Raw genomic sequence first — 55,461 nt, 5'->3', positions numbered from 1 at the left:
GTACTGCTGCCAGAGCGAGCCGTCGAGGCCCATGCTCGCCCGCAGGGCGGCGACGTCGGACGGGCGCGCGGTCGGGCCCAGGATGACCTGGGCCGGGTCGCCGGGGATGAGCCGGATGACGAAGAACATCATCGTGCCGACGATGACCAGGATGATCGCCAGGTCGCGCAGCCGGCGCAGCAGGACTCCGGTCATGCCGCCGCCAGCCAGGAGTTCCAGAAGATCCGGTAGAAGTCGCCGTAGCCCTTCAGCCGCGGCGTGTAGGCCGCGTACAGCTTGGACTGGCTCAGCGTGATCACCGACAGCTGCTTCCACGTGTACGCCTGCAGCTTGTCGATCACGGCCTTGGCCTGCTCCGGCGTCGTGGCCGCGTTGAACTCGGCCAGCAACCCGTCCCTCTCCGGCGAGGATGACCCGTTGAGCGTGCCCAGGGTGAGCGCGGGCATCTGCGCGGGCGAGGTCAGCGACGAGTCGAAGAACAGCGTCGTGATGTCCCAGCCGCCCGGGTCCTTGGTCAGCGTGCCGAGCATGGTGGCGAAGTCGTAGGTGTCGATCTTGGCGGTGAGCCCGATCTTCGCCAGCTCGTCCTGGATGAGCACGGCCCACTTGCCGAACTCGGGGTAGGAGTTCGTGGTGACGATGTGGATGGTCGACCCGGCGGGGACGCCGGCCTCAGCGAGCAGCTGCCGCGCCTTCTCCGGGTCGTGCTGCTTGTAGACGTCGTCGCCGGCGGCCGAGTAGGACGCCTTGTTGTCCGGCGAGGCGAACGCGCCGGTCTCGATCGTCAGGTCCTTGCTGCCGCCGGTCGCCGCGTTGATCGCGGGCTTGTCGAGCAGCAGGTTCAGGGCCTGTCGCGCTCGCGGGTCGGCGAACTTCGAACCCGGGTTGAAGTTGGGGATGATGACGTTCTCGTTGCCGCCCGGCAGGTTGTGCACGACCAGGTTCGGGTTGGCCTTGAGCGTCTCGTACTGGTCGTTGGCCGGCATCGCGTGGTCCCACTGGCCGGTCTGCAGGCCGCTGATCAGCGCGTCCTGGTCGCCGACGATCTTGTAGGTGACCGTGTCGAGGTAGGCGTGCTTGGCGCCGGCCTGCCCGCCCCAGTTCTCCTCGGTGCGCGACTTGTAGCCGTCGTAGCGTTCCAGGACCAGCTGCTGGCCGATGTCCCAGCTCTTCAGCTTGTACGGCCCGGTGCCGATCGCCCTGTCCTGCCCGAACCCGGTCGCGGGCAGCCCGGCGAGGTTCTTCGCCTCGTAGATCTCGGTGCCCGCGCCGGCCAGCTCGTCGACGAGCGGGTAGCGCGGCCGCTTGAGGTGGACGCTCACGGTCGCCGCGTCCGGCGCGGTGATCGTGTCGATGTCCGGGGCGACGAGCTGGCCGGTGCGGTGGCTCTTCTGCCACCGCTGCAGGCTCACGACGACGTCGTTGCCCGTCAGCGGGTTGCCATCCTGGAAGGTGACGCCCTGGCGCAGCTTGAACGCGTAGGTGAGCCGGTCCGGGCTGGTCGTGAACGTGTCGACCAGCATCGGCCGCGCGACGAAGCCCTGGTCCACCTCGAACAGCTTCTCGTACATCATGTTGCCGATGTGCGCGGTCACCTGGCCGGGGTTGGCCACCATGTCCAGCGACTGCGGGTCGGTCGGGACGGCGACGGTCAGGTTGCCGCCGCGGACCGGTGGGCCGTCCGCGGCACCGGCGTCGCCGGTGGCCGCGGAGCCCATGCAGCCGGCGAGGAGCGCGCCCGCGGCGGCGAGGGCGGCGAGCAAAGGAGTTCGTTTCATGGGCGCGTCGATCCTATGTGGGGGAGGGCGGGCAGGTCGGGGTTCGCGGCGAGGAGCCGCCGCGTGTAGTCGTGGCGCGGGGTGAGACGGACGGCGTCGGGGTCGCCGACCTCGATGAGCTCGCCCCGGTACATCACGCCGACGCGGTCGGCGACCGACAGCACGAGGCTGAGGTTGTGGGTGATGAACAGCAGGCTGAGCGTGCGGGTGCGGCGCAGGTCGAGCAGCAGGTTCAGCACCTGGCCCTGCACCGAGACGTCGAGCGCCGACGTCGGCTCGTCGGCGACGATCAGCTCCGGCTCGGCGGCGATCGCGCGGGCGATCGACACCCGCTGCCGCTGCCCGCCGGACAGCTGCGACGGGAGCTTGCCCGCGGTGTCGCGGGGGAGGCCGACCTCGTCGATCAGGTCGGCGACCCGCCGGTCCAGCTCGGCACCCCGCAGCCCGGTCAGCTCCTTGAGCGGCTCGGCGATGATCCGCGCGGCGGTGTGGCGCGGGTCGAGGGAGCTCTGCGGGTCCTGGAAGATCAGCTGGACCCGGCGGCGGAACGCGCGCTCACCGCCGTCGAGCCCGGACGCGGTGACGGTGTGCGGGCCGAAGGTGATCGTCCCCGACTCCGGCGGCTCCAAGGCCGTCACCAAGCGGCCCAGGGTGGTCTTGCCGGAGCCGGACTCGCCGACCAGCCCGAAGAACTCGCCCGGCGGGATGTCGAGGGAGACGTCCCGGACCGCGTGCATCTCGCTGCCCGCGCGGCCGAACCGTCCTTTTCGGCCGTACACTTTGGACACTCCGGCGATGCTGAGCGTGCTGCCTTCGTGGTCCTTCCGCGGTGGCGGCTTCAGCGTCCGGGTTTCGACGGCGTCGGTCGCTTCGCCCGCCATGGCGGAGGCGAGCAGCGTGGCGGAGATGGTCGGGAAGCCGTCGCGCCGGCTGACGCCCAGCTGCGGCACGCAGCTCAGCAGGGCCCGGGTGTAGGGGTGCCGCGGGCGCGTCAGGACGTCGTCGCGCGAGCCCGTTTCGACCAGGCGGCCGCGGTACATCACCGCGATCCGGTCGGCCACCTGAGCCGCGACGCCCATGTCGTGGGTGATGAACACGCACGCCGTCCCGTGGTCGCGGCGGACCCGGTCGAAAAGCGTCAGGATCTCCGCCTGCGTGGTGACGTCGAGCGCGGTGGTCGGCTCGTCGGCGATGAGCAGGTCCGGGCCGGCCATCAGAGCCAGCGCGATCATCACCCGCTGCTGCATGCCGCCGGACATCTGGTGCGGGTAGAGCCGCAGGATCCGGTCGGTGTCGGTCAGGCCGACCTCGGTGAGCAGCTGCCGGGCCTTGGCCTCGGCCTTCCGGTGCAGCGGGCTGCCGCGCCGGGCCGCCTGGCCCGGCAGGGAACCGGGCTCGCGGTAGGCCTCGACCAGCTGCCCGCCCACCCGGCGGCCCGGGTTCAGCGAGTCCAGGGCTTCCTGGAAGATCATGCCGATCCGCGGGCCGCGGTAGGCGCGCATGGCGTCGGCCGGCAGCTTCGTCACGTCCACGCCGTCGATCGCGATCTCGCCGCGCGTGCGGACCGGGGCGACGAACTCGAGCAGGCGGATGATCGACAGCGCGGTGACCGTCTTGCCGCTGCCGCTCTCGCCGACCACGCACAGTGTCCGTCCCTGATCGAGATCGAAGGACAGCTCCCGCACGAGTTCGCGGTCGGTGTCCTCGGTGTCTTCGGTGACGACGCCGACGGTGAGGTCCCGGATTTCGAGCAGCGTCATGGGTTCCCCTTCCTCGCGCCCGCCGCGACGGGCGGGCCGGACTGCCGGTACCGGCAGGGGTAGTTCTACGCATGTTGACACTCCCGTCATGCGCTGTCAATGATTTTATTCTACGAACGTAGGAAGTTGAAACACGACGGATTTCCCTTGCTGTGCGTGGGAAATCGGCGCTGGACTCTTTTATCTACGAATGTAGAGTGCACGGGTCGAACAGAAGGAGGGTCACCGTGACCGGGACGGAAACACCAGCCACGCCCCAGCGCATCGTGGACGTCGCCGTGGGCTACATGGCCGCCGGGCAGTTGTTCGCCGCCAACCGCATCGGCCTGTTCCGCGCACTCGCGCCCGGGCCGCTCGGCGCGGCGGAACTGGCGGAACGCACCGGCCGGCCGGAGAACATCACGCGCATCCTCGGTGACGCACTGTCGTCACTGGGCCTGCTGTCCCGGGTGGACGGCCGGTACGCGCTGACGCCGGACACCGCCGCCCACCTCGGCGGCACGGGGGAGGAACCGGACCTCGCGCCGTTCCTCACCTTCCTCGAAACCATCAGCTACCCCCACTGGCAGCAGTTCCCGCACACCGCCGACACCGGCGAACCCGGCGAACTCGACCTCACCGGCGACCGCTGGAACACCTTCATCGGCGGGGTCATGGTGTATAACGCCCTACACGCTCGGGCTCTGGCGCGGGCGTTCGACTTCGGGTCGGCCAAGCGGTTGCTGGACCTGGGCGGCCTGTCGGCCGCCTTCGCCCTGGAAGCCCTGCGGGCCAACGACGTCCTGCACACGACGTTCGTCTACGACCCGCGGTCGGTGCCGTCGGTGACCGAGGCGGTGGCGGAGTTCGCGGACCGGACACGGGTCGTGGGCGCGCCGACCCCGGAGGCCGAACCCGAAGGCGAGTACGACCTGATCATGGTGAACCACGTCCTGCACCGGTTCGGCGTCGAGGAGAACCGCGCGATCCTGCGGCACGCGCGGGCCGCGGCGGCACCGGGCGCGCGTCTGCTGCTGCTGGACTTCTTCCTGGACGACGACGCCGTGCCGCGGTCACTTGACGCGCTGCACGCGGGGGAGTACCTGGTCATCGACGGCACGGTCGTGTACCCCGAGGCCGACGTCCGGGGCTGGCTGGCGGAGGCGGGGTGGCGGCCGGTGGACCGGCTGACCCTGCCCGGGTCGCCGCGCGTCCTCGTCGCCGAGGCGGTGGCCCCGTGAGCCTCGACCCCGCGGTTCGGGAGCTGCTCGCCCTGGCCGCCGACGTGCCGGTGCCCGAACGGCCGCCGACGGCGGTGGAGCTGCGGGCCGCGTTCGCCGCGTCCCGGCCGGCGCCGGGTGCGCCGGCGCCGGTCGCGGCGGTGACCGAACGCCGGGTGGGCGACCTCCGCGTCCGGCTGTACCTGCCGGAGGCGGCGGGGCCGGTGCCGGTCTTCCTGTGGATCCACGGCGGTGGCTGGACGATCGGCTCGGTCGACGAGAACGAGGTCGCCTCACGCGCGGTGTGCGCCGGGGCGTCGGTCGCGGTGGCCGCCGTCGAGTACCGGCTGGCGCCGGAAGACCCCTACCCGGCCGCGCCCGAGGACTGCTACGCCGTGCTGGAGTGGCTGGCCGCGGGCGGCGCCGGTCCGGCGGTCTCACCGGAGCGGATCGCCGTCGGCGGCGAGAGTGCCGGCGGCAATCTGTCCACTGTGGTCTCGCTGATGGCCCGGGACCGGGGCGGGCCGGCGATTTCCGCGCAGGTGCTGATCTGCCCGGTGTTCGCCCACCCCGACGACGGCTTCGCCTCCTACGCGGACTTCGCGACGGGCTACGGCATGACGGCCGACGCGATGCGCTTCTTCTTCGCCCAGTACGCCCCGGACCCGGCGCGCCTGACCGACCCGTACCTGCTGCCGTCACGCTCGAAGGACCTCTCGGGCCTGCCGCCGGCGCTGGTCCTGACAGCGGAGTACGACGTCCTGCGCGACGAGGGCGAGGCCTTCGCCCGGCAGCTGACCGACGCGGGCGTGGCCGTCGACCTCACCCGCTACGCGGGCCAGATCCACGGCTTCTACGGCCTGTACACGGACCTGCCCGCGTCCCCGAGGTCCCACGCGGAGGTGGCGGCCTACCTCCGCGGCATCTTCACCTGAAGTCCGTGAATGGCACATCGAGGGACTCAGAGTCCCTCGATGTGCCATTCACGGCTTTGTTAGCCGGGCCAGGAACGACTCCAGGTGGCGGTGCTGCAGGGCGACCGTGGAGAACTCGCCCGCGACCAGGCTCATCACGTTCGCGCCCGCGTTGACCAGGATGACCTCGTCCACCAGCTGCTCGTCCGGCGTCTCGGTGACGATGTCGCCGTCCTCGCGGCCTTCGGCCAGGAAGCGGTGCAGGAGCCCGCGCCACTCGCGGACGTGCTCGAGGTACTTGTCGTGCATCCCCTGGTCCGACAGGGACATCTGCCAGAAGATCAGCAGCACGCGCCCGGCGGTGATGCGGGCTTCGTCGATCGGCATCGAGGACACGCACAGCTCGCGCAGCGCGGCCAGCCCGCGCAGGCCGTCGAGGGCCACGTACTCGCGCATCATGTCCAGCGCCCGCTCGTAGGTCGCCGCGATGATGTCTTCCTTGCCGGCGAAGTACAGCTTGAGCGCGCCGTTCGCGAAGCCGGCCGCCGCGGCGATCTCACGCATCGTGGCGGCCTCGATCCCGCCGCGCACGATCAGGTCCCAGGTGACGTCGACGATGTCCCTGCGCCGCTGGTCGTGGTCGATGATCTTGGGCACCCGGCACCTCCCGCACTGGTTTTCTCTACCAGTGTAGGAGAAACTACCTGGAAGCACCGGATCGGGTCAGCGCCGGAACACCCGCCGCCCCGCGAACCAGGTCTCGACGACCTGCGTGCCGGCCACGTCGGCCGTCCGGAACGGATCCCGGTCGAGGACCACGAAGTCGGCCGAGCGGCCCGGGGTCAGCGCCCCGGCGACGTCGTCGAGGCCGCACGCGCGGGCCCCGCCGAGGGTGAACACCTCGATCGCCTCGGCCAGGGTGATCGCCTGCTCCGGCCAGAGCGCGCCCGGCCGGCGACCGTGCGGGTCCTGGCGCGTGACCAGGCCCGCGATGCCCTCCCACGCGTTCGGCGACGCGCTGACCGGCCAGTCCGAGCCACCGGCCACGAGCGCGCCGCTGTCCAGCAGTGCGCGGTTCGGCTGCATCCGGGCCGCTCGGGACGCGGGCAGCACCCCGGCGATGGCCTCCGGGATCACGCCGGGCACCCAGAGGAACGGCGAGATGTCCGCCGCGACACCCAGTTCGGCGAACCGCGGCAGGTCGTCGGGGTGCACGAACTGGCCGTGCGCCACCTGGAACCGGACGTCGGTGTACCCCTCGGCGCGCAGCTTCGAGACGGCGTCGAGCAGCAGCCGGACCGACGCGTCGCCGGTGCAGTGCACCTTGGCCGACAGGCCCGCGGACGCCGCCGTGCGCAGCCAGCCCGTCAGCTCCCCGGCGGACATCGTCGTCTCGCCGTGGAAGCAGCCGCCGTGGACGTCGTCGGGCAGGTACGGCTCGAGGAACGCGGCCGTGCGGGTCGGCGGGACGCCGTCGAGGAAGATCTTCACGAAGTCGGGCCGGTGGTGCTCGGTCCGGTAGCGCCCGGCGACCTCCAGCAGCGGCGCGCCGACCGGGTCGAACCCGAAGATCGGGTCGTTGACCAGCAGTGACGACACCACCCAGGCGTCCAGCTCGCCCGCGTCGTCGAGGGACTTCAGCGCGCCGAGGATGTCGGTCGAGACGCCCGCGTCCTGGAACGCGGTGACGCCGAAGCCGTGCAGGATCTCGATCGCCCGCTGGGACGCCCGGCGGTGCTGCTGCGGCGTCAGGCCGCCGGCGACGTACTCGACGAGCACCCCCGCGGCTTCCAGCAGCAGGCCGCTCGGCTCGCCGCCGTCCCGGTGGATCACCCCGCCCGGCGGGTCCGGCGTCGCCGCGGTGATCCCGGCCAGCTCCAGGGCCCGGGTGCTGACGAAGCGGTTGTGGCGGCTGTCGTCGGCCAGCGCGACCGGGCGGCCGCCCGCGGCGTCGTCGAGCGCGCGCCGCGCCGAGGCGTGCGACAGGGTCTCGACCAGCGTCGACGCCCACGCGCCGCCGATCAGCCAGTCGTCCGGGCCGAGGTCACGCGCTCGCGCGCGGACGGCGTCGAGGATGTCCGCGAAACCCGCGTCCGCGCCGAAGGTGAGCTCGAACAGCTCGGCGCGGCCGGCCATCGCGTGGTGGTTGTGCACGTCCACCAGGCCGGGCAGGACGAACGCGCCGCCGAGGTCGAGCACCTCGGTCTTCGGCCCGCGCCCGACGTCTTCCAGCGCCAGGACCTTCCCGTCGGCGACGGCCAGCGAGGACGCCCACGGCCGTACCCGGTCCAGGGTGTACACGACGGCGTTGGTGAGGATCAGGTCGGCGGCCACGGCTCAGTGCTCCGCCGGGTCGAGGCCCGCGGGGTGCACGGTGGTGCTCAGCAGCCGCCCGTGCGCACCGAACGTGAAGCACGTCGTGTCCTCGCCGGTGTGGTCGAGTCCGAAGAGGACACCGTGGGAGCGCAGCGCGCGGGCGTTGCGGTGGTCGGCGATCGTCACCGACGCGCACGAGATCACCTTCTCGCGCCAGGCGAACACGTGGATCCCGGGCCGGACCTGGTACACGGAGTTCTCGTCGGTGTCGGCCAGCCCGCGCTCGGGCCCGGCCAGGCACTGCCAGGTGTACCAGTGCGGGCTGAGGTAGACGTGCTCGTAGGCGTGTTCTTCGCTGTACACCCACACCACACGGCGCCCGATCAGCGCGGTGCTCGGCGCCATCGCCTCGCCGCGCACCTCGGCGCCGTCGATCGTGGCGGGCCGGAACTCCTGGGTGACGCGCGGGGTGCCGGCGTCGCCGATCCGGGTGGTGACGACCAGGGCGCGGCCGTCGCGGACGTCGAGGATCAGGGACACGGCCTCGCGGGCGGCGCCGGGGTGGGGCTGGACGTAGTACAGGCCGTCGTCGACGAGGAACGTCTCGGCTTCGGTGCCGTCCCAGGTGAAGCCCGGCCCGCCGGCGTCGTCGCGCAGCACGAACCCGCGGCCGTGGAGGTCGCGGGTGAGCGGGGCCTTGTTCGCGTCGAAACCCGGCGCGAGGCCGTCGAGCGGCAGCCAGGTCGAGGTGTCGGAGAGCGTCATCGTGTCCTCAGTGTTCGCAGTGGTGGGCGCCGGCGGGCAGGTCGAGGGCCGGGTTGCGGTCGCAGAAGCCGTACGGCCGCACCAGGAACCCGGACTTGTCGACCGGCATCACCGGCCAGTCCTCGGGGCGCGGCACGTGGGTCGGGCCGAACACGTGCCACAGCACGAGATCGGTGTCGGTCAGGTCGCGGTTCGCGGCGGTCCAGGCGGGCAGGCCCGCGCCGCCGGGGTGGGCGTTGGGCCGCTCGCCCGCCGGGAACCGCTCGTCGTCGCGGTACGGCGTCGCCCACAGGTGCTTCGTCGCGAAGGTCGCCCGGGCGTGCACGGACGCCTCGGGCTGTGCCAGCAGCGTCGCCGACGGCCGCGGCACGAGCTGGTAGGCCGTCGGCTTCCCGAGCCGGTTGACGCGGTCGGCGCTGCGGATCTCCCAGACGCGGGCGCGAGCGGGATCGGCCAGGCGCATCGCGTCGTGTTCGGTGCGCAGCGGCGTGCTGCGCCAGGTGAACGCGTTGCCGTACGGGTTTTCGGGGCCGGTCGGCACCCCCACGACGTCGACCTCGTGCAGGCTGTTGCGGTCGCCGTCGACCTCGACGTCCAGCCGGGCGCAGAACAGGTGCTGGTGCACCGGCGCGAAGAGGCCGGGCGCGATCTCGGTCGCGTGCGGCTGCTCCCGCCCCGGGGTGCCGGCGCCGCAGAAGACGACGCCGGTGGCCTTCGCCTCGAACTCGATGGTGCCGTCGAGGTAGAGGTACCAGTAGTGGCCGTAGTCGTAGTTGCCGATCGTCGAGATCGACGAGACGACCAGCCGCCGCGAGCGGCGCACTTCCGGGTGCCCGCCGAGGTCGGTGTGCTTCCAGAGGATCCCGTCGTCCTCTTCGTGCAGGCAGATCGCCCGCGGGATCTCGACCGGCTCGCCGTGGTCGTCGGCGACCCAGGCCGGGAAGTAGTGGATGACGCCCAGGCAGTCGCAGCCGAGCCGCAGGTCGTTGCCGTTCTTGCCGAACTGGTACTCACCGGCGTCGAAGTAGCTGATCCAGAACCGGCCGGGCGCGACGTCGCCGTAGGGCACCACCATCTCGGGGACCGAGGCCCGGTACAGGACCGGCCGGTCCTGGAAGCCCACCTGGTGCAACGTCAGGCCTTCGCGGGTGTTGAAGCCGACGCGCAGCCGCCAGCCCTCCCAGACCACCTCGGTGCCGTCGACCGTGAAACTGGGTCCCTCGGGCTGGGTGATCTCGATCGGCTTCAGCGACGTCCGCGCCGGGACGTCGCTGTAGCGGCCGTGCTCCGGTGGGACGGGGACGTCGCCCTCGTCCTCGACGCGCAGGACCCGCCGCTTCGTGAGGTCGAGGTGCACGACCAGCCCCTCGACAGGCCGCGCCCACGGGCTGTCGCCGTCGTCGTAGCGGAGGAAGGTCAGCGAGCGGATCACGCGCCCCGTTTCGTCGGCGCGGCCGAAGTGGCCGGGCGCCAGCGGTGCGCAGAAGGCGTGCTCGACGTGGTCGGCGAGGCCGCGCCGGGCCATCGCGGCCCGCCAGCCGTCGGACGCCTTCGTCAGCTGCTCGGCGAGGGCGTACTCCTCGAACAGATACGACGGCTGCCCGTCGGCCTCGGCCCAGTCGTCCCAGGAGACGAGCTCGTGCGCGCTCACCGAGACGACGGCTTCCCCGGCCCGGCCGGTGGCGGTGTCGAGCAACGTGTAGCGGATGCGCCGGTCGCCGGTGCCGGCGCGGACGTCCGCCTTGGCGGGTTCGACCGGCAGCACCTGCGGGAAGCGGATCGTCTCCCCGGTGAGTCCGGCGCCGGCGAGGATCGCGCGGCCGGCGGACAGTTCGGCGGCGGTCAGCGGGTCGAGGGGGTGCGGGGTGCTCACCCCGGTCAGTCTCGGCCCGCGCGGCGTCGTCCGCGACCGCGCGTGCGGGCGCGGACAACAGAACTGCGCTCTCGGCCAACCGCCCGGCGGGCGCCCGCGGTGAGGATGGGCGCATGCGAACCGATCTTGCCGGGAAGGCGGTCGTGGTGACCGGCGGGGCGTCCGGCATCGGGCTGGCCTGCGTGCGGGCGTTCCGCGCCGAAGGCGCCCGGGTGGCGGTCGTCGACCGGGCACCCGGCGCCGACGTCCGGGCCGACGTCACCGACGAAGCGGCCCTGGCCGCGGCGGTGGCGACCGTCGCCCGCGGGTTCGGCGGCCTCGACGTCGTCGTCGGCTGCGCCGGGATCTCCGGCCCGGTCGGCACCCCGCTGGCCGCCATCACCGCCGCCGACGTCGCCGCGGTGCTCGCCGTCAACGTCACCGGGCAGTTCCTGCTGGTCAAGCACGCGCGGCCGTGGCTGGCCGACGGCGGCGCCGTGGTGCTGCTCGGCAGCGACTCCGCCTTCACGGCCGCGCCGGGCATGGTGCCCTACTGCGCGTCCAAGGGTGCGGTCGTGGCGCTGACCCGGGCCCTGGCGGTCGAGCTGCCGGGCATCCGGGTCAACTGCGTGTGCCCGTCGGTCGTGGACACGCCGATGGCGCGCGCGGACCTAGGCGACGTGCTCGACGACCCGGCGTTCCCGGTGCAGGCCGCCGCCGACGTCGCCCGGCAGGTGCTGTTCCTCGCGTCCCCGGCTTCGCGGCCGGTCAACGGCCAGGCCCTGCTCGCCGACTTCGGCCTGTCGGCCCGTTCGGCGTTCCCCGCCTAAGAAAGGATCCACAGTGGACTCAGTTGTCGCCATCACCGGCGGAGGCACCGGCATCGGCGCCGCGGCCGCCCGCCGCTACGCGAGCGAAGGCGCCCGGGTCGTCGTGCTGGGCCGGCGTCGCGAACCCCTGGACGAGATCGCCGTCGAGATCGGTGCGCACGTCATCACCTGCGACGCCAGTTCCCGCACGGACGCCGAAAACGCCATCGCCGAGATCACCGGCCGGTTCGGCCGGCTGGACGTCGTCGTCGCCAACGCCGGCGGGCACGGCCTTTCGTCGGTCACCGACACCGGCGACGAGGAGTGGGAGCTCGCGCTGCGGTCGAACCTGTCGAGCGCGTTCGTGTTCTGCCGGGCCGCGCTGCCGTCGCTGGTCGAGACGGGCGGCCAGGTCGTCGTCGTGTCGTCGCTGGCCGGGCTGTTCGCCGGGCCGAACGTCGCCGGCTACACCGTCGCCAAGCACGCGCTGATCGGCCTGACCCGCTCGATCGCCCGCGACTTCGGCCCCCGCGGCGTCCGCGCGAACGTCGTCTGCCCCGGCTGGGTCCGCACCCCGATGGCCGACGGCGAGATGGACCAGTTCGCCGCGGCGGCCGGCTTCGAGGGTGGCCACGACGAGGGCTACCGCCGCGTGACGGCCGAGGTCCCGCTGCGCCGCCCGGCCGAGCCGTCGGAGATCGCGTCGATCATCCGGTTCCTGGGCTCGCCGGAGTCGTCGTACATCACGGGCGCGGTCCTGGTCGCCGACGGCGGCGCCCACTGCGTCGACCTCCCGACGCTGGCCTTCGAACGCGCCGGCATGTGACGCGTAAAGCCGTGAAGGCCTCCTTACCGGCCATAAGAGCCGGGAAGGAGGCCTTCACGGCTTTACGAGCCCAGGTAGGCGGTGTGCAGGGTGGTGGGGGAGTCCAGGAGGGGCTGGGCGTCGCCCGAGTAGGTGACGCGGCCTGAGGAGACCACCAGGGCCTCTTGGGCGACGCCCAGCGCTAGGTGGGTGAACTGTTCTACCAGCAGGATCGCCGCGCCCTCGGCCGCGAAGCGCGTCACCACCGGCAGCAGGCGGGTGAAGACCACCGGTGCCAGGCCCAGCGACATCTCGTCGATGAGCAGGAACGCCGGGCGCGCCGCGAACGCGCGAGCCAGCACCACCATCTGCTGCTCGCCGCCGGACAGCAGCGCCGCGGGGGAGTCGCGGCGCTTGTCCAGCTCCGGGAACAGCTCCAGAACCTCGTCGACGCGGGCCGCGGTGCGGGCGGTCAGCCGGAGGTTCTCCAGCACCGTCAGGCCCGGGAACACCGCGCGGCCCTGCTCGATGTGCGCCAGCCCGAGCCGCGCCCGCGCCACCCGCGAATGCCGGGTCACGTTCACCCCGCCGAGGTGGACGCTCCCCGCGGCCGGCGCGACCACGCCCGAGACGGCTTCGAGGAGGCTGGTCTTCCCGGCGCCGTTCGGCCCGACCAGCGCCGTGATCCGGCCCGGCTCGAGGACGAGGTCGACGTCCCGGATCACCGGCCCGGCGCCCCGCCGGACCGTCAGGCCGTGCACCCGCAACGCGTTCACAGCAGCTCCGTTTCGCCCATGTACGCCTTCAGCACGGCCGGGTCGGCCAGCACGTCCGCCTGCGGCCCGCTCGCCAGCACCTGCCCGAAGTCGAGCACGGTCAAGCTGTCGCACACCGACCGCACGAGGTCCAGGTCGTGCTCGATGAGCAGCACCGACACCCCGAACCGCGCGGGCACCTGACGCAGCCGACGCCCGAACGCGACGTGCTCCTCGTGCGGCAGGCCGGCCGCCGGCTCGTCGAGCAGCAGCACCCGCGGCCGAGCCAGCAGGTGCCCGGCGACCTCGACGAGCCGCCGCGCGCCGGCGTCCACCCGCGACAACGGCGTGCGCGCGGGCGGGCAGCCGAAGAACTCCAGCGCGTCGGCGACCTCGGCGGCCGTGATCCGCCGCCGGGCGACGAACCGCACGTACGCGCCGACCGTCAGCCCGGGCGGGACGCGGTCCTGCTGGAACGTCCGCCGCAGCCCGGCGCGGGCCCGGCGCGCAGGGGAACCGGTCAGCGGCCGGCCGTCGAGCGTCACGGTCCCGGTCGCGCGCGGCAGGAACCCGCTGATGACGTCCACGAGCGTCGACTTCCCGGCGCCGTTCGGCCCGATCACGCCCAGCACGCCATGTTCCGGCACCGAGATGTCCACATCGGACAGTGCGCGTACGTGTCCGAAAGAGACACTCAGGCCGCGCACCTCCAGCACCGGGTCCCCGGGTGGCAGCGGTGCGACGTCGGCGACGTCGGTGAGGCCGACCCCGGCCGTGGTGCGGGACCGGCGGCGGTACCAGAGGGTGCGCCAGGCCGTGCCGAGGTTGCCGCGCCCGGCCAGGGCCTGCACGCCGAGCACGCCGAAGATCACGAACCCCCAGTCCTGCGGCACGCCCCAGCGCTTCAGCAGCTCCGGCACGGCTACCCAGAGCAGCGCGCCGAACACCGCCATGTCGATCAGGTGCGCGCCGGACATGATGGCCAGCACGTAGAGCGCGAGCGACTGGATCGCGGTGAAGCTGGCCGGGAACGCCAGCCCGACCTGCCCGGTGAGCAGGCCGCCGCTGATCCCGCCGAGGGCGGCGCTGACCGCGAACGCCGTCAGCTTCGACGTCCGCACCCCGGCGCCGACCGCCGCCGTGCCGCGCTCGGAGAAAGCCACCAGGTGCCAGCTGCTGCCCCAGCGCCCGCGGCGCAGGAAGTGCACGACCAGCCCGCAGGCGACGAGCACCAGCACCGCGAACAGGAAGTACGAGCGGTCGTCGGCGAACGCGTCGGGCCGCTCGACCGGCAGGCCTTCGGTGGCGCCGGGGAACTGGATCTGCACCAGCGTCAGGTCGGCGGCCGCGGCCAGCCCGAGGGTGACGACGGCGAGCGTGATGCCGCGCAGCCGCAACGCGGGCAGCCCGACGAGCACCCCGGCCACCGCGGCGGCCAGTCCGCCCAGCAGCAGCCACACCACGAAGCCGCCCGGCACCCCGGCGACGTTGCAGGCCGACACGACGAATGCCCCGACCGCGCCGAAGGTCAGCTGGCACAGGGAGATCATCCCGGCGGTGCCGGTCACCACGCCCAGGCCGAGCAGCGCGATGGCCGCGACCACGGCGCTGACGCCGAGGTAGACGAAGTACCCAGCGAGCCCGACGCTCAGCGCGTACCCGACGCCGACGGCGGCGGCCGCGACGAGCAGCGGCAGGAGCCGTTCAGCGAGCCGCATCCCACACCTCCTTGCGCTGCGTCCACAGCAGCAGCGCGACGATGACCAGGAACGGGAGGAAGTACCGCAGCACCGACAGCCGGTCGGACTGGGCGACCGCGCCCTGGGCCATGCCCAGCACCAGGCCGCCCGCCACGGCCAGGTCGAGCCGCCGGAAGCCGCCGAGCAACGCCGCCGCGGCCGCCGGGACTACCAGCATCGCCAGCGACGTCGGGTCGTTCGACTGCGACGGCGCGACGATCGACACCGCGAGCGTCGCGATCACCCCGGTCGCCGTCCAGACGCCGACCGCCAGCGGGCGGGCCGGGATGCCCAGCAGCTCCGCCGTCGTCGGGCGTTCCGACAGCGCCCGCAGCCGGACGCCCAGCGTGGTGCGCGCCAGCACCGCGCGGCAGGCGAGCGCCACGATGATCGCCAGCGCGACGGTCACCACGGTGACCTGGCTGACCACCACCCCGCCGACGGTGAACGCCGGGCCGGCCAGCAGCGGGTGGAACGGCTGCGGCTTGTTCCCGAACAGGATGAACACCAGCGAGATCAGCAGCAGGAGCACCGCGACCGTGACCGCCGAGCGCGTCCCGGTGTCGGCTTCGGCGAGCCAGGTGGACACGATCCAGCCGAGCATCGCGCTCAGCGCGCCACCGAGCACGATCCCGGCGAGCGTCGCCACCCACTCCGGGAGTCCTAAGTGGACCGCGAGGAAGACGGCGACGTAGCAGCCGAACATCCCGGTGGCGGACTGCGCGAAGTTGACCACTCGCACCAGCCGCGACATCAACGTCAGGCAGACCGCGAGCACCGCGTACAGCCCGCCCGCGGCCAGCCCGGCCAGCGCACCTTGCAGCATCGACATCCTCCTACGAGCGAGGGATCCGGAGCCAGTCCTGCCCGGCCAGCTCCCACTTGTTCGTGCCGGTGGCGAGCTTGATCGGCTAGCCGGCGGTGTTGTCGTGGTGCGTCGCGGCCGGGCCGAAGACGTACGGCGTGCCGACCATCGGGTCGCTGACCGGCTTCATCCCGCGCAGCGCCTTCGTCACCGACTCGCGGGTGACGTCCCCCTGGATCCCGCGGACGACGTCGAGGAAGTACTTCGCCGCCAGGTAACCGCCCTGGCTGAACGACGTCAGCGGGATCTTGTTCTTCGTCATCAGGTCGCGCCAGTCCCTGGTCTGCGGGCTGCCGGCGTCGGTGAACGGGTAGAACTCGGCGGGCACGTACACCCCGGCGCCCGCGTCCGAGATCGCCTTGGCGTAGTTCTCGCTGTACACGCTGGTCAGCAGCAGCCACGTGACGTCGTTCCAGCCCTGCGCCTGCGCGGCCTTGAGCTGGCCGATCGAGTCGGGCTCGACCGGGTTGACCGTGATGGCCTTGCAGCCCGCCGCCCGCGCCTTGACGACGTAGGAGGTGTAGTCCGAGCCGCCGTAGGGCACGGTCGCGTCGAGGTACTTCAGCTTCTTGCCGGTGATCTTCGTCCACTCGTCGATCGCGGCCTGGTACGCCGGGAGCGTGTTGCCCGCGATCTCCAGCAGTGCGCAGATGTCGTTCAGCTTCAGCACTTCCGAGCCGTAGAGCAGGGTGAGCGTCATGTCGTGGAACGGGCCGACGTTGACCGGCGCGATGTTGGGGCTCGAGAAGCACGCCGGGTCGACGCCGATGCCCTGCACCGAAAGGATCTTCTGCTGCTCGTAGTACTTCGCGTTGATCTCGCACTCGATGAGGCTCGACGACCCGACGAGCGCGACGGCCTCGTCCCCGCCGACCACCTCGCGGGCGGCGGCCGCGGCGGCCGACGGGTCGCCCTTGTCGTCGATCGCCTTGTACTCGATCTGCCTCCCGTTAACACCACCGACGCCGCCGGCCGCGTTGGCCGCGTCGAACACGGCCTTCGCGGCCTGGGAGGCCTCCGGGAAGGTGGCCGCGCCGCTCAGCGCGTTGACCGAGCCGACGACGATCGGCCCGTTCGTACCGGACTCGGCGCCGGCGCACCCGGCGGTGGCCAGCACCACGGCGATCGCCAAGGCGGGCAGGGTCTTTCTCATGAGTGCTCCCGGGTTGCGGCCACGACGGGCGCGGAGTCGACGATCTGCTCGAAACTCGCGACGGCACCCGCGGCGAACCGCCACACGTGGGCGACGCGGGCGGTGAAGGACTTCCCGGTGCCGCGGTGGGTCCCGGTGTAGGTGCCGACGCCGACCACGGTGTCGCCCGCGTCGAGGAGGTCGGCGAGGGTGAAGCGGTAGCCGTCCCAGTCGCGGCCGATGGCCTCGAAGACGTGCTGCTGGACTTCGTCAGGGCCGGTGTACGTTCCGGCGTAGGGGAAACCGGCGGCCTCCGTCCACGTCGTGTCGGGGCCGAGCGGGGCCAGCATGCCGGGCAGGTCGCCGCGGTCGCTGGCGTCGTAGTGCGCGCGGATGACGTCCACATGGGACACGAGAAGCTCCTTCAGACGGGCTGGGCGTCGGGGTAGGCGACCGAGCCGAGCGGGTAGACGTGGCCGCCGGCGCGGGAGTGCTCGGACCGGCCGTCGCCGGTGAGACCGAGGAACACGCCGGTGGTGCGCAATGCGTAACCGAGGTCGTGCAGCCACACGCTCGCCACGGCGATCCGGAACTCGCGGAAGCAGAACAGGTACAGGCCGTCCTGGAACTTCCACACCGTCGACAGGTCCATGTCGCCGTGGCCGCGCTGCACGCCTTCGAGGCACTGCCAGGCGTAACGCTCCGACGAGACGTAGACGTGCTCGTAGAGGTGATCGGGGCTGTAGCGGTAGAGGTTGCGCTTGCCGATCAGGTCCCGCGACGGCCCGGGTACGGCGCCGGACGGCTCGCCGCCGCCGGTCGTCCCGGCCCGGAAGCTCTGGGACACCCGGGGAACGCCGTCGACGTCCTCCGCGCCGATCACCGAACGGACGGCGAACGCGCGGTGGGTCGACGTCGAATAGACGACCGTCAGCGCCTCGCCTTCGACGCTGGTCAGCGGGAGGTTGACGAAGTACACGTCGTCGCGGACGGCCACCGCGTCGTAGGGATCCTGGACGCCGTTGCAGAGGACGTGGTCCGCGTCCTCGAAACTCAGCGCCAGCTCGGCGCCGTCGTCGAGGGTGATCGTGACCGAGCGGCCGGTGAGGTCGGCGTTCGGCAGGCGGTAGGTGGCGATCCCGGCGGCGAACTCGTCGTAGGTGCGCCAGCCGTCGGTGGGGGCTTCGGGCATGGGCTCATCGTCGAGCGGCGCCCGGCGGCGAGCGAGCGGTCACGCGCTGGGGGGCAACTACCGGTCGCTGACGGTCAACTCGCGGCGCAGCTCGCTCGGCGCGCGCCCGAACGCCGTCTTGAACACCCGGCTGAAGTGCGCGGCGTCGACGAACCCCCAGCGCGACGCGATGGCCGCGACCGGGCGGCCGGCGTGCACCGGGTCGAGCAGGTCACGGCGGCAGTGCTCCAGGCGCCGGGTGCGGATCCAGCCGGCGACCGTGGTGCCCTGCTCCTGGAACAGCCCGTGCAGGTGCCGCGTCGAGATGAAGTGCTCGGCGGCGATCCGCGCCGGGTTCAGCTCGGGGGAGTGCAGGTTCGCGTCGATGTGCGCGCGGATCCGGCGCATCAGCTCGTGGTGCGGGTCGGCGCCCGCGTGCGCGAGGTCGAGCTCGGTGGCGACCATCGTGCTCAGCAGGTCGACGGCGCTGTGCGCCAGCCGCGCGCCCGCCGGTCCGGCCAGCTGCTCGAGGTTGCTGCCGAGCTGGGCGAGGAACGGCACCACGACGTTGCCGACGCCCTCCTTGCCGGACATCCGCACCGCCGTCAGCCGGCCGACGAGCTCGGCGGGCAGGTCGATGAGCCGCTGCGGGAACATCACCACCAGGGTGCGGAAGTCCTCGGCGAACTCCAGCGAATACGGCCGGTGCGTGTCGTAGAGCGCGACGTCGCCGGGCCGCAGGACGGCCTGCCGGTCGTCCTGCACCAGCAGCCCGGTGCCGGCCAGGATCAGGCTCAGCTTGTAGTACCGGCGTTCGCCGCGCGCGATCAGCTCCGGCGTGCGCTGGACGACGTGCGGCGACGCCGAGATCTCCGAGACCTGCACCTCGTCGGCCGTCGACGAGCGGATTCGGCCGCGGAAGGCCTCCCCGGCACCGGCGGTGACGTGCAGCGGCACGAAGGACTGCGTGACGGCGGCGCGGAACTCGGTGAAGTCCCGGGCGATCAGGGTCGTGGGGGCGGGCACGGGTCACCTCGCAGCATCGGGAGTGTCGTATACGATAAGCGATACGATCTTGCCCGGCAATGCTCCCGCGGTACCGTTCCGGTTACGCTGAGTGGTGCCAGTAGTCCCGCTCGGGCAGCACGAGCCAGGTGTCGGGCGGCCCGGTGATCGCCCGCGCGTCGATCGGCCGCAGCCCGGCGTACGCGCAGGCGTAGGCCGCCGCGTTTCCCGGGTACAGATAGGAAAGCAGTACCTCCACCGCCGAGGAATCGACGTACGGCGCGCCGCCGGGGTGCAGGTCCGACCCGTCGGTGACGCCGTCGCGGACGATGCACCCCTGGTTGCCGCTCTTCGGGTTCGCATAGACGCCGTAACAGACCGTGCCCGCCGACAGGAGCCCGGTGACGGCCGGGGTCTGCGGCAGGTAGCCCCACGGCTGGGTGACGACGCAGCCGCCGGGCACATCGGTGACCCCGACGATCTGATCGGTGCCCTCGGGCGCCCACGGATCCGCGGACAGCGCCCGGCCGACCGCGGGATCGGCGGGGACGGCGTCGAGCCGTCGCGCCGCTTCCGCCGCGTCGATACCCGCGACAGCGGCGAGGCCGGTGCCTTCGAGCAGGCAGCCCTGCAGCGCGGCGCCGAGACCGGGTGCCGCCGCCACGATGACGGCCTCGGCGTCGCTGAGCACGACCCCGCCGGGTGGGGCGCCGAACAGGTCCGGGGTGGGCCCGGCCAGCGCGAGCCGCCCGGGCGGCCAGCCGGCCGGGTCCGGCCGCCACGGATCCGCGCCCGCTCCGGCCAGCACGCGGGCGTTCTCCGGCCGGCGGGCGTGCACCGCCCACCACAGCGCGGTGTGGCCCCCCGTTTCGACGTCGACGTCGGCGGCCTGGCGCGCCAGCTCCGCCACCTGCTCCGGCGTGCCGCGTTCGGCGGCGTCCTGCAGCGCGGTCATCGGTTCCCCCTCGAATTCGGTTCGCGGCGACCGTAGCGGGCGGCACCGACGATTTCGACGGGTAGCGCGGCACGGAGTCCGCGTGTGATGCTCGGTGCCGGAGGGGGAGGGGAGATGGACTCGTTCGGGGCGCGGTTGCGCCGTCTTCGGCGCGCCCTGGGGCTGACCCAGGAGGCGCTGGCCGAGAAGTCGGGCCTCAGCGGGCAGGCCGTCGGCGCGCTCGAACGCGGGGACCGGCGGTTCCCGCAGCGTGCCACCCTCGACCGGCTCGCCGACGCCCTCGACCTCGACGGCGACGCGCGGGACGCCTTCGTCGCGGCCGCCGCCCGGCCCGGGACGCCCAAGCCGGAACCGGGCGTCGTCCCGCGTGAGCTGCCGGGCGAGATCGCCGCGTTCACCGGGCGGGAAGCGGAGATCGAGCGCGTCCTGGCCTGCTTCGGCGAGGACCGGCCGGGGGGCGTGGTCGCCATCGCCGGGATGGCCGGGATCGGGAAGACGGCGCTGGCCCTGCACGCCGGGCACCGGCTCGCGCGGCGCTTCCCCGACGGCTCCCTGCACCTGGACCTGCGCGGGCACGCGGCCGACCCGCCGGACCCGCTCGACCTGGTCGACCGCGTGATCCGGGAGCTCGGCGGCGAGTCGCCGACGCCGCTCGCGCTCGACACCGCGGCGGCGCGGTTGCGCTCGCTGCTCGCCGCGAAACGCGTGCTGCTCCTGCTCGACAACGCCCGGGACGCCGCGCACGTCGCGCCGCTGCTGCCCGGGGGCGGCGGCTCGGGGGCGATCGTCACCAGCCGCGCCGCGCTGCCCGACCTGCCGCAGGCGCACCAGGTCCTGCTCGACGTGCTGCCCGAGGCCGACGCGCTGCGGCTGCTGGCCGCGGAGATCGGCGCCGAGCGGGTCGCGGCCGAACCCGCGGCGGCGCGCGCGGTCGCCCGGCTGTGCGGGTACCTGCCGCTGGCCCTGCACCTCGCCGGGGCCCGGCTCGCGACCCGCCCGAACTGGCCCGTCGCCCACCTCGCGCACCGGCTCGACGACGAGCGCCGCCGCCTCGACGAAACCGGCGTCCGGACGAGCTTCGAGCTCGCGTTCGGCCGGCTGGAAGCCGGTGACCCGGCCGCCGCCCGCGCGTACCCGCTGCTGTCGCTGCTCGACGTCCCGGAGCTGTCGGTGGCCGTCGCGAGCCGGCTGCTCGACGCGCCCGAACGCGAGACCGAGGAACTGCTGGAACGCCTCGCCGACGAGCACCTGCTGGCCACGCCCGCGCCCGGCTGGTACCGGCTGCACGACCTGCTCCGGCTCTACGCCCGCGAACACGCCGAGCGGCTGACCACGGCCGAGCGGGCCGGCGCGATCACCCGGGTCGTCGAGCTGTGCGCGGCGATGGCCTGGCGGAGCATGGCGCTGGTCGCGGCGGCCTCACAGCGACACGACTGGGCCGCGGGCCGCTGGTCGGTCGAGCCGGCACCGGCGTCCACGGAAGAGGTGTTCGGCTGGCTCGACGCCCACCAGCCGCACCTGGTCACCGTCGTGCGGCAGGCCGCCGCGACGCCGGGGGTGCCCGCCGAGTCGATCGCCGCGATCGGGCTCGGCCTGTTCGAGTACCACCGGGCGCGGGCGCGGTGGCGCGACACCGTCCGCGTCGACGAGCTGGCCCTGGAGCTGGTCGAAGGCGTCGACCGGGTGGCCGCCGCGACGCTGCGCAACGACCTCGGCGTCGCCGAGGCCGAGCTGGTCCACGGCGGCGAGGCGCCGGACTTCCGGCGGGCCCACGCGCACATGCGCCGCAGCCTCGCGGACTGGGAGGCGATCGGGGACCCGCGCCAGCTCGCGAGCAGCCTCAACAACCTCTGCTTCGTGTTCGGCCTCGGCGACGACCTGGACGCGGCCATCGAGTTCGGGGAGCGCGGCCTGAAGCTCAACCGGTCGCTGGGCCTGCGGCACGTCGAGACGCTGAACCTGGTCAACCTCGGCATCCTGTACGGGCGCCGGGGCGACCGGGAGCGGGAGCTGGCCTACGCGACCGACGCGGTGGCCGTCGCCGGCGACACCGGTGACGTGCGGGGCATGGCCTACGGCTGCATGCGGGCCGGCATCGTGCACCGCGAGGCGGGCCGGCCCGCCGAGGCCCTCGGGGAACTCCGCCGCAGCGCCGGGCTCTGGCGCGTCGCGGGTGTCCGGCTGTACGAGGCGATGGCGCTCGCCGAGCTGGGCCGCGCGCACCGGGAGGCGGGGGACCGCGAGCAGGCGCGGGAAGTGCTCACGGAGGCGCTGGCGATGATGCGGGAGTACGGGGGCGAGGAGCGCGCCGAAGCGGTCCGAGCGGACCTGGAACGGCTGTAGCACCGGGCCAGGCGACGAGCCCGGCGGTCAGGAACGGCCGCGGCCGGTGCACGGCGTGGCAGGCGACGACGGCCGCGTCCCCGGTGGCGCAGGTCAGCAGGATCGTGTCGCGGACGCGCTGCACGTACAGCAGCCGCGTCTGCGGCGGCGCGGCGGCGGCCGCGGTTCCGGGCACGCCGGCGAGCGCGGTGGCCGCGAGCAGTGCGGCCGAAAGGAGCCTCCAGGCGGTCGTCACCGATGCCTTCCTCGTCCGGGACTTTCACGGCACGCCGATCTTCGCGGCGGGCCGCCGGACGCGACAGCGACAACCTCTACAAAGCACCTCTACAACTGTGGTTCGCCCCCGAGCACCCGCAGCCGGCCGGGCGGCGCCGCCGACCCTCCACAGTGGACGTGCAGGGTGTCCACAATAGACTCGCGTACCTGTGCGCGACGAAGCCCGCGACGCGTCCGGGGGGACGTCGCCGCGGCGTTCAGCCGAACGGGTCAACGGGGCCGGAAGGCCTGTGGGGGAAGGGAAAGGCTCGCGAGCACCGCCTCGACTGCGCATCCGGGTCCGGGCGCGGCTGGTTGCTCAACCGTTGCCGCTCAGCTTAGTGCCCCTGCACTATGCTGGACCATCCGGCGTGCGCCGGGTACGGCGCGCGGGGCGCCGGCAACCGGAGAAACGGGTGGCGGATGGGTGGGGCAATGGTCGAAGGCGTGCGCCCGGGTGCGGGGGCGGACGCCTCGGGCGTGGGCGAGGCGGGCGAGCAGGAGCTGCGCCGGCTGCTGGCCGGCCTGACCGCGGTGCGCGACGGCGACTTCGGCATCCGGCTGCCGGGCGAGACCGACGGCCTGCTCGGCGAGATCGCCACCGTCTTCAACGGCATGGCCGACCAGCTGTCCCTGTTCACCTCCGAGGTCACCCGCGTCGCGCGCGAGGTCGGCAGCGAGGGCCAGCTCGGCGGGCAGGCGAAGGTCCCCGGCGTGTCCGGCACCTGGAAGGACCTCACCGACTCGGTCAACGCCATGGCCGGCAACCTCACCACCCAGGTCCGCGACATCGCCCAGGTGGCGACCGCCGTCGCGAAGGGCGACCTGTCGCAGAAGATCGACGTCGACGCCCGCGGCGAGATCCTGGAGCTGAAGGACACCGTCAACACGATGGTGGACCAGCTGTCGTCGTTCGCCGACGAGGTCACCCGCGTGGCCCGCGAGGTCGGCAGCGAAGGCCGGCTCGGCGGGCAGGCGCAGGTCCCCGGCGTCGGCGGCGTCTGGCGTGACCTCACCGACTCGGTCAACTTCATGGCCGGCAACCTGACCGACCAGGTCCGCAACGTCGCCCAGGTGACGACCGCGGTGGCCAAGGGCGACCTGTCGCAGAAGATCACGGTCGACGCCCGGGGCGAGATCCTCGAGCTCAAGAGCACGATCAACACGATGGTGGACCAGCTGTCGTCGTTCGCGGACGAGGTCACGCGCGTCGCGCGCGAGGTCGGCACGGAAGGCCGCCTCGGCGGCCAGGCGGACGTCAAGGGCGTCTCCGGCACCTGGCGCGACCTCACCGACTCGGTCAACTTCATGGCCGGCAACCTGACCGATCAGGTCCGCAACATCGCCCAGGTCGCGACCGCGGTGGCCAAGGGCGACCTGTCGCAGAAGATCCGGGTCGACGCCCGGGGCGAGGTCCTGGAGCTGAAGGACACCATCAACACGATGGTCGATCAGCTGTCCGCGTTCGCGGACGAGGTCACGAGAGTGGCCCGCGAGGTGGGCACCGAGGGCCGGCTGGGCGGCCAGGCGGACGTCAAGGGCGTCTCCGGCACCTGGAAGGACCTCACCGAGTCGGTCAACGTCATGGGCGACAACCTGACCGCGCAGGTCCGCTCGATCGCCCAGGTCACCACCGCCGTCGCCCGCGGTGACCTGTCGCAGAAGATCCGGGTCGACGCCCGCGGCGAGATCCTCGAGCTGAAGGACACCATCAACACGATGGTGGACCAGCTCTCCGCGTTCGCGGACGAGGTCACGCGGGTCGCCCGCGAGGTCGGCACCGAGGGCAACCTCGGCGGCCAGGCCACGGTCCGCGGCGTCTCGGGGACCTGGAAGAACCTCACCGACAACGTCAACGTGATGGCGTCCAACCTGACCGGCCAGGTCCGGTCGATCGCCCAGGTCGCGACGGCGGTCGCCCGCGGCGACCTGTCCCGCAAGATCACCGTCGAGGCCAAGGGCGAGGTCGCGGCGCTGGCCGACGTCATCAACACGATGGTCGACACGCTGTCGGCGTTCGCCGACGAGGTCACCCGCGTCGCCCGTGAGGTCGGCACCGAGGGGATGCTCGGCGGGCAGGCGCGCGTGCCGAACGTGGCGGGCACCTGGAAGGACCTCACCGACAACGTCAACTCGATGGCGAACAACCTCACCGGGCAGGTCCGCAACATCGCCCAGGTGACCACCGCCGTCGCGCAGGGCGACCTGACCCGCAAGATCGACGTCGACGCCCGCGGCGAGATCCTGGAGCTCAAGACCACGATCAACACGATGGTCGACCAGCTCTCCGCGTTCGCCGCGGAGGTCACCCGCGTCGCGCGCGAGGTCGGCAGCGAGGGCCGGCTCGGCGGGCAGGCCGAGGTCGAAGGCGTCTCCGGTACCTGGAAGCGGCTGACCGAGAACGTCAACGAGCTGGCCGGGAACCTCACCCGCCAGGTCCGCGCGATCGCCGAGGTGACCAGCGCGGTCGCCGAGGGCGACCTGACCCGCTCGATCACCGTCGACGCCTCGGGCGAGGTCGCCGAGCTGAAGGACAACATCAACTCGATGGTCGAGTCGCTGCGCGAGACGACGCGGGCGAACCAGGAGCAGGACTGGCTCAAGTCCAACCTGGCCACGATCACCGGGCTGATGCAGGGCCGCCGCGACCTCGCCGTCGTCGCGGCCGCGGTGATGGACGAGCTCGTCCCGCTGGTCAACGCCCAGTACGGCGCGTTCTACCTGGCCGACGACACGGCCGAGATCCCGGAGCTGCGGCTCGTCGGCGCGTACGGCCACCCGGACGACAACGCGGGCCCGGTGGTGCGGTTCCGGGTCGGCCAGTCGCTGGTCGGGCAGGCCGCGCGCAGCCGCCGCCCGATCGCGGTCGACGACGTCCCGCCCGGTTACGCCACCATCTCATCGGGTCTCGGCCGGACCGCGCCGGCCAGCCTGATCGTGCTGCCGATCGTGGTCGAGGACCAGGTGCTCGGCGTGCTGGAGCTGGCCTCGATGCACGGCTTCACCGCGGTGCACCGGGCGTTCCTCGAACTGCTCATGGAGCAGATCGGCGTCAACGTCAACAGCATCGTCGCCAACGCCCGCACCGACGAGCTGCTCGGCGAGTCGCAGCGGCTGACCGCGGAGCTGCAGGCCCGGTCCGAGGAGCTGCAGGCGCGCCAGGAGGAGCTCCAGTCGTCCAACGCCGAGCTGGAGGAGAAGGCCGCGCTGCTGGTCACGCAGAACCGCGACATCGAGACGAAGAACCTGGAGATCGAGCAGGCCCGCCAGGAGCTGGAAGCGCGCGCCCAGCAGCTGACGCTGGCGTCGAAGTACAAGTCGGAGTTCCTGGCCAACATGAGCCACGAGCTGCGGACCCCGCTCAACAGCCTGCTCATCCTCGCCCAGCTGCTCGCGCAGAACCCGACCCGCAACCTCACCGCGAAGCAGGTCGAGTACGCCGGCATCATCCACTCCGCCGGGTCGGACCTGCTGCAGCTGATCAACGACATCCTCGACCTGTCCAAGGTCGAGGCCGGGAAGATGGACGTCACCCCGGAGCGGGTGGCACTGCGGCAGCTGCTGGACTACGTCGAGGCGACGTTCCGGCCGATGACGTCGCAGCGCAACCTGGACTTCCGGATCACCGTCGCGCCCGGCTCGCCGACCGAGCTGCTCACCGACGACTCCCGGCTGCGGCAGGTGCTGCGCAACCTGCTGTCCAACGCCGTCAAGTTCACCGAGGTCGGCGTGATCGAGCTGCACATCGAGCGGGTGGAGCCCGACCGGCTGCCGCGGCCGCTGCGCGCGCACGGGCCCGCCGTCGCCTTCCGCGTCGCCGACTCCGGCATCGGCATCGCCGAGCACCAGCTGGAGTCGATCTTCGGCGCGTTCCAGCAGGCCGACGGCACCACCAGCCGCAAGTACGGCGGCACCGGGCTCGGCCTGTCGATCAGCCGCGAGATCGCCCAGCTGCTCGGCGGGTTCATCACCGCGGAGAGCACGCCCGGCGAGGGCAGCACGTTCACCTTCTCGCTGCCGGTCGCGCGGCCGGACTTCGAGACGCGCCCGCCGGGCGAGGAGACCCGGGCCGCCGTGACGGCCGGGGACACCGGCGCCGGGCTCGTGGTGCCCGCGGCCCGCACCCACCGGCGGCTGCTGGTGGTCGAGGAGCGCCAGCACGGCCTGCTGACGCTCGTGGCCGAGAGCGCCGCCGCGGACCTGGCCGACAGCCGCGACATCGGCATCTCGCCCGCCGAGGTCGAGGTCGTCACCGCGGTCGGCACCCAGGAGGCCGCGGCCGCACTGGCCACCGACGCCTACCACTGCGTGGTGCTGGACCTGGACCTGCCCGAGCGGGCCGCGTTCGGCTTCCTCGACGCGATGCAGGGCGACGCCGCGCTGCGGCTCGTCCCGGTGCTGGCGCACAACAGCCGCCGCCTCGACACCGAGCTGGAGCAGCTGCTGCAGTCCCGGGCGGACGTCCACGCGCTGGAGGTCCTGTCCGGCCTCGACGAGCTGCGGGAGCGGATCGCGCTGCACCTGTCGGCGGAGAAGCCCGGCGCGGTGCTGCCGCTGGTCCGCGCGGACGAGCCGGCCGCGCCGGTGACGGCGCGCGAGGTGGACACCACGCTGGCCGGGCGGACGGTGCTGATCGTCGACGACGACCCGCGCAACGTCTACGCGCTCACCGGGATCCTGGAGCTGCACGGGATGCAGGTGCTGCACGCCGAGGACGGCCGCAAGGGCGTCGAGACGGTCGCGGCGCACCCGGGGATCGACCTGATCCTGATGGACGTGATGATGCCGGAGATGGACGGCTACACCGCGACCGCGAAGATCCGCGCGATGCCGGAGCACGCCACGATCCCGATCGTGGCGGTGACGGCGAAGGCGATGCCGGGCGACCGCGAGAAGAGCCTCGCGTCGGGCGCCACCGACTACGTGACCAAGCCCGTCGACGCGGACGACCTGGTCGCCCGCATCAAACGGCACCTGACGGCCTGATCGGGGAGCCCGCTTGCCTTCCGAAGAACCGGGCCTGCCCGTGCTGGCGCCGCCCGCCGAGGTGTCGGCGAACCTCGCCCGGCTCGCCGACACCGTCGCCCGCCTGCGGGCCGAGGTCGACCACGCGCACGCCGTCGCCGACGGCCGCGCGCTGATCGAGCTGGCCAAGGGCGTCCTGATGGAACGCCTGCACTGCTCGCCCGCGGACGCCGCGAAGCAGCTGGAGTCGCTCGCGCAGCGGTCCGGGCTGACGCCGCTGGAGTTCGCGGCGGACGTCGTCGGCGAGGCCGCCGAAGACCGCATCGCCGACGTGGCGCAGGACTTCCTCGCCCGCACGGAAGCGGACTCCGTCGCGGTTCGCTTGCGCACGGCGGAAAGCGGCGCGCTGGCGGCGGGGGACACCCAGCGGGTCGCGGAGTCGATCCTGGAACACGCGCTGCGGCCGCTCGGGGCGACCGCCGTCGCGGTCTGGCTCGCCGGGCCCGACGGCTCGCTGACGCTGGCCGGCTCGGCCGGGTTCTCGGCCGAGGAAGCCGCGCGCTGGCGGTACGTCCCGCCCGGCGTCGCGACGCCGGCGCGCAGCGCGCTGATCGAGCGTGACACCGAATGGTTCACCACGCTCGCCTCGTCCGGGCTGCCGTCGATCGGGCAGCACACCCTCGCCGGCGGCGGCCGGGTGGCGGTGCCCACCGGCACCGGCGGGCGGATCATCGGCGTCGTCGAGATGTGCTGGCCGGAACCGCTGCCCGCCGAGCCTGGGCGCGAACGCCGTCAGCTGGAGGCCCTGGCCGAGCTGTGCGCGCACACCCTCGACACCTGGGACGGCGTCGTCGCGCCGCCGGCCGCCGGCGGCGCCGGGGACCTCCTGGGCGAGCTGGTGGACTTCGTCGACGGCCTGCACGACCCGGCCGTGCTGCTCTCGCCGTGCCTCGACGGCGGCGACCGGCTCAGCGACTTCCGCATCCACCACGCGAACGTCCGGTTCGCCGACCCGGGCGGCCGGCCGCGCAGCCTGCTCGTCGGGTCGAGGCTGCTGGAGGCGTACCCGCTCGCGGCCGAGGAAAGCGGGCTGCTGGACAAGATCCAACGTGTCTACGCCACCGGTGAGCCGTTCCGCGCCGACAACATGGCCGTCACGACGCTGGTCGACAAGGTGCCGCTCACCGTGCTCACCGACGTCAGCATCACCCGCTTCGCCGGCAACGTGCTGCTCATCCTGCGCATCCAGGACGACGCCGCGAAACTCGCGGTGCTGCTGCAGCACGCCCAGCGCCTCGGCCGCATCGGCGGCTTCGAGGAGAACGTCGTCACCGGGGCGATCACCTGGAACACCGAGCTGTTCGCGCTCTACGGCCTGCCGCCCACCGCTTCGCCGCTGTCGCTGCACCAGCTGACCGGGTACGCGCACTCCGACGACGCCCAGGCGATCGGCCGGTTCCTGCGCACGGTCCTGCACCACAAGCGCCCGGGGTCGACGGCGTTCCGGCTGCAGCGCTCCGATGGCGTCGCCCGGCACATCCGGGTGGTCGCCGAGCCGGTCGTCGACGGCCGCGGCGAGCTGGTCGCCGTGCGCGGGGCCTACCAGGACGTCTCGTCGCAGCACTGGACCGAGGTCGCGCTGGCCGCGACCCGCGACAGGCTGGCCGAGACCGAGCAGGAGGCGATCGAGCGCAACCGGCTCACGCTGCAGCTGCAGCACGCGATCATGCCGCCCGCGAAGGGCCCGCTCGACATGCCGGGCCTGCGCGCCGCCGTCCGCTACCGGCCCGCGGAGAAGGAACACCTGGTCGGCGGCGACTGGTACGACGCCGTCGCGCTGCCGACCGGCGAGATCCTGCTGTGCGTCGGCGACGTTGCCGGGCACGGCATCGACGCCGCCACCGGCATGGTCAGCCTGCGCAACGCCCTGCGCGGCCTCGCGGCCACCGGCGCCGGGCCGGCGCAGCTGCTGACCTGGCTCAACCTGGTGGCCTACCACCTCACCGACCACGTCACGGCGACCGCGGTCGCGGCCGTGTTCGACCCGGCGACCCGGAAGCTGCGCTGGGCGCGGGCCGGGCACCTGCCGCCGATCGTGCGGCACCGCGACGGCACGGCGACGACGTTGCCGCTGATCCGCGGCTCGCTGCTCGGCGCGCTCCGGGACGTCGTCTACCAGGAGGAAACCGTCCAGCTGGCCGACGGCGACATCCTGCTGATCTACACCGACGGCCTGATCGAGCGCCGCGACGCGCCCGTGCAGGAGTCGGTGGCGCGGCTGGTCACGCTGGTCGAAGGCCACGAAGGCGGGCTGGAGCACCAGCTCGACACGCTCCTGACCTACAGCACGGCCGACACCGACGACGACACCTGCGTGGTCGGCATCGAGGTCACCGCCTGAAGCCTTGGAGGACGTCCGCGAGGATTTCGGCGCCATCGACGACCCGCGGCCCGGGACGGTTGAAGTAGGCGGGCCCGTCGAGGACGTGGACCCGGCCGTTCCGGACGGCGGGCAGATCCGCCCAGCCCGGCCGCTTCGCCAGCGCGGGGAGTTCCGCGCGGGTGCGCTCCGGGGTGAAGCCGCAGGGGAGCAGGAGCAGCACGTCGGGCCGGGCGGCGACGACGGCGTCCCACTCGATCGCCGCGACGATGTCGAGGCGTTTCCGCAGCTCGGCGACCTCGGCTTCGGCCCGCTCCGGGACGCCGAGGACGTCCCCGACGCGGCGGAGGCAGTCGAGGACACCGTCGATCGTCGCCGGTTCGAGGCTGACGACCAGCGGCCCGGTGTCCAAGGTTCGCACCGCTTCGCTGCGGACACCCGCTGTGTCGACTCCACAATCACGCGTGATGCCCCTCTGATCACGCGAGATGCCCGCTGGATCACGAGTGATGCCTTCGCCGCCGGGACGAACGGGGCACTACGCGTGACCCGCGGGGCATCACGCGTGATTGAGGAGCCATCACGCGTGATGGGAGGGACGACACGCTGGGTCAGGGGTTCACGGCCAGCACCAGGAAGCCGGCCAGCAGGACCAGGTGGACGCCGCCCTGCAGGCGGGTCGCGCGGCCGGGGACGACCGTCAGGACGCTGACCACCACGGTCAGCGCGAGCAGCACGATCTGCGTCGAGCCCAGGCCGAGTAGCAGCTGGCCCGGCAGCCAGATCGACGCGAGGGCGATCGCCGGGATCGTCAGGCCGATGCTCGCGATCGCCGAGCCGTAGGCCAGGTTGAGGCTGATCTGCATCCGGTCGCGCCGGGCCGCGCGGGTCGCCGCGAGGGTCTCCGGGAGCAGCACCAGCAACGCGATCACGACACCGACGAACGACTGCGGGAACCCGGCCGCGCGCACGCCCGCCTCGATGGCCGGGGACTCCACCTTGGCCAGGCCGACTACCGCGACCAGCGCCACCAGCAGCAACGCGAGACTGCCGAGCGCGGCCTTGCTCGTCGGCGGGTCGGCGTGGTCGTCCTCCTTGACCTCGCCGTCGGCGGCCACCGGGAGGAAGAAGTCGCGGTGCCGGACGGTCTGGTTCAGCACGAACATCCCGTAGAGCACCAGCGACGCGAGCGCGGCGAAGGTCAGCTGGGCGCTTGAGAACGCCGGGCCGGGCGTGCTGGAGGTGAACGACGGCAGCACCAGGCTCAGCGTGGCCAGCGTCGCGACCGTGGCCATCGCCGCGCCGCTGCCTTCGGGGTTGAACAGCGTCGAGCCGTAGCGGCGCGCGCCGACGAGCAGCGAGATGCCGACGATGCCGTTGGTCGTGATCATTACCGCGGCGAACACGGTGTCGCGCGCCAGCGACGTCGCTTCCGGGCCGCCGGAGACCATCATCGTGACGATCAGCGCGACCTCGATGACGGTCACCGCGACCGCCAGCACCAGCGACCCGAACGGTTCACCCACCCGGTGGGCGACGACCTCCGCGTGGTGCACCGCCGAGAGCACGGTAGCGCCGAGCGCGAGCGCGACGACGGCCACGAAGACCGGCCCGAGGTCGCGGCCCCAGGCCACGACCAGCACGAGCACTCCCAGCACCGGGGTGACGGAGGTCCAGGACGTCAGGAAGGATCTCAGGGCGGCCATGCCTCCACCCTGTCACACCGCCGGTCACTTTGCGTGGTCGTAAGGCCATTCTCACATTTCCGGCAGCCGTCCAGTGTGGACGGTCAGTGGCGCCCGGCCAGCGGGCTGGTGTCGCACGCCCGGTCCGGGACGCGCACCGCCGGCAGGCCGAGCAGCACGCTCTTGCGCTTCCCGGTGCGGGAGTGGTCCTGGCCCGCCTTCGGCAGCCCGGCAGTGTCGCGTGTGGACAGTGCGTGTTCGCCGTGGCCCTTGACGCATTCGGGGTCCGGGCCGTCCAGGGGCAGGCCGGTGAAGAACTTCGCCGCCATGCAGCCGCCCTGGCAGCTGTCGTAGGCCGCGCACGAGGAGCACGCGCCGCCCGTCTGCGGCCGGCGCAGGTCGGCGAACAGCGCCGAGTCCCGCCACACCGGGCCGAACCCGGCGCCGCGGACGTTCCCGGCCTTGAACGCGTCGTGGATGGCGAACGGGCAGGCGTAGACGTCGCCGACGGGGTCGATCAGGCAGACGACCCGGCCCGCGCCGCACAGGTTCAGCCCGGGCAGGGGGGTGGAGCCGAGCGCGTTGAGGTGGAAGAACGAGTCGCCGGTCAGCACGCCCTCGCCGTGGGCCACTAGCCAGTCGTACAGCTCGAGCTGCTGCTCGGCGGCCGGGTGCAGGTCGTCCCAGACGTCGGCGCCGCGGCCGGACGGGCGCAGCCGGGTGATCCGCAGCTGCGCGCCGAAGTCGTCCGCCATGCGCTTGAGCTCGTCGAGCTGCGAGACGTTGTGCCGGGTCATGACGACGGAGATCTTGAAGTCCTTCATCCCGGCGTCGGCCAGGTTGCGCAGCGCCCGCATCGCCATGTCGTGGGAGCCCGGGCCGCGCACGGCGTCGTTGACCTCGCGGGTGGCGCCGTCGAGCGAGATCTGGACGTCGACGTAGTCCGTGCTCGCCAGCTGTTCCGCCCGCGCCGGGGTGATCTTGACGCCGTTGGTGGAGAACTTGATCCCGACGTGGTGGGCGATCGCGTAGTCCAGCAGCTCCCAGAAGTCGCTTCGGACGGTCGGCTCGCCGCCGCCGACGTTGACGTAGAAGACCTGCATCCGCTCCAGCTCGTCGATCACCGCCTTGATCTCGGCGGTCGACAGCTCGCGCGGGTCGCGCCGGCCCGAGGACGAGAGGCAGTGCTCGCACGCCAGGTTGCAGGCGTAGGTCCATTCCCAGGTCAGGCAGATCGGTGCCGTGAGGCCGTACTTGAACTGGTCGACCAGGGCCGGGACGCTCACGGGTCCTCCACGATCATGTCGGTGGCGACGAGGGATTCGAGGGCGGTGAGAAAGCTCGCCCGGCGGGTTTCCCCGAGCTCGGCCGCGTCGAGCGCGTCGCGCAGGCTCGCGTGGGTCGCCAGCTCGCGGACGAACGCGACGAGGTCCGGGGACTTGAGGAACGACAGCTTGCGGTTCCCGAAGTGGTAGGCGAGCGCCCCGAACGGTTCGGGGCGCAGCGCCACCTGCGGGTTGAGCCGGTACGCGGCGTCCAAGTTCAACTGCGAGTCCTTTGTGGACGTTTTAGTAGACACCGCACATACCGTCGATCGAGACTTCTTCGACGAGCAGCTCTTCGACAGGCTCCTCGGTTTCCGGGATTTCCTCGGCCATGCTGTCCTCCTCCGGTCGGGTGGTCACTGGGCGTGGACGATGACGCCGCGGATGTTCTTGCCGTCGCGCAGGTCCTGGTAGCCCTCGTTGACCTGGTCGAGGGTGTACTTGCGGGTCACCAGCTCGTCGAGCTTGAGCTTCCCGGCGTCGTAGAGCCGCAGCAGGCGCACGATGTCGTACTGCGGGTTCGCCGAGCCGAAGAGCGTGCCCTTGATCGTCTTCTCGAACAGCGTCATCACGCCGCCGGAGACGTGCACCGTGAGCTTCTCCGGGTTGGCGAGCCCGGTGATGACTACGGTGCCGCCCTTGCCAACGACGTCGAAGGCCTGGCTGACGACGTCCTCCTCGACGGTGCCCACGGTGATCAGCGCCTGGTCGGCGAGCTGGCCCCAGGTGAGCTCGTTGACCTTCTCCGCGGCCTCGGCCGCGGTGGCGAACGCGTGGGTGGCGCCGAACTTGAGCGCGGCCTCCCGCTTGAACTCCACCGGGTCCACGGCGACGACGTACTTCGCGCCGGCGTGCGCGGCACCCTGCACGGCGTTGATGCCGATGCCGCCGATCCCGTAGACGACGGTCGTGTCGCCGGCCCGGACGCCGCCGGCGTAGTTGGCGGTGGCCCACCCGGTGGGCACCCCGCAGCCGACGAGCACGGCGGTCTCCAGCGGCAGCCAGTCGTCGACCTTGACGACCGAGTGCTGCGAGATGGTGGCGCGCTCGGAGAACGTGCCGAGCATGCACATCGCGCCGAAGTCCTGGCCGCCGGCGTGGAAGCGGAAGGTACCGTCCGGCATGTGGCCGTCGAGGATGGTGGCGCCCATGTCGCACAGGTTCTGGCGGCCGGTGGAGCAGTAGCGGCAGGTGCCGCAGTTCGGGATGAAGCTGCACACGACGTGGTCGCCGGGCTGAACTTTCGTGACGCCGGGACCGACGTCCTCGATGATCCCGGCGCCCTCGTGCCCGCCGATGATCGGGAACCGCGGCACGAGGTCGTTGTCGATCAGGTGCAGATCCGAGTGGCACAACCCGGCGGCGGTGTACTTGATCAGCACCTCGCCCGGCCCGGGCCCGTCGAGGTCGAGCTCCATGAGCTCGAACGGCTTCCCGGCATCGAACAGTACGGCTGCCTTGGTCTTCACGGCCATCTCCTCAACGTGCGGCGGTGCACCCCTACGCGGCCGATTGTGTGCAGCGGGGAGGGCCGTGAAGTGTCCGATTCCCGGACAGTGCCTGTTCAGCGGGGTTCAGCGGTCACGTCGTGTTGGCCACTCCGGTCACCGTGTTGGCCGTTCCGGTCGTCAAGTTGGCCGTTCCGGTCATGGGGTCGTCATTCGCGTCACCGTGTCGGCCGGGCGGCCGCCGATCCGCAGACGGGAGTGGCCAACACGGTGACGGGAGTGGCCAACACGGTGACGGGAGTGGCCAACACGGTGACGGGAGTGGCCAACACGGTGACGGGAGTGGCCAACACAGTGACGGAAACGGCCAACACGGTGACGGGAGTGGCCAACACACGGTGACCAGTTGGGTCAGCGGACCCGCAGCGCGCGCATCCGGTTGTAGAGCGTGGAGCGGCTGATGCCCAGTTGCTTGGCCGCGTGCACCTTGTTGCCGCCGCACGCTCGCAGCGTCCGGACGATCACGTCGTACTCCGCCTGCTCCCAGCCGCTCAGCGCCGCACCCGGGGCGGTCGACGCGCAGCCCGGGGCGACGTCCTCCGCGGTCAGGTCACCCGCCGAGCGGCGGTCGGCGGCCGCCGACAGGACCCCGGCCAGCTCGCGGAGGTTGCCCGGCCACTGCTGCGAACCCAGCAGCTCCAGCGCGCCCGGCGTCAGCCGCAACGACGCGCCGGAATCCCGCAGCAACGCGCGGGCGATCGACGGGATCTCGTCGCGGCGCTCCCGCAACGGCGGCAGCTCGATGCGCCGGTGCACGCGCGCCGCGAGGGTCGCCTGCTCGCCGTGCAGCTCCGATGGCGGGCCGCTGACCAGGGCGAACCACGCGGACGTCGTGTCCAGGAGCCGGGACAGGCGCACCGCGGCCAAGGGGGGCAGCAGCTGGATGCCGTCGATCACCAGCAGCCCGGCCGTACCGGACGCGGCCTCCACGCCGGCGCACCAGGCCGCCGCTCCGGAGACGACGTCCGAGGCGTCGAACTCGACCACCGGTGCGTCTCCGGCGACGACCCGGGCCGCCGTGCTGCGGCCGGCGCCGGGCTCACCGCAGATCAGGACCCGCCGTCGGGCGCGACCGGCGTTGCGGAGGCGGTCCTCCACCGCCGTCGGGAACAGCTCGCGCGTGCCGTGCGGGCGGGACACCACCGGGCTCGCCGGGCGGACCGGGGCCAGCTCGAACAGCAGCCCGGCGTTCGCCGAGACCGCCTCGACCCGGACCTCGACCGGCGTGCCCGAGGTGAGCAGGATCCGCCGGACCCCGCGCCGGGTGCGGCCCAGCTCCTGCAGCAGCCGGTGGTCGGCGGTGTCGACCAGCTCGGTCGCCGCGGTGTTGGCCAGCACCACGTTCTGGCCGAGCGCCAGCACCGCGCCCGCCCGGTGCTGCACCGACTGGAACGCCGCCAGCAGCTGCTGCTCGGCGAGCTTCGCGCCGTCGAGCAGCCGCCGTTCGATGTCGGACACCGCGCGCCGCAGGAACGGCCCGAGCAGCGGGTTCGCGTCGCCGGCCGGGCCGGTGATGTCGAGGACGCCGGCCAGGCGCCGGGTCGCCGGGTGCGTCACCGGGTGGCCGTAGCAGGTGAACTGCTTCATCGCCTCGAGGAAGTGCTCGCCGCCGTCGACCGCGACGCCGCGGCGGGTCTCGAACGGCGTCGCGAGGGCGTTCGTCCCGGTCCGCTCCTCCAGGAACTGGCAGCCGGGCACCGCGCTGATGTCCTCCAGAGCCAGCTCCACCGACCGCTCGGTGAACCGCCGCGTGACGATCCGGCACTCGTGGTCGGCCAGCACGACGCAGAACCGGGTGCCGGCCAGCTGCCGGGCCAGCTCGTCGAGCACCGGTGACGCCGCGCGCAGCAGCCGGCTGCGGCTGTCGACGTCGGTGACGTCGAGCCGGTCGACGGCCGACCCGGGGGAGAGCCCGGACAGCTCGGCCCGCCGCCACGACTGCGCGATCTCGGTCCGCAGGTCCACTTTCGCACTCCTCGTCGAGCCGATCGGGGTACCCGGACCTCATCATCACACGGACCGCGCGCGGGGTGAACCCGAGCAAACCCTTCCCGTTCAAGGAGTTCGGCGATCATGAAACCGGACGGCCGTCTTCGCACAGGAGCAAATGGCCCGACCGGACGGCGGCCAGCGCCGCCGCCACCCGGCGGGCGAGGACCGGCTGGAGCCCGGGTGTCGCGTCGGCGAGCGGGAGGAGGCTTGCCGCGACGATCTCGTCGTCGGTGAACCTCATGCGGGCGACGTCGTCTTCGGTCACGTAGCCGCCGTCGAAGACGAAGGTGAGGCCTTCGGGCAGCCGGCCCGCCGGCTGGTGGTCGAGCACGAGCAGGCGCCCCGGTGGCCGGTCGAGCCCGAGTTCTTCGCGGAGTTCGCGCACCGCTGTGTGCCAAGGCGCCTCACCCGCCTCGCCGACGCCGCCCGGGATCTCCCAGAACGGCTGGTACGACGGCCGGACGAACAGCACCCGGTCCGCGGTGTCGCGCAGGAGCACACCAGCGGCCGTCCGCTTGCGATCGAGGGACCGGACGTACTCGTCGAAGGGCAGCAGTTCCACCCAGGCAACCTAACCCGGTTCACCCCACTCCGGCTGCCGGACGCCGTGCAGGCCGCGGTAGGCCGCCCGGGGTGGCGACGACCAGCCCTCGAGCAGGTGCGAAGGCGGTGCGAAGACCTCGACGCCGATGGGCCGGCAGACGTCGATCGGGTCGCGGGCGTCCGGGCCCCACAACGGGATCGACAGGTCGCCGCCCGGGCACGTCGAGAGCGCGCACAGCAGGTCGACTTCGGCGAAGAACTCGAAGTGGTCACCCGGGCGGGCCGGGCAGGCCTTCATGAAGTAGCGGTCGTCCTCGGTGAGCCCGGTGCACTGGAAGACGTTCAGCACGTCGTGCACGTCGAACTCGGTGAGCCCGAACGGCGCCACCGCCCGGACCAGGTTCGAGTGGCAGTGGAAGTCGAAGTCCTCGCCGGTGAGCATCCGGTTGACGTACGGGTCGCACCGGGTGCCGAGCAGGTCGTGCACCCGGCCGCCATCACCGTCGACGCCGTAGCCCGCCAGCGTGTCGGACGTGATGGTGGCCAGCGGGCGCAGGAACGGCAGCGTCGACCACAGCCGGTCGAACGTGCTGACGTGCGCGCGCTGCAGCTGCCGGGTGCGCGCGGCCCAGAAGCGCTCGCGCGGGTCGTCGGCGTTCCACAGGTTGAGGTCGCCGACCTGCGGGCCGTCGATGGTCCGCAGCCGGCACAGGTGCCCGCGCGGCACCCGCCACGCGCGTCCCGAGCGGATCGGGACCTCGAGGCGCTCGACCGGTTCGCGCCCGGTTTCGCCGGCGAGCCGCTGGTAGAAGGGCCGGTCGAGGTCGAGCGCGCCGCCGGCGGTGGGCCGGTAGGCGGGTGGCGGTGAACCCATCGGCGATCTCCCTGGTCGGCATCGGGGTGTCCGTCCAGCATGCCCCGCTACGGACGGTGCCCGGTTCGTCGCAATCGATCACTCGTTCGGCGCCTGGGAGGAAAGCGGTCCGCCTCCTACCGTCGAGGGACCGTTCGCCGTTCTCGTCATGGAGGTGTGACCGGCGTGCTCGTCGCGCAGCAGCGCACCGGCGACCAGGGCCTGCCCGTCGCCGCGGAGCATCTCGTGGGGTTGCTGCGGTCCTGGGGCCCGGACCAGCTGCGGGGCCTGGCGTTGGCGGGGATCAGCGTGCCGAGCCACGCCGGACCCCGGTTCATCGACGCGCTGGTGTTCACGCGCAGCGGCGTGGTGGTGCTCGCGGCGCACGAGCCGGGCCTGGTGACGGGCGCCGAGCCGGGGCCGCAGGTGGGCGTGGCGGTGGCGGCGGTGAAAGCCGCGCTGGGCGCGCTCGGTGGGGGCGAGTACGTGACCGGGCTCGTCGTGGTGGTGCCGCCGGCGCGGCAGCTGGATTCCCCTTGGGCCGCAACCGAAGCCGCTGCCGAGGCGCCACCGCGGCGGCCCGAGCTGGTGGCGCCCGGTCATGGCACGTTCCCCGGTGAGCGGACGCTGCCCGCCCCGCCACCACCGGCGGGTCTCCGGGGGATCCGGCACGCGTGGCCGTTGCTGCCGATGCACGAACCCGAAGCGGGCGTCGCCACGGTGCTCGCCGATCCGCGCGGGCTGCGGCGGATCATCGCGCAGCACAACCGGTGGCGGACCGTCTGGACCGCCGACGACGTCCTCGAAGCCTGCTACGCCCTGTCCCTGGCCCACCTCGCGCCGCCGCGGTCCGCGCTGCTGGCCGAACGGTTCCCGCTGCGGCTGCCCACCACGGCCCGGGTCCTGCAGCCGGTCCCGGAGCTGCGGGAGGTGGCCGCCGAGGTGGTGGTGCCGCCCGAGCCGGCGGTCGAAGAGCCCGCGCCGCTCCGGCCGCGAGGCCCGGTCTCGGCCGTGTTCCCCCGGCCGCGGCCGATCCGGCAGGTGCCGTGGGGGCTCGTCGTGGTGCTGAGCCTGCTCGTGACGATCGGTCTCGTCGCCGCGGTGTTCGTCGCGCAGGTCTTTCACGGCGGCTGACGCGCTCGATTCGCGTCAACTAGGCCGATTGCACCGTTTCCCCGGCGCGTCTCCTGGGCATCACCCGGTAGACGTGAAAGGGGCTCACGATGTCGCGCACCAAAGCGCTCTCCTTGGTCCTGCTGGCCGCCGTGGCGGGCAGCGCGCTGACCGGGTGCAAGCCGGAAGACCTGGCCGCCGGGGGACAGGGCAGCCAACCCGGCGGGACGGCCGCCGCGGCGCCGGTCGCGCCCGCCGAGGCCCGCACCGAGCTGAACGCGCTGCAGGTCGCCGTCCGCGGCACCATGGACGGCTACTCCCGCGACGAGTTCCCGCACTGGGACAAGGTCGACGGCGCCTGCGACACCCGCGAACAGGTCCTCAAGCGGGACGGCAAGAACGTGTCGGTGGACGCCCAGTGCGCCGCCAAGTCCGGCACCTGGGTCAGCGCCTACGACGGCCAGACCTGGACGAAGGCGTCCGATGTGGACATCGACCACATGGTGCCGCTCGGGCAGGCCTGGATCAGCGGCGCCAAGAAGTGGACGAAGGAACGCCGCGAGCAGTTCGCGAACGACCTGGTCCGCCCGCAGCTGCACGCGGTGACCGACAACCTCAACGAGCAGAAGAGCGACAAGGCGCCGGACGCCTGGAAGCCGCCGCTCGTGTCGTACTGGTGCACCTACGCCACCGACTGGATCGTCGTGAAGCGCAACTACGGCCTCACGATCACCGTGCCGGAGAAGACCGCCCTGGAGACCATGCTCGCCAAGTGCTAGCCCAGTGACCGGGCCGCGGCGAGGGCCTGCCCGGCGTAGGACTGTCCGAACAGGACGGTGTGCACCAGCAGCGGGAACAGCTGGTGCATGCCGATCCGGTCGGGCCAGCCGTCGGCCAGTGGGGCGGTCTCGTCGTACGCGGCGACGATCCGGTCCAGGTGCGGGCAGCCGAACAGGTGCAGCATCGCCAGGTCCGTCTCGCGGTGGCCGCCGTGCGCGGCCGGGTCGATCAGCCACGCGTCGCGCCCGTCCCACAGGACGTTGCCGTTCCACAGGTCGCCGTGCAGCCGCGCCGGTGGCTCGTCGGGCGCGGCGAGCCGGGAGCACGCGCGCTCGAAGGGCGCGGCTTCGAGCAGTCCCGCGTCGACGGCTTGCCGCACGTAAGGCAGGACGCGCTGCGCCGCGTACCACGACGGCCAGTCCTCACCCGGGACGTTCGCCATCGACGCCAGGCCGATCCAGGCGTCGACCGGCCCGCCCGGGGGAGCGGCGCCGAACGCGGGCGCACCGGCCGCGTGCAGGCGGGCCAGGCCGCGGCCGAACCGTTCGGCGGCTCCCGCGTCCGGGCGTCCGGCGGGGACGCGGTCGATGACGAGCTGGTCGTCGTCGTGGCTGTGCACTTCCGGCACCGGCACCGCGCCCGCCGCGGCCAGCCAGCGCAGGCCCGCCACCTCGGCCGCCGTCGCGCCCGGCCCGGCGCCGCGTTTGACCACGACGGCGCGGCCGTCGTCCAGTACGGCCTCGGTCAGGTCGCTCATGACCCGCACGGTACCGGCGCGCTACGGTGGGCCGGTGCAGGACTTCGAACGGGTGCTCGGCGCGCTGGCGGACGTGGAACGGTCCGAGGCGCGCGACTACTCGTCGTTCAGCGTGCGCGGCAAGCGGTTCGGCTACTACTGGCCGCGCACGCGGACCGTCGGCCTCAAGCAGACGATCTCCGAGCAGCTGGCCCTCGTCGCCGAGCGTCCGGACGTCTTCGAGGTCCAGTTCACGATGGGCGGCTTCGGCTGGGTCGTCGTGTACCTGGACGGCATCGAGGCCGACGAGCTGGCCGAGCTGATCTACGAGGCCTGGCGGCTGTCGGCGCCCGAAGAGCTGGTCGCCGAGGTGCCCTTCACCAGGATCGCCCGGGTGTAGAGCAGGTCGAACCCCTGCCGTTGCGCGTTCTGGTGCGACTTCGACCCCGGCTGCGTGGTGACGACGGCGACGTCGCACCCGGCCTCGGTGGCCGCGGCGAGCCGGGCCCGCAGCAACGCCGTCTGGACGCCACGGCGCCGGTGCGCGGGCAGCGTGGCCGCGCCGGTGAACTGCGCGATCCCGTCCGTGACGCGGAAACTGGCGCCGCCGGCGAACCCGCCGTCGCGCACCGCGACGTACCGCCGGACCCCGGCCATGTCCCGCAACGCGCGGACCAGCGTCTCCCGCGGGAAGTCCTCGTGCGAGGGCAGCCCCTCGGTGTCGGCGACGGCGCTGGCCTCGGCGACCACGGCCAGCCACCGCTCCAGCTCGTCGTCGCGGCACAGCCGGACGTCCGCGGGGACGTTCGTGTCGCCGAGCCGCCGCCCGAGGACGTTCTCGAACGACTCCAGCCGGTAGCCGCGTTCGGTGAGGAACACGCCGACCGCGGAATCGGCCAGCTGGCACAGCTCGACCTGGACCGGCGCACCCAGCTCCGCGAAGGCCTGCTCGACCTCGTCCAGCTCGGCGGTGGCAGGCAGGCCGCCGAATCCGAGCGCGGCGATCTTGGTGAACGGCGAGTCCGCTTCGGCGAGGCTCGCGACCCCACCGGCGAGCGACCGCGCGAACCCGGCGCCGCGCCGTGCTCGCCCGGCTTCGTTGCACGACGAGATCAGCCGCGCCTCGGCACGTTCGATCCGCGCCGCCAGCGCGACGTCACAGAAAAGCCGGTCCCCGCCCATGCGCCCAGCCTGCCGGACGCACGAGCGGGGAACCAACCGATTTAGCCTTCCACCCGATGCGAGGCCCAGAACGACGTCAGGTCGGTCGACCCGGCCGCCGCCTGCGCCGCGGCCTTGAACTCGGCCGTCGTCGACACCCCGTACCAGTGCGACTGCGCGTAGGACTTCAGCAGGTTCGCCATCGGCGTGTCGCCGATGAGCCGCCGCAGGTCGTGCAGGGTGCACTTGCCGTAGTTGTAGACCACGGTGGAGTACCGCGACGAATGCGCGTCCCAGTACGCCATCGAGTTGGTCAGCTTCTCCGCGCTCGACTGCCACGTGATGCCGCAACCGCTGCCGGTGATGCCGCGGTAGAGGTCGGTGGCGTAGTCGGTGAAGCTCTCGTCGAGCCACGGCGAGTTGTACTCGTCGTCACCGACGATCCCGTAGAACCACTGGTGGGCCAGCTCGTGCGGGAGCGCCGTGGTCGACACGAGGTCCATCACGAAGCCCGGGTACTCCATGCCGCCGAACCAGAAGTTGTTGTCCAGCACCACGTCCACCTCGCCGTACGGGTAGTCGCCGAAGCGGCCCGAGTGGACGTCGATGGAGTCGGCGGCCAGGCTCAGCATCTGGTTCGCGCTGCTCGTGGAGATCCCGCTGACCGAGTAGACGTTGACCCGCACGCCCTTGCCGGACGTCGTGCTGATCTTCGCGAACGGCCCGGCGCCCCACGCGAAGTCACGCACCTTGGTCGCGACGGCGTGGGTGGTCGTCGTGCTGCCGCTGGTCGTCTCGGTCGACGTGCCGGTGGCCGGGGTCAGCACCGTGCTCGGGTGCACGAGGGTGACGTCGAAGTCGCTGATCAGGCTGTAGAACGCTTCGCCGTTGTTGGTGTACGGGTCGAGGTGCCAGCCCGCGCCGTCGCGGACCGCCAGGATCGGCAGGGCGTTGCCGATCATGTTGAAGGCGCCGTCGTGGCCGAACCGGTCGGCGCCGCTGGGCACGACGATCTTCAGGTCGAACCCGATCGACGCCGACTGGCCCTGGGCCAGCGGGGTGGGCAGCGTGATCTTCAGCGCGGTGCAGTTGACGCTCAACGCGGCCGGCGTGCCGCCGGTGACGTTGGTGACCGTGATCGGCGTCGTCGGGCAGGTGCCGTGGTAGTTGTCCCAGAGCCGCAGGTAGACCTCGGGCAGCGCGGTCGGCGAGCCGTTGGTGAAGCTGACGGACTGGTGCCCGTTCCAGGTGTCGCCGGCGGTGTTCGACGTCAGGTTCACCGTGTAGGCCGGGTTGATCGGTGTGCGCGTCGAGTCGGCGGGGGCCGAGCCGATCGTCCACGAGAACGTGGCGCTGCCGCTGTTGCCGCCGGGGTCCTTGGCCGTGACGGTGACCGACGACGTGCCGGCGGTGGTCGGCGTGCCGGTGATCTTCCCGGTGCTCGCGCCGATGGCCAGCCCAGCGGGCAGGCCGGTCGCGGTCCAGGTCAGCGCGTCGTTCTGCGGGTCGGTGGCCTGGACCTGCAGGGACACCGCCTGGCCGACGGCGGTGGTCTGGCTGCCGGGCGAGGTGACGACCGGGGACTGCGGGTCGGACGTCCCGGTCGTGGTCAGGGCGAAGTCGTCGAGCAGGAAGTTGGTGGCCAGGCTCGAGTCCTCGGTGCCGGTGACCTTCAGCGTCACCGTCTGCCCGAGGTAGCGCGAGACGTCCACGGTGCGCTGGACGTAGCCGGTGTTCTTGTCGAGGTTCGAGTAGCTCGCGAGGGTGTCGGTCCCGGCCTGCACCACGAGCTTGTCGTAGGCGGTCGTCGTCGACGTCTCCTTGGTGTCGACGTGCGACCACCAGGTCAGGCTGGCCGTCGCGCAGCCGGCCGGGAGCGTCACGGCTTGGGACAGGGTGTCGGTGTGCGTGGTGCCGTAGCCGTCCAGCCAGGCGTCCATCGTCCCGCCGTGGGCCGGTTCCGCGGTGGTCGCCGCGGAGATGACACCACTGGTCTGGGTCCACGGCGTGGTGCCGCTCTCGAACCCGCCGTTGCCGACGAGCTGGTCGCCGCAGACCGCGGCGGCGGCTTGCGCCGGCGCGGCGACGGCGACTGTGCCCAGCAGGCCCACGGCCACACCGAGCGCAGCGGAAAGCACCCTCGATCTCATGAGGTCGTCCTTTCGCGGCCCCGCACCTCGGAGCCTTGGAAAGCGTCCTCTGCGGGTCCGGTGGCAACAACCCGCCATGAGTCGGGTTCGTGCGGTTACGCCTGCTGGAGCACGTTGAGCAGGATGACGAGCAGCGCGATGGCGCCGATCACGGCGATGCCGGCGGCGACGACGCTCCGGATCATCTCCCCGAAGCCCTTGGCCGTCCGGGCGCGGTAGGCGGAGTAGTTGGAGCGGGCCTCCCTGGCGTGGTGGACCCGGCCGCCGACGAGCAGCCCGGCGCCCAGCGCGAGCAGGACGGCGATGAAAACGGACACGATCTGTACCTCATTCCTCGGATTCGGCCGTCGAACAACGACGACGGCCTCATTACTAGACCCGACGGACGGGCCGCGCCACGGCTTTAGGACTTTCCGTTCCCGGGCCGGTCGGCCCTGGTGTGCTCGTGGGCTGACGTTCCCGCCGACCCGGGCGCTCTTGTACAGCGTTATCCGTGGTTTTCCGTGCCGGGTAAGGTGAATTCGGTCGTTCAGTCCCGTGTGGCCAGTCCGGCGTGTCGCTCCCGAAGTTCCCGCTTGACGATCTTTCCGCTGGGTTCTTGGGAAGCCGGTCCGCGAACACGACGTACTTGGGACATTTGTAACCGGCCAGCTGCGCTCTGGCGTGGTCGATGACCTGCGCGGCGGTCAATTCGACGTCTTCGCGGGGCACGACCACCGCGGTGACCGCTTCGATCCAGTGTGGATGGCTGATCCCGAAGACGGCGACCTCGGCGACGCCGTCCAGCAGGTACAGGGCTTCCTCGACCTCGCAGCTCGCGACGTTCTCGCCGCCGGTCTTGATCATGTCCTTCTTGCGGTCCACGACGGACAGGTAGCCGTCCTCGTCGACCACGCCCAGGTCGCCGGAGTGGAACCAGCCCGCGCGGAACGCCTCCGCCGTCTTCTCCTCGTCCCGGTAGTAGCCGAGGGTGGCGTGCGGGCTGCGGTGCACGATCTCGCCGACGACGCCCGCCGCCACCAGGTTGTCCTCGTCGTCGACGATGCGCGTCTCGACGTTGAGCGACGCCCGCCCGGCCGAGCCGGCGTGGGGGAGCTGCTCGTCCGGGCGCAGGATCGTGGCCAGCGGCGCCATTTCCGTCTGCCCGTAGAAGTTCCAGAACGCGACGTCCGGCAGCCGGCGGCGCAGCTCGCGCAGGACCTCGACCGGCATCGCCGACGCGCCGTAGTACCCTTTTCGCAGGCTCGACAGGTCGGTGCGGTCGAAGTTTTCGTGACGCAGCAAGGAGATCCACACGGTCGGCGGGGCGAACAGCTTCGTCGCCCGCTCCCGTTCGACGGCCGCGAGCAGCGCCGCGGGGTCCGGGCCGGGCAGGATGACGCTCGTGGCGCCGAGGTAGACGTCGACGGAGAAGAAGCAGTCCAGCTGCGCGCAGTGGTAGAGCGGGAGCGAGTGCACCTCGACGTCGTCGGCGCTCATCCCGCCGTCGATCACGCACGATGTGCCCTCGTAAGTACAATTGAAAGCTACTACGAGCGGCGCGTCGACGAGAAGACCGGCCTGACCGCGTGGGCGCTCGCCATCGACGACGAAGAGCTATGGAACGAGCTGGTCGAGGCCGAGAAGGCCCGGCAGACGACCAGCAGCACCAAGACCCGCACCCGGCACAAGCGGCACAACGCCAAGCGCTACGGCACACCGCCCCCTATGTCCGTCGAGCCGACTTCCGTTGCGACGGTCGATTCACCGTCGCACGACGGCCAGAACTCCGTCGTACGACGCCGAGTAGACCCCCGATCACCATTAGACCTCCCGGGTATCGCCCAGGGGATCGCCCAGGAGCGCCCGGCCGAACGCTCCACGACCGCTGCGCGGGTCGCGGTCAGTGCTCCGGCTCCCGAGTCCTCTCCTCCGGCCAGGGAGCACGGTATGTCCCGTCCGGACTTCCAGCGGGGCGGTGCTGCGGCGAAGCGTCGCCAGGACGAGCTGGACAAGGCTGGTCAGACGATCAAGCCGGTGAGCGCCTTGGAGCTGATGCGTCAGTGTGTGGCCAGGGGTGGCCAGCGTCCGAACCCGGATGGCCTGGACACCGCCCGCGCGATGGTCGCGGAGTGCATCGCGCGCGGCGCCGAGACGCTGGCCCAGTTCCGGACCTGCATGAGCGAGTCGCCGAACGATTTCGAGTTGGCTCGTGCGAACGACCTGATCTCGGACTCGGCGTACGCCCGCTCGGCCTGATCAGCCTGTCCACCCCGGACTGAGCGCTTCGAAGTTTTGAGGGCACATAGTTGCCCCGAGGAGGAATCATGATCAACTGGCAGACGCACATCAGGATCGACGACACGCCGATGGAGTGGACCGGGCAGCCGACACCGTGCCAGATCTGGCTCGGCGCGGTCACCCCGGCCGGGTACGGAGCCCTGCCCGGACGTGTCAACGGCGAGCAGGCAGCCCACCGGGCGCACTTCAAGCTGAACGGCGGGATGATCCCGGCCGGGCACGAACTCGATCACACGTGTCGAGTGAGGATCTGTGTCGCGCATCTCGAAGCGGTCACCCCGACGGAGAATAAGCGCCGGGGGAACAGCATGGCTGGTGTCGGCCGGGGCGAGCGGATCGATCACCGGGCGGCGAGCCTGGCCGCACAGGCGGGGGACTGGGCTCGGTACCGCGAGCTGGCGCGCATCGACGAAGGTCCGCTCCCGCTGGCGCCGCTGCGGCTCACGCCGGGACTCGCTCGCCGGTGGGTCGAGGCCCTGCGGAGCGATCCTTTCATCGACGGCCCCGGCACCGAAGGCGAGATGTACCCACGCACGGCAAACGACGTGCTGGCCCACGAGATGCCCGGCAAGACCGCCGAGAGGGTCCGGCGAGAACTTCGTACCGACGATCCCCGTCGCGGCCGTCCTGGGGCGCTTCAGGCCCATCGTCGAGCGGGTGGCCGGCGGGGAGCCGCTCGTGACCGTAGAGACCCTGGAGGCCGTCATGACCTTCGTCGAGCTGGTCGAGGTGATCGAAGAGGCGTTCGCTGGGGAGGTCACCCCGTGCTGATCGTCCTCGGCCTGGCTGTGCTCTTCGTCGGGGTGCAGCTCGTCTACTTCCACCGCGCGCTGGCTCGGCGGGACCACGAAGCGCAGGCCGTCCGGCGCACGCTCGACGGCTGACCATCCACGACGGAGCCGCGCCGAATCCAGATCGGCGCGGTTCCGTCATCGGTCAGGTAACCGTCAAACGTCATGCGCCGGTTATTCTGGATCAAGGTCTGTGTCTCGCGTTCGGTCAGGGAGGCGTCGGCATGCTCGATCTCGTGGAACTTCTCGATCACGTCGTTGCCCGTCAGGCGGTCACCCGGAAGCCGGGTGCGATCGGCACGAAGAGCGGCTTCGGTTCGATGCCGCCGATCGACCTCGACGCGATGGAGCTGCGCGACCTCTTGGCCGTGGCCGGCCCCGGTGCGTACGCCGAGCTGGAACCAGCGGCTCTTGAATTCATCGAGCGCCCTTCGAAGGTGTCACTCGGCGCCTACCCTGAGTGCGGTGAGGCTGTCTTGTGTGCCTTCGATCGCGTGGCCGGTGAGTGCGGCGCCTGTGGGGAGTGGTTGAGCCGCGCTGATGCGGTGCGTGCCGCCGTCGAGTACTGCGAGAACACGTGGCTGAAACCGGTCGAGATCGAGCGTGAGACCCGGGGATGGGGTTCGCCGGTGACAGTCGGGCGGGTGCGGACGTGGCGCTGGCGCGGCTGGATCGCTCCCGACGACGCCGGGTGCTATTGCTTGGCTGATGTGCTCGGGCTGATCGACCGCCAGGCCGCAGAGGTCGCGTAACCGTCTATCGTCCGACGGCAGTTGACAGGGCCCTGTCGAGTGCGTATCATCACATGCGCAGGCGGAGCTGTGCCGCCCTGGTGTTTGATGAGCGAACCGCTTACTCGCCTTGCTGCGGTGACGGCTTATTTTTGGTTGATGGGCGACTCTCTAGCAGAAGCTCGTATCTGGTGAATGTCTCCAGATTCTCTTCCATTCCGAAGAGTGTAGCAAACGTTGTTCCCATTTGTTCGCTGACTTGTCGAAGTCGTCCACTTGGGAATCTGACCCAGTAACGATTCGCATTGTCTCTAAAGGCTGCGATGATCCTCGCGTGGCTAGTTAGCTGGACAAAGTCGCTAATCGCTTCTTGTCTTGTGTCTGGATGGAAGGGCTCTGCGCCGTGGAGCTCCGTCAAGATTTCGTCGATGCGACGATCGATCTTCTCGTTGAATGATTCAACGAGTTCCGGTGCATTGGTGGGGCCGAGGCTTCTGAACTCGGTATCTATGCGCAGATCTTCTTTGGTGAATTTGGTCTCTCGTTCGAGGCTTGTCAGTTGTACCGCGACCTGAAAATCGTGAACGGGCAAGCCTGAGCCGTTGGAGTACATGACGACCAGGTTCATTGGGCGGCCGTCTACGAGCCACACGGCCACCTTGCTGGCCTGATCCTGCTCGGTGAGCTCCTGGAGCCGATGTTCTTGCTTGGCCGACTGCTCGTCCGACTTCTTCCATCCGAGGTAGGCGATGGCGACAGCTACGGCCGCTGCGGCGATCGAACCGACCGCCCCGACCCACTGGCCCCACGCTCCCCACCAGGGGTCTTGCTTGTTCTGGTCGACACCCCAGACGATCACGACCGCCATGCCCAGGGCGGTAATCAGTCCGGCGACGACTGCCAATGCACGCATAGGTGATCTATCGCTGGCTGGGCTCCAACTGCTACTGGACACACGGGAGGTTGACGATGGCCGCCCGTAACGAGTCGCGCGCGAACCCCGCCGAGCAGGCCGAGATGCAGCAGCGTGCCTTCGAGCTGGTGCTGCGAGGCAAGAGCCTCCGCGAGGCCGCCCGGGTCATGACGGCCGAGGGCACGCGCGTCAGTCATGAGAAGGTCCGCCAGCTCGTGCAGCTGGAGTCCGACGAGCGTGTGCTGCCCTCGGCCGACCAATGGCGCCAGGTGCTGATCGAGCGCCTGAACGACGCCCGCCAGGCTGTCCTCACCGTGCTGGAGCGCGAGCAAGTGACGATCTTGCACGGCCGCGTCATCCGCGAGGGCAGCCGGTGATCGAGTACGGCGAGGATGGCGAGGCGCGAGCCGTTATCGCTCCCGGGCACGGTGAGCCCGTCTTGGACGATGATCCCGTGCTGCGTGCCGTCGACCGCCTCGTGAAGATCGACGAGCGCCTGGCGAAGCTCGCGGGCGCCGATGCCCCGACCGAGGCGAACCTGAACGCGGCCCCGACCGTGCAGAGGCCGGCCGAGCTGGACAACTTGATCCAGCAGGCGCGCGAGCGGCAGGAGGCTGCCGAGTGGGAGCTGGTGGCCGATGAGTGAGGTCGGAGTGGCCTCAGTCCTCTGCAGACCCGGTCAGCATCAGGCCGCCTTTCGGCTTGCGCTGCCAGGTCTTTCCGTTCGCGTCGGTGAAAACCATCGTGATCTCGGTTTCGCGAAGTAGCTCCGAGAAAAGCTGGTGCGCGGTCGGCGAAAAGTGAGGCAGGCCGGTCGTAGGGTCCGTCTTGGTGATGGGTTCGTCAAATTCGCGATCCAGAATGACGGTCAGGAACTCGGAAAGTTCATTGCTGGCTCGCAACTGTTTGGAGGGCGACTGCGTTGGGCTCACATTCCCGAGTCCGATTCTGAATTTAGCTTGTTTGCTGGGGGCGCGGAAATAGATATTCACGTCAAATGCCGGGAGATGCCCGGAGTTGTGATACATCACGACGGCTTGGTCGTTGAAGGCGAGGTCGAGCCAGACGCCGAACTTTCCGGCCAGTTCGGTCTGTCGATCCTCGCCGAGCTGCCTCAGCTGCTCGGATTGCATCTTGTTGGTCCTGACAGTGGCGACGGCGGCGACGATCGCGGCGATCAGGGCGCCAACCGCGAGCGCTGTGGAGATGACTGCCGACCAGCCTGACATCCAGTCCGTGCTCTTGGGCGCCTCGGCGATCACCGACGTGATGGCCGACATCATCAATGACATGTGGGCACGTTAGCCGGGGCGAGCCGTGGGGCCCGTCGGCGACGCGCGGGGAGGAGATCCGTCATGACGTACTCCATCGCGATAGCGACGGGCCTGACGCTCTTCGCCGGGTCCGGGCTGGCTCGGCACGACGGCGTCCGCTTGGTGTTCGTCGCACTGTCCGTGGCGGCCTTCGTCGTCGCCGTGCTCGCGGCTGCTGGCGTGATCGGGTGAGTTGGCTCAGAGTTGAGTCAGCGTGCCGTCGTGGTCGGCGCGCCAGCGGTGCTTGCCCTGTCGGAAAGTGACGCTGAGTTCGATCTGACGAATGACGTCGAGTGTCTCCGACTTTGCGGCACGGCTGACGGTCGTGGCTCCGCCTTCGTTGGTTTCGTAATAGCCATCCTGGCCGATCCGCTCGAAAATATTGGATCGAATGGGGAGGGCAAGTCGCTCTCCGAGACGACGGATCTCGTCCCCAGTTCTCAACGTCGGTGACACGGTGCCGAGTCGGAATGTGAAACTCATCGTCGATACTCGCGTTTGGGTTACGACGTCGTAGACCGGCAACGCGGTGGTGTTAACCAGCATCACGACGGGGATGAGGCTGCCGTCAGAGGTTACCCACATCGCGAACTTAGCGGCGTCGCGCTCGCGCGCCTCTGTCGTTGCCAGGACCCAACCTCGGTGGGCGATCCACAGCGCCGCAACTGCGGCCGCGATCGATCCAATCCCGCCGATCCACTGGCCCCACGCGGCCCACCAGTCGGTGCCACGACGGGTCACGGCGCTGAAGGTGACCAGCAGGATCGAGGCGAGCAAGGTCACGCCGCCGAGGTACCGGACGTCCACTTTGCCGAATCGCATCGCAGCAGTATCACGCGCGGTGAGACCTACGACTGCGCGGCGCGCTGAGGCTGCTGCCGCGCTGCGGGGGAGGTGGCGACGTGAACATCTTCTACTGGCTCGCCGACTACGCGGGTTGTGGCTACTACAGGTGCTTGTTGCCCGGCGCCGAGTTGGCCAAGCGTGGGCACGACGTGATGGCCGACGGCCGCGTGGTCCCGAACGAGGTGAAGAACGGCGAGTGCGACGTGATCGTGGGGCAGCGGATCTGCCTCGAAGGCCCGTCGATCACCTGGCAGAAGCTCGCCCGCGCCGGCCACACGCGGCTCGTCTTCGAGAGCGACGGCCTGCTGACCGATGTGGACCCGAGCAACCGCCACGCCGCGCGGTTCTACGGCGTCGAGACCGTGCGCCGCTACCGGGAGAACATGGCCGTGGCCGACGTGGTCACGGTGACCACCGACCGGCTCGCCGAGCATGCCCGCGAGATCAACCCGACGGCGGAGATCCACGTCCTGCCGAACCAGGTCCCGGGCTGGCTGCTCGACCACGAGAAGCCCTCAACCCCCGACCCGGAGCTGCTCACGATCGGCTGGCGCGGCTCGATGTCGCACCACCGGGACTTCGGCGAGCTGGCCCGCCCGCTGCGGGCCTGAACTACTGCGGCTTGGCCAGCTCGCGCCGACCAACTTCGGTGAGCACGTAGTAGCGCTTGGCTTCGGCGGTCGAGGACTCGTCCCATCCGTCGGCGAGCCAGCCGCGTTCGAGCAACGGCGTCAGCAGCGAGTTCAACCGGCTGCCGTGCAGATCCGCAGCGCCTCGCAGGTCTTCGCTGGAGAAGTGGGCTTCGTCAGCTCCCGCGAGCAGCACCGCCGCCAGCCTGCGCATTTCCCGGGTCGATCGCATGGCTCGATCCTAACTCTCGTCGCCTTGCACGGGCGGCTCCGGCGGCCAGCGGAACACGCTCGACCGGTAGTTGCCGCCCGGTCGGGTCGGTCCGGTCGGCTGCTGCGGCGGGTGGCTCCCCGCCGAGCCGAAGGCCACATTCCCGGCCTGACCTCCGGAGAGGCAGCTGCGCGGGTCGCGGCGGCGTGCTCTTGGACTCCTGGGCATGGGCTTCTCCTAGCGCCTCGGGGGCGGCGGTTGGACGGGACGGGGCTGCGGGGCAGGGTTGTCGCGGGTGGGGCTGACGGGCCTGTCCTTGCCCGGCCCCGGCCTCGTCGGTCCTGGTCCAGCGGGGTTGCGCGGCATCGGCCGTCCTCTGGTTCGGTGAGTGGGCAGGTGGAACCCGGCCGCCGCGCCGATAGAGGGCAGCGCGGCGGCCGGGAGATCGGAAGTGCGGCTGTTCTCGTCGGACCGAGTTCCGGGCCGGAGCACACGGCCTGACGCGGCGGCGTTGGAACCCAGTCGGCGCGCCGCCCTGAGGGGGAGGGCGGGCAGACGCGCCGACCGGGGCCTTACTCGCCCCGAGCTACCCGCACCGGCAGCTCGGGACGCAGCTCCCGCTCGATCCACCGATCAAGCTCGATTCGGCTCACCGACGCCTGGATCTCCTCGGCGTTCGGCACCTGCTCGGCGTTGAACACGATCGTCAGGTCCTTGCGGGGGATCGTGATGACCTGCTCGACCACGTCGAGCTGTTCGCAGGCATCGCGCACGGCGGCCTTCCAGGTGGTCAGGTCGCATTTGTCGCCGAGGCGCTCGTGCGGGCTTCTGCGCCAGCTCAGCCACGTCGCGGACGTAGTACGGCTCAGCGGGCACGGGGCACCTCCGTGGGGCTGGTCGTGTTGAGGCAGGCGGGGCACGGCGGGTGCGTGCGAGGCCCGACCGGGCGCCGGGTGATGCTCGGCCGGTCGTGGCCCAGCGGTCCCGGGCGGCGTTGCTCGCACGCCGGGTACACCAGCGGCGGCCAGTCCAGGGAGAGCTGCGCGTGCGGGTACAGGTGGGCGAGGCCGTCGACGAACCCGTGCCACTCCCACCAGTCGCCCGGCGCCATCGCGCGAGGCCGGTCGTCGAGCGCGGTCACCGGTGCACCAACGAGCGTTGTGGACCGCGTGCACGCCGGTCCCCAGGAGGGCGAAGTACAAGGCTTGCGTCTTCGGTCATCGCCCCTCCATCCGGTGCTGCCCGGCATCGCGGGCTGGTGAGTCACGCTTGAGCAGGGTGCCACGATTTCGCGACATTATGAGAGCGATTTCGCGAAATCACGCGGAGATGCACGCGATTGGACCAATTAGGCATGTCGCCTTGCCTGGCATGATCGTTCTTCGCGAAACCACCTGCTAGGAGGCGTTATGTCCGACCACGAAGAGCCCCTGAACCTGACCTTCCTGGGCACCACCAGCACCGGCGGCCAGTGCCCGAACGCGTACGCCACCGATCGCGGCACGTACGTGATCCAGGGCTACAAGATCACCGACCCGACCGCGCTGGCGCAGCTGCACGAGCGTGGTCTGCCCGAGGGGGAGACCGCCGTCGAGATCCCCGCCGGCCTGCTCAAGTTTCTGCCGGTCCAGGGCTCGTGATGACTGTTCGCCTCTCCGGCGACCAGTGGGCGCGTGCTCTGCACGACTTCGAGCGCACCGCGTTCCGGTTCGAGTGCCAGGGCACGTACCACGAGCCGTACGAGCAGCAGGCGCTTCGTCAGCATCTCGCTGGCGACGAGCCGGACCTGACCTACTTGCGCACATGGCTCGATGACGTGCGCAGGGGCACTGATGCCGGGAGGCGCTACAGCCGGGTCCGGGTGGTGACCGACCCGATCACGGACTACCTGCGGTTCGAGCTGGCCGTCACTCCGCACAACGAGGCCGCCGGGGAGGACGTTCGCGTCCTCTCGGCCGCTCGCGCCGCCGAGCTGGGTCCGCTGCCGGGAACTGACTTCTGGCTCTTCGACGATCGGCTGGTCACCGTCATGCACTTCGACGAGCGCGAGGGCTTCCAGTACGCCGACGCGGTGACGACACCTGATCAGGTGACGCAGTTTCTCGAAATTCGCGAACGCGTGTGGGATGCTGCGGTCCCGTTCCGGGAGTTCGTGATGACGTAGCGAGGGTGAGTGCCTAACAGCTTCGAGAGGCGGCGCGAGGCGCTCGGCGAGCGCCTGCGTGAGTTACGCGTGGCCGCCGGGTACGAGCAGGGCAAAGACTTCGCTCGCTTGCTCGGCTGGAACGCGCCGAAGGTGTCGAAGATCGAGAACGGTCGCCAGACCGCGAGCGTCGAGGACATCGAGACCTGGCTTGCCGCAGTCGGTGCGACGGCCGATGTCGCGGACGAAGTGCGAGCCATGCTCGCCGCCGTCCTCGACGCCTACGTCACGTGGAAGGACAAGGTCCGGACCGGTCATCGTGCGCGGCAAGAGGAATCGGTGACGCGCGAGGGCAATGCCCGCCTGATCCGCGCGTTCGAGATCGGTGCCGTTCCCGGTCTGGTCCAGACAGCCGAGTACGCGATGTGCGCGCTGACCGCGCACGCCAACCTGCACGGCGGCGGTCACGACCTCACCGATGCCGTGCGTGCCCGGATGAAGCGGCAACAGATCCTGTTCGAGCCCGGCCGCGAGATCGAGCTGCTGTTCTCCGAAGCCGCGTTGCTCAACCCGATCGCGCCGCCGGAGGTGATGCGCGGCCAGAAGCACCGCCTGATCGCGACGATCGGCACGCCGGGCGTTCGCGTCGGCATCATCCCGAGCGGCATCAAGCTGCCGTACCCGTTGCTGCACAACTGGTGGGTGATCGACGACATCGTGTTGATGGAGTCGGCCACGGCCGAGATTGTGGTGGACGATCCCGACGAGGTCGAGGTGTTCAACAAGCTCACGGACATGTTCTGGGAGGTCGCGGTGGAGGGCGACGCTGCTCGCGACCTTCTCGCCGGGGCAGCGCCGTCCTGATGGCGAGGACCCGGGTCAGCGGGCGCACCTGGCCAGCCGCGCGCTGACCGTCAGGTCGTACTGCGTCGGCTGCTGCCACTCCTCCAAGTCCATGAACGTCTGGAGGTAGACGACACCAGACGAGTCGACGCCGTACACGCCGACGGTTTCGCCGGGCGTGCATCCCTTGTCGCTGGGCACTCGGGACGAGTCGGTGGCGTACAGCACGTCCGTGTAGCCGCGCGCCAGCATGGTCGCGGCGGCGTCGGACGCGAGGTATCCGGCGAGGTCCTGCCGGTTGTAGACGTGCTCGGTGGGGAAGACCGGATGCGGGGACGCGATGGCGAAGCCGGCCACCTCCGGCTTCCCGGGGAGCAAGACGGCCACCGCCGCGCAGGCGGCGATCGCGATCACGCCGACGATCATCGAGAGACGGGTGGGTCTGGCCATGGCGGACTCCTCGGGGTGTCGTGCTGGTGGCTTGACTCGTACGGAGCGGCGTAGCTGTTACAGGTCCCGGCGTCACCTGGCGTCCCAACCAGCCGCGATGTCCTGGGGCGTGATGCCCGCGTGCAGGGCCTTGTTCACGCGGGCGGCCAGCCGCTCGACGGCCTCTCGCACTTCGGTGTCAGGGCCGGGCTCGGCGCCCTTCCGCAGGTCGAGGAGGGACCGCAGGGCGCGGTTGGTGTCGTTCGCTTCACTGATGAGCATGGCTACGCTCCTGTGACTCAGGAGGGCAGCGCTAGATTGTTACTAGTGGTGCTTCACGCACGAGACGTACTGCGCGATCAGGGACCGGCTCGACAGCAGCACGCCCTTCGGCCGTGACTCGGTGCCGGAGGTGTACATCAGCCGCAGCGGGTCATCGTCGGCGACGACGACGTCCGGGGCCCGATCGTCTCCTTCGGACAGCCACGTGCCGACGTCTTCCCAGCCGCCGCCGGGGCCGATGCGGCCGCGGACGACGTCTTTCAACCCCGACAGTTCGAGGGCCTCGGCGGCGGTCGCTTCGAGGGCGTCCTCGGTGACGAAAGCGGCGGCTTCGGCGTGGCGGAGGATGTAGGCGACCTCGTCGGCGCCGAGCATGAAGTTGACCGGGACCAGGAGCACGCCGAGTTTCGCGGTGGCGAAGGCCAGCACGCCGTACTGCCA

The 55,461-nt window shown here is 71.4% G+C and carries 58 protein-coding genes (2 of these 58 only partly in view); 20 read left to right on the top strand and 38 right to left on the bottom strand.

Translation table 11 applies throughout. The features are described from left to right. The 3 genes in view from ACLJQZ_RS17010 to ACLJQZ_RS17000 are tightly spaced (each overlapping or abutting the next) and all read right to left on the bottom strand, a layout consistent with a single transcriptional unit that may run on beyond the window. Positions 1-195: the start of an ABC transporter permease gene (locus ACLJQZ_RS17010; protein ID WP_410620952.1), read on the bottom strand. It extends 750 nt beyond the left edge of the window; only the first 195 of its 945 coding nucleotides appear in the window; its start codon is at positions 193-195; the stop codon falls past the left edge of the window. Beyond that, positions 192-1,778 (bottom strand): ABC transporter substrate-binding protein, encoded by a 1,587-nt coding sequence (locus ACLJQZ_RS17005; protein WP_410620951.1) that lies wholly within the window; start codon positions 1,776-1,778, stop codon positions 192-194. Before ACLJQZ_RS17005 ends, ACLJQZ_RS17010 begins: the two co-directional genes overlap by 4 nt. Then, on the bottom strand, positions 1,775-3,538 hold the full coding sequence (locus tag ACLJQZ_RS17000; RefSeq protein ID WP_410620950.1) for a dipeptide ABC transporter ATP-binding protein: 1,764 nt from the start codon (positions 3,536-3,538) through the stop codon (positions 1,775-1,777). The genes ACLJQZ_RS17005 and ACLJQZ_RS17000 overlap by 4 nt, the downstream gene beginning before the upstream one ends. Positions 3,539-3,765: 227 nt before the next feature. Between ACLJQZ_RS17000 and ACLJQZ_RS16995 the strand changes: the two genes are divergently transcribed. Together ACLJQZ_RS16995 and ACLJQZ_RS16990 are read left to right on the top strand one after the other, a co-directional pair. Then, a complete protein-coding gene (locus tag ACLJQZ_RS16995) occupies positions 3,766-4,758 on the top strand; it encodes a methyltransferase domain-containing protein (RefSeq protein ID WP_410620949.1) in 993 nt (330 codons plus the stop codon). Next, a complete protein-coding gene (locus tag ACLJQZ_RS16990; protein WP_410620948.1) occupies positions 4,755-5,672 on the top strand; it encodes an alpha/beta hydrolase in 918 nt (305 codons plus the stop codon). The genes ACLJQZ_RS16995 and ACLJQZ_RS16990 overlap by 4 nt, the downstream gene beginning before the upstream one ends. Positions 5,673-5,720: 48 nt before the next feature. On the opposite strand, the gene ACLJQZ_RS16985 is transcribed toward ACLJQZ_RS16990, so the two are convergent. From ACLJQZ_RS16985 to ACLJQZ_RS16970, 4 genes are all read right to left on the bottom strand, one after another. Beyond that, positions 5,721-6,308, bottom strand: coding sequence for a TetR family transcriptional regulator (locus ACLJQZ_RS16985; RefSeq protein ID WP_410620947.1), 588 nt, complete (start codon positions 6,306-6,308; stop codon positions 5,721-5,723). Between the two features lie 66 nt (positions 6,309-6,374). Next, positions 6,375-7,985, bottom strand: coding sequence for an amidohydrolase (locus ACLJQZ_RS16980; RefSeq protein ID WP_410620946.1), 1,611 nt, complete (start codon positions 7,983-7,985; stop codon positions 6,375-6,377). 3 nt (positions 7,986-7,988) lie between these two features. After that, positions 7,989-8,732, bottom strand: a complete 744-nt coding sequence (locus ACLJQZ_RS16975; RefSeq protein ID WP_410620945.1) for a MoaF C-terminal domain-containing protein — start codon at positions 8,730-8,732, stop codon at positions 7,989-7,991. A 7-nt stretch (positions 8,733-8,739) separates the two neighbouring features. Continuing rightward, a complete protein-coding gene (locus tag ACLJQZ_RS16970) occupies positions 8,740-10,605 on the bottom strand; it encodes a primary-amine oxidase (RefSeq protein ID WP_410620944.1) in 1,866 nt (621 codons plus the stop codon). 113 nt (positions 10,606-10,718) lie between these two features. Between ACLJQZ_RS16970 and ACLJQZ_RS16965 the strand changes: the two genes are divergently transcribed. Continuing rightward, complete coding sequence (locus ACLJQZ_RS16965; RefSeq protein ID WP_410620943.1) at positions 10,719-11,414, top strand: SDR family NAD(P)-dependent oxidoreductase; 696 nt, start codon at positions 10,719-10,721, stop codon at positions 11,412-11,414. A 13-nt stretch (positions 11,415-11,427) separates the two neighbouring features. Then, positions 11,428-12,219 (top strand): SDR family NAD(P)-dependent oxidoreductase, encoded by a 792-nt coding sequence (locus ACLJQZ_RS16960; RefSeq protein ID WP_410620942.1) that lies wholly within the window; start codon positions 11,428-11,430, stop codon positions 12,217-12,219. 62 nt (positions 12,220-12,281) lie between these two features. On the opposite strand, the gene ACLJQZ_RS16955 is transcribed toward ACLJQZ_RS16960, so the two are convergent. From ACLJQZ_RS16955 to ACLJQZ_RS16920, 8 genes are all read right to left on the bottom strand, one after another. Then, entirely contained in the window at positions 12,282-12,974 is a 693-nt protein-coding gene (locus ACLJQZ_RS16955; RefSeq protein WP_410620941.1) for an ABC transporter ATP-binding protein, read from the bottom strand. Continuing rightward, on the bottom strand, positions 12,971-14,671 hold the full coding sequence (locus tag ACLJQZ_RS16950; protein ID WP_410620940.1) for an ATP-binding cassette domain-containing protein: 1,701 nt from the start codon (positions 14,669-14,671) through the stop codon (positions 12,971-12,973). The genes ACLJQZ_RS16955 and ACLJQZ_RS16950 overlap by 4 nt, the downstream gene beginning before the upstream one ends. Further along, complete coding sequence (locus ACLJQZ_RS16945; protein ID WP_410620939.1) at positions 14,658-15,518, bottom strand: branched-chain amino acid ABC transporter permease; 861 nt, start codon at positions 15,516-15,518, stop codon at positions 14,658-14,660. Before ACLJQZ_RS16945 ends, ACLJQZ_RS16950 begins: the two co-directional genes overlap by 14 nt. 85 nt (positions 15,519-15,603) lie before the next feature. Then, complete coding sequence (locus tag ACLJQZ_RS16940) at positions 15,604-16,710, bottom strand: ABC transporter substrate-binding protein (protein WP_410620938.1); 1,107 nt, start codon at positions 16,708-16,710, stop codon at positions 15,604-15,606. Beyond that, complete coding sequence (locus ACLJQZ_RS16935; protein WP_410620937.1) at positions 16,707-17,102, bottom strand: nuclear transport factor 2 family protein; 396 nt, start codon at positions 17,100-17,102, stop codon at positions 16,707-16,709. The genes ACLJQZ_RS16940 and ACLJQZ_RS16935 overlap by 4 nt, the downstream gene beginning before the upstream one ends. Before the next feature lie 11 nt (positions 17,103-17,113). After that, positions 17,114-17,881 carry a MoaF C-terminal domain-containing protein gene (locus ACLJQZ_RS16930; protein ID WP_410620936.1) on the bottom strand — a complete coding sequence of 256 codons (768 nt, stop codon included), beginning with the start codon at positions 17,879-17,881 and terminating at the stop codon, positions 17,114-17,116. Between the two features lie 57 nt (positions 17,882-17,938). Then, entirely contained in the window at positions 17,939-18,886 is a 948-nt protein-coding gene (locus tag ACLJQZ_RS16925) for a helix-turn-helix domain-containing protein (protein WP_410620935.1), read from the bottom strand. A gap of 82 nt (positions 18,887-18,968) precedes the next feature. Next, positions 18,969-19,820, bottom strand: coding sequence for a hypothetical protein (locus tag ACLJQZ_RS16920; protein ID WP_410620934.1), 852 nt, complete (start codon positions 19,818-19,820; stop codon positions 18,969-18,971). Positions 19,821-19,934: 114 nt separating this feature from the next. On the opposite strand from ACLJQZ_RS16920, the gene ACLJQZ_RS16915 reads away from it, so the two are divergent. From ACLJQZ_RS16915 to ACLJQZ_RS16905, 3 genes are all read left to right on the top strand, one after another. Continuing rightward, positions 19,935-22,163 (top strand): helix-turn-helix domain-containing protein, encoded by a 2,229-nt coding sequence (locus ACLJQZ_RS16915; protein ID WP_410620933.1) that lies wholly within the window; start codon positions 19,935-19,937, stop codon positions 22,161-22,163. Between the two features lie 690 nt (positions 22,164-22,853). Then, positions 22,854-27,404: a HAMP domain-containing protein gene (locus ACLJQZ_RS16910; protein ID WP_410620932.1), complete on the top strand. Its 4,551-nt coding sequence runs from the start codon at positions 22,854-22,856 to the stop codon at positions 27,402-27,404. 13 nt (positions 27,405-27,417) lie between these two features. Further along, positions 27,418-29,784 carry a SpoIIE family protein phosphatase gene (locus tag ACLJQZ_RS16905; protein ID WP_410620931.1) on the top strand — a complete coding sequence of 789 codons (2,367 nt, stop codon included), beginning with the start codon at positions 27,418-27,420 and terminating at the stop codon, positions 29,782-29,784. Here ACLJQZ_RS16905 and ACLJQZ_RS16900 read toward each other — a convergent pair. From ACLJQZ_RS16900 to ACLJQZ_RS16860, 9 genes are all read right to left on the bottom strand, one after another. Next, entirely contained in the window at positions 29,774-30,184 is a 411-nt protein-coding gene (locus ACLJQZ_RS16900; protein ID WP_410620930.1) for an ABC transporter substrate-binding protein, read from the bottom strand. The two genes, ACLJQZ_RS16905 and ACLJQZ_RS16900, sit on opposite strands and share 11 nt — an antisense overlap. Before the next feature lie 190 nt (positions 30,185-30,374). Next, positions 30,375-31,469, bottom strand: coding sequence for a calcium:proton antiporter (locus tag ACLJQZ_RS16895; protein WP_410620929.1), 1,095 nt, complete (start codon positions 31,467-31,469; stop codon positions 30,375-30,377). An 83-nt stretch (positions 31,470-31,552) separates the two neighbouring features. Continuing rightward, a complete protein-coding gene (gene mftC / locus ACLJQZ_RS16890; protein WP_410620928.1) occupies positions 31,553-32,734 on the bottom strand; it encodes a mycofactocin radical SAM maturase in 1,182 nt (393 codons plus the stop codon). Further along, positions 32,731-32,994 carry a mycofactocin biosynthesis chaperone MftB gene (mftB, locus tag ACLJQZ_RS16885; RefSeq protein WP_410620927.1) on the bottom strand — a complete coding sequence of 88 codons (264 nt, stop codon included), beginning with the start codon at positions 32,992-32,994 and terminating at the stop codon, positions 32,731-32,733. Before mftB ends, mftC begins: the two co-directional genes overlap by 4 nt. A gap of 22 nt (positions 32,995-33,016) precedes the next feature. Next, positions 33,017-33,133, bottom strand: coding sequence for a mycofactocin precursor MftA (mftA, locus tag ACLJQZ_RS16880; protein ID WP_410620926.1), 117 nt, complete (start codon positions 33,131-33,133; stop codon positions 33,017-33,019). After that, on the bottom strand, positions 33,130-34,242 hold the full coding sequence (locus tag ACLJQZ_RS16875) for an NDMA-dependent alcohol dehydrogenase (protein WP_247051566.1): 1,113 nt from the start codon (positions 34,240-34,242) through the stop codon (positions 33,130-33,132). Before ACLJQZ_RS16875 ends, mftA begins: the two co-directional genes overlap by 4 nt. 390 nt (positions 34,243-34,632) lie before the next feature. Then, positions 34,633-36,246: a sigma-54-dependent Fis family transcriptional regulator gene (locus ACLJQZ_RS16870; RefSeq protein WP_410620925.1), complete on the bottom strand. Its 1,614-nt coding sequence runs from the start codon at positions 36,244-36,246 to the stop codon at positions 34,633-34,635. A 106-nt stretch (positions 36,247-36,352) separates the two neighbouring features. Beyond that, on the bottom strand, positions 36,353-36,835 hold the full coding sequence (locus ACLJQZ_RS16865) for an NUDIX domain-containing protein (RefSeq protein WP_410620924.1): 483 nt from the start codon (positions 36,833-36,835) through the stop codon (positions 36,353-36,355). 9 nt (positions 36,836-36,844) lie between these two features. Then, positions 36,845-37,690, bottom strand: a complete 846-nt coding sequence (locus tag ACLJQZ_RS16860; RefSeq protein WP_410620923.1) for an urea carboxylase-associated family protein — start codon at positions 37,688-37,690, stop codon at positions 36,845-36,847. Positions 37,691-37,846: 156 nt separating this feature from the next. On the opposite strand from ACLJQZ_RS16860, the gene ACLJQZ_RS16855 reads away from it, so the two are divergent. Together ACLJQZ_RS16855 and ACLJQZ_RS16850 are read left to right on the top strand one after the other, a co-directional pair. After that, on the top strand, positions 37,847-38,803 hold the full coding sequence (locus ACLJQZ_RS16855; RefSeq protein WP_410620922.1) for a hypothetical protein: 957 nt from the start codon (positions 37,847-37,849) through the stop codon (positions 38,801-38,803). 89 nt (positions 38,804-38,892) lie between these two features. Next, entirely contained in the window at positions 38,893-39,561 is a 669-nt protein-coding gene (locus tag ACLJQZ_RS16850) for an HNH endonuclease family protein (protein ID WP_247051571.1), read from the top strand. Here ACLJQZ_RS16850 and ACLJQZ_RS16845 read toward each other — a convergent pair. Then, positions 39,558-40,319: a fructosamine kinase family protein gene (locus ACLJQZ_RS16845; RefSeq protein ID WP_410620921.1), complete on the bottom strand. Its 762-nt coding sequence runs from the start codon at positions 40,317-40,319 to the stop codon at positions 39,558-39,560. The two genes, ACLJQZ_RS16850 and ACLJQZ_RS16845, sit on opposite strands and share 4 nt — an antisense overlap. Between ACLJQZ_RS16845 and ACLJQZ_RS16840 the strand changes: the two genes are divergently transcribed. Then, positions 40,318-40,698 carry an MmcQ/YjbR family DNA-binding protein gene (locus tag ACLJQZ_RS16840; RefSeq protein ID WP_410620920.1) on the top strand — a complete coding sequence of 127 codons (381 nt, stop codon included), beginning with the start codon at positions 40,318-40,320 and terminating at the stop codon, positions 40,696-40,698. The genes ACLJQZ_RS16845 and ACLJQZ_RS16840 overlap by 2 nt on opposite strands. Here ACLJQZ_RS16840 and ACLJQZ_RS16835 read toward each other — a convergent pair. From ACLJQZ_RS16835 to ACLJQZ_RS16820, 4 genes are all read right to left on the bottom strand, one after another. Continuing rightward, positions 40,623-41,480, bottom strand: a complete 858-nt coding sequence (locus ACLJQZ_RS16835; protein WP_410620919.1) for a GNAT family N-acetyltransferase — start codon at positions 41,478-41,480, stop codon at positions 40,623-40,625. The two genes, ACLJQZ_RS16840 and ACLJQZ_RS16835, sit on opposite strands and share 76 nt — an antisense overlap. A gap of 41 nt (positions 41,481-41,521) precedes the next feature. Then, entirely contained in the window at positions 41,522-43,597 is a 2,076-nt protein-coding gene (locus ACLJQZ_RS16830) for a putative Ig domain-containing protein (protein WP_410621190.1), read from the bottom strand. Between the two features lie 107 nt (positions 43,598-43,704). Then, a complete protein-coding gene (locus ACLJQZ_RS16825) occupies positions 43,705-43,926 on the bottom strand; it encodes a hypothetical protein (RefSeq protein ID WP_410620918.1) in 222 nt (73 codons plus the stop codon). A gap of 55 nt (positions 43,927-43,981) precedes the next feature. Next, positions 43,982-45,088, bottom strand: a complete 1,107-nt coding sequence (locus tag ACLJQZ_RS16820) for an AMP-binding protein (protein ID WP_410620917.1) — start codon at positions 45,086-45,088, stop codon at positions 43,982-43,984. On the opposite strand from ACLJQZ_RS16820, the gene ACLJQZ_RS16815 reads away from it, so the two are divergent. From ACLJQZ_RS16815 to ACLJQZ_RS16805, 3 genes are all read left to right on the top strand, one after another. After that, entirely contained in the window at positions 45,062-45,847 is a 786-nt protein-coding gene (locus tag ACLJQZ_RS16815; RefSeq protein WP_410620916.1) for a hypothetical protein, read from the top strand. The genes ACLJQZ_RS16820 and ACLJQZ_RS16815 overlap by 27 nt on opposite strands. 68 nt (positions 45,848-45,915) lie before the next feature. Further along, complete coding sequence (locus ACLJQZ_RS16810; protein WP_410620915.1) at positions 45,916-46,773, top strand: hypothetical protein; 858 nt, start codon at positions 45,916-45,918, stop codon at positions 46,771-46,773. A gap of 131 nt (positions 46,774-46,904) precedes the next feature. Further along, positions 46,905-47,432: a hypothetical protein gene (locus ACLJQZ_RS16805; RefSeq protein ID WP_410620914.1), complete on the top strand. Its 528-nt coding sequence runs from the start codon at positions 46,905-46,907 to the stop codon at positions 47,430-47,432. A gap of 100 nt (positions 47,433-47,532) precedes the next feature. On the opposite strand, the gene ACLJQZ_RS16800 is transcribed toward ACLJQZ_RS16805, so the two are convergent. Beyond that, complete coding sequence (locus ACLJQZ_RS16800; protein WP_410620913.1) at positions 47,533-48,324, bottom strand: hypothetical protein; 792 nt, start codon at positions 48,322-48,324, stop codon at positions 47,533-47,535. Positions 48,325-48,380: 56 nt separating this feature from the next. Between ACLJQZ_RS16800 and ACLJQZ_RS16795 the strand changes: the two genes are divergently transcribed. Together ACLJQZ_RS16795 and ACLJQZ_RS16790 are read left to right on the top strand one after the other, a co-directional pair. Beyond that, positions 48,381-48,701 (top strand): hypothetical protein, encoded by a 321-nt coding sequence (locus ACLJQZ_RS16795; protein WP_410620912.1) that lies wholly within the window; start codon positions 48,381-48,383, stop codon positions 48,699-48,701. Next, on the top strand, positions 48,698-48,970 hold the full coding sequence (locus tag ACLJQZ_RS16790; RefSeq protein ID WP_410620911.1) for a hypothetical protein: 273 nt from the start codon (positions 48,698-48,700) through the stop codon (positions 48,968-48,970). Before ACLJQZ_RS16795 ends, ACLJQZ_RS16790 begins: the two co-directional genes overlap by 4 nt. 13 nt (positions 48,971-48,983) lie before the next feature. Here the strand turns inward: ACLJQZ_RS16790 and ACLJQZ_RS16785 are convergent, their stop codons facing one another. Next, entirely contained in the window at positions 48,984-49,616 is a 633-nt protein-coding gene (locus ACLJQZ_RS16785) for a hypothetical protein (protein ID WP_410620910.1), read from the bottom strand. Positions 49,617-49,679: 63 nt separating this feature from the next. On the opposite strand from ACLJQZ_RS16785, the gene ACLJQZ_RS16780 reads away from it, so the two are divergent. Continuing rightward, positions 49,680-49,829 (top strand): hypothetical protein, encoded by a 150-nt coding sequence (locus ACLJQZ_RS16780; protein WP_410620909.1) that lies wholly within the window; start codon positions 49,680-49,682, stop codon positions 49,827-49,829. Between the two features lie 6 nt (positions 49,830-49,835). Here ACLJQZ_RS16780 and ACLJQZ_RS16775 read toward each other — a convergent pair whose 3' ends face one another. After that, positions 49,836-50,459, bottom strand: coding sequence for a hypothetical protein (locus tag ACLJQZ_RS16775; RefSeq protein WP_410620908.1), 624 nt, complete (start codon positions 50,457-50,459; stop codon positions 49,836-49,838). 80 nt (positions 50,460-50,539) lie between these two features. Between ACLJQZ_RS16775 and ACLJQZ_RS16770 the strand changes: the two genes are divergently transcribed. After that, positions 50,540-51,094, top strand: coding sequence for a hypothetical protein (locus tag ACLJQZ_RS16770; RefSeq protein ID WP_410620907.1), 555 nt, complete (start codon positions 50,540-50,542; stop codon positions 51,092-51,094). Between the two features lies 1 nt (position 51,095). On the opposite strand, the gene ACLJQZ_RS16765 is transcribed toward ACLJQZ_RS16770, so the two are convergent. The 3 genes from ACLJQZ_RS16765 to ACLJQZ_RS16755 form a co-directional block, all read right to left on the bottom strand. Further along, positions 51,096-51,344, bottom strand: coding sequence for a helix-turn-helix transcriptional regulator (locus ACLJQZ_RS16765; RefSeq protein WP_410620906.1), 249 nt, complete (start codon positions 51,342-51,344; stop codon positions 51,096-51,098). Between the two features lie 551 nt (positions 51,345-51,895). Further along, a complete protein-coding gene (locus tag ACLJQZ_RS16760; protein WP_410620905.1) occupies positions 51,896-52,096 on the bottom strand; it encodes a hypothetical protein in 201 nt (66 codons plus the stop codon). Between the two features lie 92 nt (positions 52,097-52,188). After that, a complete protein-coding gene (locus ACLJQZ_RS16755) occupies positions 52,189-52,464 on the bottom strand; it encodes a hypothetical protein (RefSeq protein ID WP_410620904.1) in 276 nt (91 codons plus the stop codon). Positions 52,465-52,732: 268 nt separating this feature from the next. Here ACLJQZ_RS16755 and ACLJQZ_RS16750 point away from each other — a divergent pair, with 268 nt between their 5' ends. The 3 genes from ACLJQZ_RS16750 to ACLJQZ_RS16740 are packed head-to-tail and all read left to right on the top strand — an operon-like array spanning position 52,733 to position 54,330. Then, positions 52,733-52,963, top strand: coding sequence for a hypothetical protein (locus ACLJQZ_RS16750; protein ID WP_410620903.1), 231 nt, complete (start codon positions 52,733-52,735; stop codon positions 52,961-52,963). Beyond that, a complete protein-coding gene (locus ACLJQZ_RS16745) occupies positions 52,963-53,487 on the top strand; it encodes a DUF6879 family protein (RefSeq protein WP_410620902.1) in 525 nt (174 codons plus the stop codon). The genes ACLJQZ_RS16750 and ACLJQZ_RS16745 overlap by 1 nt, the downstream gene beginning before the upstream one ends. Positions 53,488-53,496: 9 nt before the next feature. Beyond that, positions 53,497-54,330, top strand: a complete 834-nt coding sequence (locus ACLJQZ_RS16740) for a helix-turn-helix domain-containing protein (protein WP_410620901.1) — start codon at positions 53,497-53,499, stop codon at positions 54,328-54,330. Between the two features lie 15 nt (positions 54,331-54,345). On the opposite strand, the gene ACLJQZ_RS16735 is transcribed toward ACLJQZ_RS16740, so the two are convergent. The 3 genes from ACLJQZ_RS16735 to ACLJQZ_RS16725 form a co-directional block, all read right to left on the bottom strand. Continuing rightward, the gene (locus ACLJQZ_RS16735) at positions 54,346-54,759 is read right to left on the bottom strand and encodes a hypothetical protein (RefSeq protein WP_410620900.1); all 414 of its coding nucleotides are present in this window, start codon (positions 54,757-54,759) and stop codon (positions 54,346-54,348) included. A gap of 72 nt (positions 54,760-54,831) precedes the next feature. Continuing rightward, complete coding sequence (locus tag ACLJQZ_RS16730; protein WP_410620899.1) at positions 54,832-55,020, bottom strand: hypothetical protein; 189 nt, start codon at positions 55,018-55,020, stop codon at positions 54,832-54,834. Between the two features lie 42 nt (positions 55,021-55,062). Continuing rightward, positions 55,063-55,461, bottom strand: the 3' portion of a protein-coding gene (locus ACLJQZ_RS16725) for an AMP-binding protein (protein ID WP_410620898.1). The gene runs 225 nt beyond the window's last position; only the last 399 of its 624 coding nucleotides appear in the window; its start codon lies beyond the right edge, outside the window; it ends in the stop codon at positions 55,063-55,065.

This window comes from Amycolatopsis sp. cmx-8-4 (assembly GCF_046548675.1).
Lineage (GTDB): Bacteria > Actinomycetota > Actinomycetes > Mycobacteriales > Pseudonocardiaceae > Amycolatopsis.
This window is presented reverse-complemented; position numbering and strand designations above follow the sequence as displayed.

Bases quoted from the DNA above. Each gene is read 5' to 3' on its own strand.
- ACLJQZ_RS16840 (WP_410620920.1), top strand. From the start codon at position 40,318: ATGACCCGCACGGTACCGGCGCGCTACGGTGGGCCGGTGCAGGACTTC.
- ACLJQZ_RS16835 (WP_410620919.1), bottom strand. From the start codon at position 41,480: ATGGGCGGGGACCGGCTTTTCTGTGACGTCGCGCTGGCGGCGCGGATC.
- ACLJQZ_RS17000 (WP_410620950.1), bottom strand. From the start codon at position 3,538: ATGACGCTGCTCGAAATCCGGGACCTCACCGTCGGCGTCGTCACCGAA.
- ACLJQZ_RS16775 (WP_410620908.1), bottom strand. From the start codon at position 50,459: ATGCGATTCGGCAAAGTGGACGTCCGGTACCTCGGCGGCGTGACCTTG.
- ACLJQZ_RS16850 (WP_247051571.1), top strand. From the start codon at position 38,893: ATGTCGCGCACCAAAGCGCTCTCCTTGGTCCTGCTGGCCGCCGTGGCG.
- ACLJQZ_RS16795 (WP_410620912.1), top strand. From the start codon at position 48,381: ATGGCCGCCCGTAACGAGTCGCGCGCGAACCCCGCCGAGCAGGCCGAG.
- ACLJQZ_RS16940 (WP_410620938.1), bottom strand. From the start codon at position 16,710: ATGAGAAAGACCCTGCCCGCCTTGGCGATCGCCGTGGTGCTGGCCACC.
- ACLJQZ_RS16910 (WP_410620932.1), top strand. From the start codon at position 22,854: ATGGTCGAAGGCGTGCGCCCGGGTGCGGGGGCGGACGCCTCGGGCGTG.
- ACLJQZ_RS16780 (WP_410620909.1), top strand. From the start codon at position 49,680: ATGACGTACTCCATCGCGATAGCGACGGGCCTGACGCTCTTCGCCGGG.
- ACLJQZ_RS16785 (WP_410620910.1), bottom strand. From the start codon at position 49,616: ATGTCATTGATGATGTCGGCCATCACGTCGGTGATCGCCGAGGCGCCC.
- ACLJQZ_RS16915 (WP_410620933.1), top strand. From the start codon at position 19,935: ATGGACTCGTTCGGGGCGCGGTTGCGCCGTCTTCGGCGCGCCCTGGGG.
- ACLJQZ_RS16950 (WP_410620940.1), bottom strand. From the start codon at position 14,671: ATGCGGCTCGCTGAACGGCTCCTGCCGCTGCTCGTCGCGGCCGCCGCC.
- ACLJQZ_RS16745 (WP_410620902.1), top strand. From the start codon at position 52,963: ATGACTGTTCGCCTCTCCGGCGACCAGTGGGCGCGTGCTCTGCACGAC.
- ACLJQZ_RS17005 (WP_410620951.1), bottom strand. From the start codon at position 1,778: ATGAAACGAACTCCTTTGCTCGCCGCCCTCGCCGCCGCGGGCGCGCTC.
- ACLJQZ_RS16765 (WP_410620906.1), bottom strand. From the start codon at position 51,344: ATGCGATCGACCCGGGAAATGCGCAGGCTGGCGGCGGTGCTGCTCGCG.
- ACLJQZ_RS16945 (WP_410620939.1), bottom strand. From the start codon at position 15,518: ATGCTGCAAGGTGCGCTGGCCGGGCTGGCCGCGGGCGGGCTGTACGCG.
- ACLJQZ_RS16805 (WP_410620914.1), top strand. From the start codon at position 46,905: ATGCTCGATCTCGTGGAACTTCTCGATCACGTCGTTGCCCGTCAGGCG.
- ACLJQZ_RS16845 (WP_410620921.1), bottom strand. From the start codon at position 40,319: ATGAGCGACCTGACCGAGGCCGTACTGGACGACGGCCGCGCCGTCGTG.
- ACLJQZ_RS16965 (WP_410620943.1), top strand. From the start codon at position 10,719: ATGCGAACCGATCTTGCCGGGAAGGCGGTCGTGGTGACCGGCGGGGCG.
- ACLJQZ_RS16975 (WP_410620945.1), bottom strand. From the start codon at position 8,732: ATGACGCTCTCCGACACCTCGACCTGGCTGCCGCTCGACGGCCTCGCG.
- ACLJQZ_RS16920 (WP_410620934.1), bottom strand. From the start codon at position 19,820: ATGACCGCGCTGCAGGACGCCGCCGAACGCGGCACGCCGGAGCAGGTG.
- ACLJQZ_RS16735 (WP_410620900.1), bottom strand. From the start codon at position 54,759: ATGGCCAGACCCACCCGTCTCTCGATGATCGTCGGCGTGATCGCGATC.
- ACLJQZ_RS16895 (WP_410620929.1), bottom strand. From the start codon at position 31,469: ATGGCCGCCCTGAGATCCTTCCTGACGTCCTGGACCTCCGTCACCCCG.
- ACLJQZ_RS16750 (WP_410620903.1), top strand. From the start codon at position 52,733: ATGTCCGACCACGAAGAGCCCCTGAACCTGACCTTCCTGGGCACCACC.
- ACLJQZ_RS16820 (WP_410620917.1), bottom strand. From the start codon at position 45,088: ATGAGCGCCGACGACGTCGAGGTGCACTCGCTCCCGCTCTACCACTGC.
- ACLJQZ_RS16730 (WP_410620899.1), bottom strand. From the start codon at position 55,020: ATGCTCATCAGTGAAGCGAACGACACCAACCGCGCCCTGCGGTCCCTC.
- ACLJQZ_RS16860 (WP_410620923.1), bottom strand. From the start codon at position 37,690: ATGGGTTCACCGCCACCCGCCTACCGGCCCACCGCCGGCGGCGCGCTC.
- ACLJQZ_RS16800 (WP_410620913.1), bottom strand. From the start codon at position 48,324: ATGCGTGCATTGGCAGTCGTCGCCGGACTGATTACCGCCCTGGGCATG.
- ACLJQZ_RS16930 (WP_410620936.1), bottom strand. From the start codon at position 17,881: ATGCCCGAAGCCCCCACCGACGGCTGGCGCACCTACGACGAGTTCGCC.
- ACLJQZ_RS16810 (WP_410620915.1), top strand. From the start codon at position 45,916: ATGATCAACTGGCAGACGCACATCAGGATCGACGACACGCCGATGGAG.